The 49,979-nt window shown below is 69.0% G+C and carries 52 protein-coding genes and 1 pseudogene; 25 read left to right on the forward strand and 28 right to left on the reverse strand.

Annotation, left to right across the window (positions count from 1 at the left end):
- A pseudogene (locus C693_RS21980) lies at window positions 1-191 on the forward strand (YdcF family protein); the annotation flags it as partial.
- Between the two features lie 52 nt (window positions 192-243).
- On the forward strand, window positions 244-1,146 hold the full coding sequence (gene hemF / locus C693_RS0116115; protein ID WP_017463310.1) for an oxygen-dependent coproporphyrinogen oxidase: 903 nt from the start codon (window positions 244-246) through the stop codon (window positions 1,144-1,146).
- A gap of 97 nt (window positions 1,147-1,243) precedes the next feature.
- On the opposite strand, the gene C693_RS0116120 is transcribed toward hemF, so the two are convergent.
- A complete protein-coding gene (locus C693_RS0116120) occupies window positions 1,244-1,894 on the reverse strand; it encodes a hypothetical protein (RefSeq protein ID WP_017463311.1) in 651 nt (216 codons plus the stop codon).
- Between the two features lie 177 nt (window positions 1,895-2,071).
- On the opposite strand from C693_RS0116120, the gene gpmA reads away from it, so the two are divergent.
- Both gpmA and C693_RS0116130 read left to right on the forward strand, forming a co-directional pair.
- Complete coding sequence (gene gpmA, locus C693_RS0116125; RefSeq protein WP_017463312.1) at window positions 2,072-2,815, forward strand: 2,3-diphosphoglycerate-dependent phosphoglycerate mutase; 744 nt, start codon at window positions 2,072-2,074, stop codon at window positions 2,813-2,815.
- 216 nt (window positions 2,816-3,031) lie between these two features.
- On the forward strand, window positions 3,032-3,460 hold the full coding sequence (locus C693_RS0116130; protein WP_241762688.1) for a DUF1453 domain-containing protein: 429 nt from the start codon (window positions 3,032-3,034) through the stop codon (window positions 3,458-3,460).
- 7 nt (window positions 3,461-3,467) lie between these two features.
- Here the strand turns inward: C693_RS0116130 and glnK are convergent, their stop codons facing one another.
- On the reverse strand, window positions 3,468-3,806 hold the full coding sequence (glnK, locus tag C693_RS0116135) for a P-II family nitrogen regulator (protein ID WP_017463314.1): 339 nt from the start codon (window positions 3,804-3,806) through the stop codon (window positions 3,468-3,470).
- 189 nt (window positions 3,807-3,995) lie between these two features.
- Here glnK and C693_RS23135 point away from each other — a divergent pair, with 189 nt between their 5' ends.
- From C693_RS23135 to C693_RS0116150, 3 genes are all read left to right on the forward strand, one after another.
- Window positions 3,996-4,253: an accessory factor UbiK family protein gene (locus C693_RS23135; protein ID WP_083868337.1), complete on the forward strand. Its 258-nt coding sequence runs from the start codon at window positions 3,996-3,998 to the stop codon at window positions 4,251-4,253.
- 142 nt (window positions 4,254-4,395) lie between these two features.
- Window positions 4,396-5,901, forward strand: coding sequence for a YifB family Mg chelatase-like AAA ATPase (locus C693_RS0116145; protein WP_017463316.1), 1,506 nt, complete (start codon window positions 4,396-4,398; stop codon window positions 5,899-5,901).
- A 224-nt stretch (window positions 5,902-6,125) separates the two neighbouring features.
- Entirely contained in the window at window positions 6,126-7,919 is a 1,794-nt protein-coding gene (locus C693_RS0116150) for a cation:proton antiporter (RefSeq protein WP_017463317.1), read from the forward strand.
- Between the two features lie 175 nt (window positions 7,920-8,094).
- Here C693_RS0116150 and aceA read toward each other — a convergent pair whose 3' ends face one another.
- A complete protein-coding gene (gene aceA / locus C693_RS0116155; protein ID WP_017463318.1) occupies window positions 8,095-9,387 on the reverse strand; it encodes an isocitrate lyase in 1,293 nt (430 codons plus the stop codon).
- A gap of 40 nt (window positions 9,388-9,427) precedes the next feature.
- The gene (aceB, locus tag C693_RS0116160) at window positions 9,428-11,020 is read right to left on the reverse strand and encodes a malate synthase A (protein WP_017463319.1); all 1,593 of its coding nucleotides are present in this window, start codon (window positions 11,018-11,020) and stop codon (window positions 9,428-9,430) included.
- 198 nt (window positions 11,021-11,218) lie between these two features.
- On the opposite strand from aceB, the gene C693_RS0116165 reads away from it, so the two are divergent.
- Window positions 11,219-12,187 (forward strand): LysR substrate-binding domain-containing protein, encoded by a 969-nt coding sequence (locus C693_RS0116165; RefSeq protein ID WP_017463320.1) that lies wholly within the window; start codon window positions 11,219-11,221, stop codon window positions 12,185-12,187.
- An 18-nt stretch (window positions 12,188-12,205) separates the two neighbouring features.
- On the opposite strand, the gene C693_RS0116170 is transcribed toward C693_RS0116165, so the two are convergent.
- From C693_RS0116170 to C693_RS0116200, 7 genes are all read right to left on the reverse strand, one after another.
- The gene (locus tag C693_RS0116170) at window positions 12,206-12,802 is read right to left on the reverse strand and encodes a 1-acyl-sn-glycerol-3-phosphate acyltransferase (RefSeq protein WP_017463321.1); all 597 of its coding nucleotides are present in this window, start codon (window positions 12,800-12,802) and stop codon (window positions 12,206-12,208) included.
- Window positions 12,799-13,221 carry an alternative ribosome rescue aminoacyl-tRNA hydrolase ArfB gene (gene arfB / locus C693_RS0116175; protein ID WP_026107476.1) on the reverse strand — a complete coding sequence of 141 codons (423 nt, stop codon included), beginning with the start codon at window positions 13,219-13,221 and terminating at the stop codon, window positions 12,799-12,801. The genes C693_RS0116170 and arfB overlap by 4 nt, the downstream gene beginning before the upstream one ends.
- A gap of 76 nt (window positions 13,222-13,297) precedes the next feature.
- Entirely contained in the window at window positions 13,298-13,999 is a 702-nt protein-coding gene (locus tag C693_RS0116180; RefSeq protein WP_017463323.1) for a pseudouridine synthase, read from the reverse strand.
- A gap of 45 nt (window positions 14,000-14,044) precedes the next feature.
- Window positions 14,045-15,682 carry a ubiquinone biosynthesis regulatory protein kinase UbiB gene (ubiB, locus tag C693_RS0116185; RefSeq protein ID WP_430536811.1) on the reverse strand — a complete coding sequence of 546 codons (1,638 nt, stop codon included), beginning with the start codon at window positions 15,680-15,682 and terminating at the stop codon, window positions 14,045-14,047.
- Between the two features lie 5 nt (window positions 15,683-15,687).
- Window positions 15,688-16,335 carry a ubiquinone biosynthesis accessory factor UbiJ gene (locus tag C693_RS0116190; protein ID WP_017463325.1) on the reverse strand — a complete coding sequence of 216 codons (648 nt, stop codon included), beginning with the start codon at window positions 16,333-16,335 and terminating at the stop codon, window positions 15,688-15,690.
- 226 nt (window positions 16,336-16,561) lie between these two features.
- Window positions 16,562-17,035, reverse strand: a complete 474-nt coding sequence (locus C693_RS0116195; RefSeq protein WP_017463326.1) for a tRNA (cytidine(34)-2'-O)-methyltransferase — start codon at window positions 17,033-17,035, stop codon at window positions 16,562-16,564.
- 51 nt (window positions 17,036-17,086) lie between these two features.
- Window positions 17,087-17,302: a hypothetical protein gene (locus C693_RS0116200; protein WP_017463327.1), complete on the reverse strand. Its 216-nt coding sequence runs from the start codon at window positions 17,300-17,302 to the stop codon at window positions 17,087-17,089.
- Between the two features lie 264 nt (window positions 17,303-17,566).
- Here C693_RS0116200 and C693_RS0116205 point away from each other — a divergent pair, with 264 nt between their 5' ends.
- The gene (locus tag C693_RS0116205; protein ID WP_026107477.1) at window positions 17,567-20,431 is read left to right on the forward strand and encodes a M16 family metallopeptidase; all 2,865 of its coding nucleotides are present in this window, start codon (window positions 17,567-17,569) and stop codon (window positions 20,429-20,431) included.
- Window positions 20,432-20,526: 95 nt separating this feature from the next.
- On the forward strand, window positions 20,527-20,937 hold the full coding sequence (locus C693_RS0116210) for a DUF4156 domain-containing protein (protein ID WP_017463329.1): 411 nt from the start codon (window positions 20,527-20,529) through the stop codon (window positions 20,935-20,937).
- Between the two features lie 28 nt (window positions 20,938-20,965).
- On the opposite strand, the gene C693_RS21985 is transcribed toward C693_RS0116210, so the two are convergent.
- From C693_RS21985 to C693_RS0116245, 7 genes are all read right to left on the reverse strand, one after another.
- Window positions 20,966-21,769 (reverse strand): SDR family oxidoreductase, encoded by an 804-nt coding sequence (locus tag C693_RS21985; RefSeq protein ID WP_017463330.1) that lies wholly within the window; start codon window positions 21,767-21,769, stop codon window positions 20,966-20,968.
- An 18-nt stretch (window positions 21,770-21,787) separates the two neighbouring features.
- Complete coding sequence (locus tag C693_RS24280; RefSeq protein ID WP_017463331.1) at window positions 21,788-22,441, reverse strand: tetratricopeptide repeat protein; 654 nt, start codon at window positions 22,439-22,441, stop codon at window positions 21,788-21,790.
- A 3-nt stretch (window positions 22,442-22,444) separates the two neighbouring features.
- Entirely contained in the window at window positions 22,445-23,107 is a 663-nt protein-coding gene (locus C693_RS0116225; protein WP_026107479.1) for a TenA family transcriptional regulator, read from the reverse strand.
- Window positions 23,094-24,584, reverse strand: a complete 1,491-nt coding sequence (locus C693_RS0116230; protein ID WP_017463333.1) for an AMP-binding protein — start codon at window positions 24,582-24,584, stop codon at window positions 23,094-23,096. Before C693_RS0116230 ends, C693_RS0116225 begins: the two co-directional genes overlap by 14 nt.
- The gene (locus tag C693_RS21990; protein ID WP_017463334.1) at window positions 24,584-25,318 is read right to left on the reverse strand and encodes a thermostable hemolysin; all 735 of its coding nucleotides are present in this window, start codon (window positions 25,316-25,318) and stop codon (window positions 24,584-24,586) included. The genes C693_RS0116230 and C693_RS21990 overlap by 1 nt, the downstream gene beginning before the upstream one ends.
- A gap of 166 nt (window positions 25,319-25,484) precedes the next feature.
- Window positions 25,485-25,979 (reverse strand): hypothetical protein, encoded by a 495-nt coding sequence (locus C693_RS0116240; RefSeq protein WP_017463335.1) that lies wholly within the window; start codon window positions 25,977-25,979, stop codon window positions 25,485-25,487.
- Between the two features lie 9 nt (window positions 25,980-25,988).
- Complete coding sequence (locus C693_RS0116245; RefSeq protein ID WP_017463336.1) at window positions 25,989-27,098, reverse strand: hypothetical protein; 1,110 nt, start codon at window positions 27,096-27,098, stop codon at window positions 25,989-25,991.
- A 268-nt stretch (window positions 27,099-27,366) separates the two neighbouring features.
- On the opposite strand from C693_RS0116245, the gene C693_RS0116250 reads away from it, so the two are divergent.
- The 10 genes from C693_RS0116250 (at window position 27,367) to pssA (ending at window position 37,876) form a co-directional block, all read left to right on the forward strand.
- On the forward strand, window positions 27,367-29,133 hold the full coding sequence (locus C693_RS0116250; protein ID WP_017463337.1) for a sensor histidine kinase: 1,767 nt from the start codon (window positions 27,367-27,369) through the stop codon (window positions 29,131-29,133).
- A 10-nt stretch (window positions 29,134-29,143) separates the two neighbouring features.
- Complete coding sequence (locus C693_RS0116255; protein ID WP_017463338.1) at window positions 29,144-30,514, forward strand: sigma-54-dependent transcriptional regulator; 1,371 nt, start codon at window positions 29,144-29,146, stop codon at window positions 30,512-30,514.
- A gap of 89 nt (window positions 30,515-30,603) precedes the next feature.
- Complete coding sequence (locus tag C693_RS0116260) at window positions 30,604-31,098, forward strand: MarR family transcriptional regulator (RefSeq protein ID WP_017463339.1); 495 nt, start codon at window positions 30,604-30,606, stop codon at window positions 31,096-31,098.
- 6 nt (window positions 31,099-31,104) lie between these two features.
- The gene (locus tag C693_RS0116265) at window positions 31,105-33,213 is read left to right on the forward strand and encodes an FUSC family protein (RefSeq protein ID WP_017463340.1); all 2,109 of its coding nucleotides are present in this window, start codon (window positions 31,105-31,107) and stop codon (window positions 33,211-33,213) included.
- Window positions 33,203-33,403: a DUF1656 domain-containing protein gene (locus C693_RS0116270; RefSeq protein WP_017463341.1), complete on the forward strand. Its 201-nt coding sequence runs from the start codon at window positions 33,203-33,205 to the stop codon at window positions 33,401-33,403. Before C693_RS0116265 ends, C693_RS0116270 begins: the two co-directional genes overlap by 11 nt.
- A gap of 11 nt (window positions 33,404-33,414) precedes the next feature.
- On the forward strand, window positions 33,415-34,443 hold the full coding sequence (locus C693_RS0116275; RefSeq protein WP_017463342.1) for a biotin/lipoyl-binding protein: 1,029 nt from the start codon (window positions 33,415-33,417) through the stop codon (window positions 34,441-34,443).
- Window positions 34,444-34,544: 101 nt separating this feature from the next.
- On the forward strand, window positions 34,545-35,285 hold the full coding sequence (locus tag C693_RS0116280) for a hypothetical protein (RefSeq protein WP_017463343.1): 741 nt from the start codon (window positions 34,545-34,547) through the stop codon (window positions 35,283-35,285).
- A gap of 6 nt (window positions 35,286-35,291) precedes the next feature.
- Complete coding sequence (locus tag C693_RS0116285) at window positions 35,292-35,789, forward strand: RNA polymerase sigma factor (RefSeq protein ID WP_017463344.1); 498 nt, start codon at window positions 35,292-35,294, stop codon at window positions 35,787-35,789.
- A complete protein-coding gene (locus C693_RS0116290; RefSeq protein WP_017463345.1) occupies window positions 35,786-36,379 on the forward strand; it encodes a hypothetical protein in 594 nt (197 codons plus the stop codon). Before C693_RS0116285 ends, C693_RS0116290 begins: the two co-directional genes overlap by 4 nt.
- A gap of 96 nt (window positions 36,380-36,475) precedes the next feature.
- Entirely contained in the window at window positions 36,476-37,876 is a 1,401-nt protein-coding gene (gene pssA, locus C693_RS0116295; RefSeq protein WP_017463346.1) for a CDP-diacylglycerol--serine O-phosphatidyltransferase, read from the forward strand.
- A gap of 6 nt (window positions 37,877-37,882) precedes the next feature.
- Here pssA and C693_RS0116300 read toward each other — a convergent pair whose 3' ends face one another.
- Window positions 37,883-38,485 (reverse strand): GNAT family N-acetyltransferase, encoded by a 603-nt coding sequence (locus C693_RS0116300; protein WP_017463347.1) that lies wholly within the window; start codon window positions 38,483-38,485, stop codon window positions 37,883-37,885.
- Window positions 38,486-38,492: 7 nt separating this feature from the next.
- Complete coding sequence (locus tag C693_RS0116305) at window positions 38,493-38,699, reverse strand: YdcH family protein (protein ID WP_017463348.1); 207 nt, start codon at window positions 38,697-38,699, stop codon at window positions 38,493-38,495.
- Between the two features lie 97 nt (window positions 38,700-38,796).
- Here C693_RS0116305 and ttcA point away from each other — a divergent pair, with 97 nt between their 5' ends.
- From ttcA to C693_RS0116330, 5 genes are all read left to right on the forward strand, one after another.
- The gene (ttcA, locus tag C693_RS0116310) at window positions 38,797-39,678 is read left to right on the forward strand and encodes a tRNA 2-thiocytidine(32) synthetase TtcA (RefSeq protein ID WP_017463349.1); all 882 of its coding nucleotides are present in this window, start codon (window positions 38,797-38,799) and stop codon (window positions 39,676-39,678) included.
- A 39-nt stretch (window positions 39,679-39,717) separates the two neighbouring features.
- Window positions 39,718-40,917, forward strand: a complete 1,200-nt coding sequence (locus C693_RS0116315; RefSeq protein ID WP_026107481.1) for an aromatic amino acid transaminase — start codon at window positions 39,718-39,720, stop codon at window positions 40,915-40,917.
- A 247-nt stretch (window positions 40,918-41,164) separates the two neighbouring features.
- Complete coding sequence (locus tag C693_RS0116320; protein ID WP_017463351.1) at window positions 41,165-42,082, forward strand: recombination-associated protein RdgC; 918 nt, start codon at window positions 41,165-41,167, stop codon at window positions 42,080-42,082.
- A gap of 137 nt (window positions 42,083-42,219) precedes the next feature.
- Complete coding sequence (locus C693_RS0116325; RefSeq protein ID WP_017463352.1) at window positions 42,220-42,990, forward strand: M48 family metallopeptidase; 771 nt, start codon at window positions 42,220-42,222, stop codon at window positions 42,988-42,990.
- Window positions 42,991-43,098: 108 nt separating this feature from the next.
- Window positions 43,099-43,677, forward strand: coding sequence for a methyltransferase family protein (locus C693_RS0116330; RefSeq protein ID WP_017463353.1), 579 nt, complete (start codon window positions 43,099-43,101; stop codon window positions 43,675-43,677).
- A 48-nt stretch (window positions 43,678-43,725) separates the two neighbouring features.
- Here the strand turns inward: C693_RS0116330 and C693_RS0116335 are convergent, their stop codons facing one another.
- From C693_RS0116335 to C693_RS0116365, 8 genes are all read right to left on the reverse strand, one after another.
- Window positions 43,726-44,058 carry a hypothetical protein gene (locus tag C693_RS0116335; RefSeq protein ID WP_017463354.1) on the reverse strand — a complete coding sequence of 111 codons (333 nt, stop codon included), beginning with the start codon at window positions 44,056-44,058 and terminating at the stop codon, window positions 43,726-43,728.
- A 71-nt stretch (window positions 44,059-44,129) separates the two neighbouring features.
- A complete protein-coding gene (locus C693_RS0116340; protein WP_017463355.1) occupies window positions 44,130-45,152 on the reverse strand; it encodes an alpha/beta fold hydrolase in 1,023 nt (340 codons plus the stop codon).
- Between the two features lie 96 nt (window positions 45,153-45,248).
- A complete protein-coding gene (locus tag C693_RS0116345; protein WP_017463356.1) occupies window positions 45,249-47,102 on the reverse strand; it encodes a M1 family metallopeptidase in 1,854 nt (617 codons plus the stop codon).
- An 80-nt stretch (window positions 47,103-47,182) separates the two neighbouring features.
- Window positions 47,183-47,824, reverse strand: a complete 642-nt coding sequence (locus C693_RS0116355) for a glutathione S-transferase family protein (protein WP_017463357.1) — start codon at window positions 47,822-47,824, stop codon at window positions 47,183-47,185.
- An 82-nt stretch (window positions 47,825-47,906) separates the two neighbouring features.
- Window positions 47,907-48,221, reverse strand: coding sequence for an EF-hand domain-containing protein (locus tag C693_RS0116360; RefSeq protein ID WP_017463358.1), 315 nt, complete (start codon window positions 48,219-48,221; stop codon window positions 47,907-47,909).
- 358 nt (window positions 48,222-48,579) lie between these two features.
- Window positions 48,580-49,098: a hypothetical protein gene (locus C693_RS23825; protein ID WP_157798647.1), complete on the reverse strand. Its 519-nt coding sequence runs from the start codon at window positions 49,096-49,098 to the stop codon at window positions 48,580-48,582.
- Between the two features lie 111 nt (window positions 49,099-49,209).
- The gene (locus C693_RS23830; protein WP_157798648.1) at window positions 49,210-49,518 is read right to left on the reverse strand and encodes a hypothetical protein; all 309 of its coding nucleotides are present in this window, start codon (window positions 49,516-49,518) and stop codon (window positions 49,210-49,212) included.
- 55 nt (window positions 49,519-49,573) lie between these two features.
- Window positions 49,574-49,979 (reverse strand): hypothetical protein (locus C693_RS0116365; RefSeq protein ID WP_241762689.1); only part of this gene is annotated, 406 nt, incomplete at its 5' end.

A 49,979-nucleotide genomic window follows, 5' to 3' on the forward strand; every position in this document is an offset into this window, starting at 1 on the left:
CGCGTTGCCGGTGGCGGGCGCGCCGGCTCGGCTTCGATGGCCAGCCACTGGCGGCCGAGCCCCGGCTGCGACTCACGCCCCGGCTGCTGCGCCTGCTGGTGCTGGAGTCGGCCTACCTGATGTGGATCGATCTGGGCATGCGCTGGGCCGGTTTGGTGGGACACGGGCGGATGGCCGCACGCATCGGTTGACCCGGGCAGGCTTGCTAAGCTTCGGTGCTTTGCCGGCAAAGGTGACCCAGTGATGAGCGAACAGGCCGAACGCGCCGAGGCTTTCCTGCGCGAACTGCAGGACCGCATCTGCTCAGCGGTGGAGGCCGCCGACGGCGACGCACGCTTCGTCGAGGACGCCTGGACCCGCGAGGGCGGCGGCGGCGGGCGCACCCGCGTGCTGCGCGACGGCGCGGTGTTCGAGCAGGCCGGGGTGAACTTCTCCCGCGTGCATGGCGACCGTCTGCCGCCCAGCGCCACCGCGCACCGGCCGGAGCTGGCCGGCGGCAGCTTCGTCGCCACCGGCGTCTCGCTGGTGCTGCACCCGAAGAATCCGTATGTGCCGACCACCCACGCCAACGTGCGCTACTTCGAGGCCAGCAAGCCGGGCGTGGAGCCGGTGTGGTGGTTCGGCGGCGGCTTCGACCTGACCCCGTTCTACCCGTTCGACGAGGACGTGGTGCACTGGCACACGGTGGCGCGCGACCTGTGCGAACCGTTCGGCGAGGACGTCTATCCCCGCTACAAGCGCTGGTGCGACGAGTACTTCTTCCTCAGGCACCGCGGCGAGACGCGCGGCGTCGGCGGATTGTTCTACGACGACCTCAACGAGGGCGGCTTCGAGCGCTGCCTCGATTTCACCCGGGCGGTCGGCCAGGGCTTCCTCGACGCCTACCTGCCGATCGTGGCGCGGCGCCGCGACACGCCCTACGGCGAGCGCGAGCGGCAGTTCCAGCTGTACCGGCGCGGGCGTTACGTGGAGTTCAACCTCGTCTACGACCGCGGCACCCTGTTCGGGTTGCAGTCGGGCGGGCGCACCGAATCGATCCTGATGAGCCTGCCGCCACAGGTCCGCTTCGAATACGCCTACCAGCCCGATGCGGGCAGCGCCGAGGCGCGGCTGGCGGACTACCTGAAGCCGCGCGACTGGCTGTGAAAGTCAGATGCGAGAAGTGAGAAGTGAGAGCAGGCCCAAGCTCGGCATATCGCCGCGCTCTCTTGCTCCTCACTCCTCCTCGCTCACTCCTCGCCTTTCAGGGCGTATCGCCGCTGAACTTCACCGGCGTGGCACCCTTCACCGGGCCGATCTGCGCGCTGTCGCTGACCTGCAGCACGACGTCGCGGCGGAATTCCAGGGTGCCCTGCACCACCGCGTGCGGGCCGATCACGACGTGGGGCGGGCGGCGATTGCCCCAGTGGAACCAGCCGCCGGGCTTGTCGACAAGGATGCCGCCCTCGACGCGCGAATCGGCACCGACGGTGATGTCGCCGCTGACCGTGCCCAGGCCACCACCGACATGGGCGTCGTCAAGCGAGATCGCTCCGTTGACGTTGGACACGCGGCCGCCGACGTCGGCGTCCTTGGCCAGCCGGATGGCGCCGTTGACCGCCTCGATCTTGCCGCTGACACGGGCGCCTGCGCCGAGCGTGACGGCACCGTTGACCGTGCCCACCTCGCTGGCCTGCGCCTTGTCGCCAAGCTCCACCGAGCCGTTGACCGTGCTGGCCTTGCGCACGGTGGCGCCATCCTCGATGTGCACCGAACCGTTGACGGTGCTGGCGTCACCGACCTGCTGGCCGGCCTCCACGTGGACGCTGCCATTGACCTTGTCGATGCTGTCCTGGGCGCTCGCGGCCAGCGGCACGACGAGGGCGAGAGCGAGGGCGAGTGCAGTGCGGCGCATGGGATTCTCCTTGGCGGGAAGGGCAGGCGGCGGGTGGCGTGCGCTGCCGTGGGTCGATCCCCGTTTCTGATGCACGCGCTGCCCGGTCGGTTTACGTGACCTTCGGCACGGGGCGGATTTGACGGGTGCGGCCGGGCGCTTCACCATTTCGGCTTTCATGCCGACCGCCAACCGACCATGCACAAGCTCGTCCTGATCCGTCACGGCCAGTCCCAGTGGAACCTCGACAACCGTTTCAGCGGCTGGGCCGACGTCGATCTGACCGCCCAGGGCGTGGCCGAGGCGCGCGAGGCCGGCGCACTGCTGAAAGAAGCCGGCTACCGCTTCGACGTGGCGCACACCTCGGTGCTCAAGCGCGCCGTGCGCACCCTGTGGGGCGTGCAGGAGTCGCTGGACCAGATGTGGATTCCGGTGGTCACCGACTGGCGCCTCAACGAGCGCCACTACGGCGCGCTGACCGGCCTGAACAAGGCCGAGACCGCCGCGAAGTACGGCGAGGACCAGGTGAAGATCTGGCGCCGCAGCTACGACACGCCGCCGCCGCCGCTTGAGCGCGCGGACAACGAGGCGCTCTCCGATCCCCGCTATGCCGGGCTCGACCCCGAACTGATCCCCGATACCGAGTGCCTGAAGGACACCGTCGCCCGCGTGCTGCCGTACTGGCACGAGGTGCTGGCGCCGGCGATCCGCAGCGGCCAGCGCGTCGTGGTGGTGGCGCACGGCAACTCCATGCGTGCTCTGGTGAAGTACCTCGACAACATCTCCGACGAGGAGATCGTCGAGGTCAACATCCCCAACGGCATTCCGCTGGTCTACGAGTTCGACGCCGAACTGCGGCCGATCCGCCACGAATACCTGGGTGACGCCGAGGCGATCGCCGCCAAGATGGCCGCGGTGGCGAACCAGGGCAAGGCGAAGTAAGGCTTGCTGCCGGGGTGACGGCTGTCACCCGCGATGGCTGTCAGCCGCACGTCGCCAAGGTGGATGCCGTTCGCTAGTCTTGCCCCGTTATCGACACGGATGCCCGACATGACGCCGAATCTCGCTCCCGTTGCCATCATGGTCCCCGTGCTGGGTTTTGCCGTCTGGCGCCGCGTTCGCAGTCAGTTCGGACGTCAGCCGATCCGGCGAGGACGGATGATTGCGCGTATTGCCGTGTTTGCGGTGATCGGGGTGCTGGCGGCGCTCGGCGGACTGCTCAACCCGCGGCTGCTGGAGGGTCTGGCCGGAGGTGCGGTGCTGGGCGCCATGCTGGGCATGTTCGGGCTTCGCCTGACTCGTTTCGAGCGCAGTCCCGACGGTAGCGACGGCTACATTCCCAATCCCTGGATCGGTGGCCTGCTCACCGCGCTGCTGGTTGCCCGGCTGGCTTGGCGCTTTCTGGTGGTGATGCCGCAGATGGAGCATCTGCAGGCAGGTGCCGGGGCGCCGCCGCCGATCGGCAACAGTCCGTTGACCCTGCTGGTGTTCGGTCTGCTGATCGGCTACTACATCACCTACTTCAGCGGCCTGCTGGTGCACCACCGTCGCTTCGAACAGGCCCAGACGGCCGCTCGAACCCCGTAGCAGGTGCCTACAGCGCGTCGTTGTCCAGTTCGCCGGTACGGATGCGGATCACCTGGTCCAGCGGGCTGACGAAGATCTTGCCGTCGCCGATCTTGCCGGTGCGCGCTGCGTTCTGGATCGCCTCGACCACGCGCTCGAGCTGCTCGTCGGCGACCGCCACCTCAAGCTTGATCTTGGGCAGGAAGTCGACCACGTACTCGGCCCCCCGGTAGAGCTCGGTGTGGCCCTTCTGGCGACCGAACCCCTTCACCTCGGTCACCGTGATGCCCTGGACACCTACGTCGGCGAGTGCCTCGCGCACATCGTCGAGCTTGAAGGGCTTGATGACTGCCGAAACCAGCTTCATGGATGCTCCTGGATCTGAAGGCGCAGGCGACCTCGCCGCGCGGCCCCGCATTTTGCGCTCTCCGTGGCACGGTGTCGCCCTCGACCGGCCTGTGTAGGAAAATGCCTACAAACTCCGACGGAGCCCACCGATGGCAGCCCCAAAGCACGTTTACATAGACTTCATTTCGACGAGTTCGAGGCGCCATCCATGATGGACAGGCAGGACATTGATCAACTTGCCCTGCGACTTGTTTCGTTGGTACCGCCAGGATTGGCGCAAGCGCATCAGGATCTGCGAACCAACTTCGGCGATGTCCTGGCGCACGGATTGCGCCGCCTTGATCTGGTCACCCGCGAAGAGTTCGATGTCCAGAGTCAGCTGCTGGCACGTACCCGTGCCAAGGTTGAAGAGCTGGAGAGGCGCGTCGCCGATCTGGAGACGATAGCCGCTTCGCGCGGTTCCTGAAGCAGGAAAGTCTCCCGGGAGCCGCCCCCGACCTGTCACCCTCACCCCGAGAACGGTCGGGGGCGGTTATTTACGCCCCAAAGGTCGGAGTGGTTTGCATGCGCGCTTTTGGCGTCGTCCCTTCCTCTTCCTGCGCGTGCCCATGAGCCTGGCCGTCACCCTCAGCCGTGCCCAGGAAGGGGTGGCTGCGCCGCAGGTGATGGTCGAGGTGCATCTCTCCGGCGGCCTGCCGGGCACCAATATCGTCGGCCTCCCCGAGGCAGCCGTGCGGGAGGCGCGGGACCGTGTGCGGGTGGCCATCCAGAACACCGCCTTCAACTATCCGGACCGCAAGGTCACGGTCAATCTGGCGCCCGCCGAGTTGCCCAAGGATGGGGGCCGTTTCGACCTGGCGATCGCGCTTGGCATTCTCGCCGCCGGCGGGCAGGTGCCGCGCGACAAGCTGGATGACTGCGAATTCCTCGGGGAGCTGGCGCTTTCCGGGGCGATCCGCGGGGTGTCTGGCGTGGTGCCCGCGCTGCTTCGGGCCCGCGCTCGCGGGCGGCGCATGGTGGTGCCCAGGGCCAACGCCGCCGAAGCGGCGCTTGTGCCGGATGTCGATGTGCTGGTGGCCGACAGTCTGGCCGAGGTCTGTGGCTGGCTGCATGATGCCTCGTCGCTTGCTCCGCCGCAGGCGGAGATGGCCGGGGATGCCGGCCAGCCCGGCCGCGGCCCGGACATGAGTGACGTACGCGGCCAATTGCAGGCGCGCCGGGCCCTGGAGATCGCCGCTGTCGGCGGTCACCACCTGCTGCTGGTGGGGCCGCCCGGGACCGGCAAGACCATGCTGGCCGAGCGGTTGCCGGGCATCCTGCCGCCGCTGACCGAGGTCGAGGCACTGGAAACCTGCGCCGTGCTGTCGGTGACCGGCCAGCCGGTGGATCCGTCGAAGTGGCGACGGCGTCCGTTCCGCGCGCCGCACCACACGGCCTCGGCGGTGGCGCTGGTCGGCGGCGGCTCTTACCCGCGACCGGGAGAGATTTCGCTGGCCCATCATGGGGTCCTGTTCCTTGACGAGTTGCCGGAATTCAACCGGCACGTACTCGATGTCCTGCGTGAGCCGCTCGAATCGGGCCAGATCATGATTTCCCGCGCCGCCCGGCAATCGAGTTTTCCGGCCCAGTTCCAGCTCGTCGCGGCGATGAACCCCTGCCCGTGCGGGTATGCGGGCGATCCGCGCCAACGCTGCCACTGCACGCCGGACCAGATCCAGCGCTACCGCGGGAAAATCTCCGGGCCGCTGCTGGACCGCATCGATCTCAGCGTGGAGGTTCCGCGTGTGCCGCTGGCCGAATTGGGTGCACCGCCGGGCGAACACGACGAGGACTCGGCGACCGTCCGCCAGCGGGTGATTCGCGCCCGCGATCATGCCCTTCAGCGGGCCGGACGACCCAATGCCGATATCAGCACCCGTGAGCTCGAGCGCGATTGCGCGCTCGGGTCGGCCGAGCGGCGTTGGTTCGAGTCGGCGCTGGAGCGCCTGGGGCTCTCGGCCCGGGCCTATCACCGCACCCTGCGGGTGGCACGCACCATCGCGGACCTCGATGGCGGTGCCGGGCTGCTGGACCGGGCCCATCTGGCCGAAGCCCTGCAATACCGGCGTTTCTAGGGTCGGTTTTCAGTTATTGAACTCGGGAGTATTGACTTCCCGCCGGGCCGGTCTATTATCTGCACCCGTCGGTACGCAAATGTCCCGACCCCCGCGCCCCGGCATCGGTCCCCCCCCCTCCCCCCGATGCCGGGGCCTTTCTTTTTCTCCTTCCTGTTTCCGCGCTGGACGCCGCGCGGAGTGCCGTGCTCCGATAGGGCGCCGGACGCGCACAGGAAGCAAGCATGACGATGGAACCCGGCCTCCTGCTGACCGCCCTGCTCGCGGTTGGCTTCGTGGCCCAGTGGCTCGCCTGGAGGGTTCGACTGCCCGCCATCGTGTTCCTGCTGCTGGCCGGCATCGTGTTCGGCCCGGTGTTGCAGCTGGTGCATCCGGACCGCCTGCTCGGCCCCCTGCTGTTTCCGGTCGTGTCACTCGCAGTCGCGCTGATCCTGTTCGAGGGCAGCCTGAGCCTGCGCTTCGCCGAGTTGCGCGGGATCGGTGGCGCGGTGCGTGGACTGGTCAGCTACGGGGCCATCGCCGCCCTGCTGATGCTGGCGGCGGCGGCGCATCTGCTGGCAGGGTTGAGTTGGGATATCGCCCTGCTGTTTGGCGCATTGACCTGCGTGACCGGACCGACGGTGATCGCGCCGATGCTGCGCACGCTGCGCCCCAATGCCCGCATCGCCAGCACGCTGCGCTGGGAGGGCATCGTGATCGATCCGCTGGGTGCGCTGTTCGCGGTGCTGATCTACGAGGCGATCGTCTCGCGCGAGCAGGGCCACACCATCGGTGTGTTCCTCGGCACCATCGGCAGCGGCGTGGTCGCCGGTGCGGTGGCGGCGCTTGTGCTGGGCCAGCTCCTGCGCCGCCAGATGATCCCCGAATACCTGCAGAACTTCGGCACGCTGGCAGCCGTGCTGCTGACTTTCAGCCTGTCCAACGCCCTTGCGCATGAGTCGGGCCTGCTGGCGGTCACCATCATGGGGGTCGCGCTGGGCAACATGCGTAATCTGCACGTCGACGACATCCTCGACTTCAAGGAACACCTGACCACGTTGCTGGTGTCCAGCCTGTTCATCCTGCTGGCTGCTCGCCTGCCGTGGCCATTGCCGTCCGGCACGCTGATGGCGGGTATCGGCATCCTGCTGGTGTCGCAGGTGCTGATCCGTCCGCTGTCCGTGCTGATCGCGACTGCCGGGAGTTCGCTGGCCTGGCGGGAGCGTGCGCTGATCGCCTGGGTCGCGCCGCGCGGCATCGTTGCGGCGGCGGTCTCGGCGCTGTTCGCCCTGCGGCTGGATGCGCTGGGCATGCGCGGAGCGGATGCGTTGGTGCCGCTGGTTTTCATCCTGATCATCGGTACCGTGGTGTTCCAGGGCGCGACGGCGCGGCCGCTGGCGCGCTGGCTCGGCGTGGCTGAGCCCGAGCCGCGTGGCGTGCTGGTGTTCGGCGCCGACGAAGTGCCGCGTGCGGTGGCCAAGGCCTTGCACGATGGAGGGATCCGCGTCGTGCTGGCCGACGACGACTGGGAGGGTATCCGTCGCGCCAGGATGGACGGCCTGACCACGTTCTTCGGCAATCCGGCCTCATCCCACGCCGACCGCCACCTCGACCTCACCGGCATCGGCCGGCTGCTGGCGATGTCCACCCACCGCGAGCGCAACTCGCTGGCCTGCCTGCATTACCGCGAGGAATTCGGCCGCGATCGGGTCTACCGGCTGCGCAATCTCGGCCCGGAAGAGACTACCGATCGTGCTGCGCTGGCCGACAGCCTGCTGGCGCCGCCGCTGTTCGAGGAGGCCATGACCCACGGCCGCTTCGCCGGGCTGCTGGCACAGGGCTGGCGGGTCAAGTCGACCCGGCTCACCGCCACCTTCGACTGGCCCCACTTCATCGAGCAGTACGGGTCGGCGTCCATCCTGCTGTTCGGCATCGAGGAGAAGGGGGCGTTGCGGGTGGTCTCGACCAAGCGCCAGCTGGAGCCCCGGCCGGGCTGGACGGTGATTGCCCTGGTGCCGGGGGCGAGGAGTGAGGAGTGAGGAGTAAGTGACTGGGAGTGAGAAGTGAGAGAAGGGCGTGTCGCGTGATGCATCCTGACCGCACCCGCGTCCCGCCTGCACGCGCCTCGGCGCCGGGAAGCGAGGAGCGTTGAGCGAGTCGCCGACGCCGATGCTCCTCTCTCACTCCTCACTCCTCTCCGCCCACTCCTCGCTTCTATGCTGCGGCGTGGGTGAACTGCGCCTCCTCGGTCGAGCCGGTCAGCGCGGTGGTCGAGGACTGGCCCTGCTGGATCGCCTGGGTCACCTGGTCGAAGTACCCGGTACCGACCTCGCGCTGGTGCTTGACCGCGGTGAAGCCGCGATCGGCAGCGGCGAACTCGCGCTCCTGCAGTTCGACGAAGGCGCTCATCTGGCGGCGGGCATAGCCGTGGGCCAGGTCGAACATGCCGTAGTTGAGACTGTGGAAGCCGGCCAGCGTGATGAACTGGAACTTGTAGCCCATCGCGCCGAGCTCCTTCTGGAACTTCGCGATGGTGGCGTCGTCCAGGTTCTTCTTCCAGTTGAAGCTCGGCGAGCAGTTGTAGGCCAGCAGCTTGCCCGGGAACTTGGCGTGGATCGCCTCGGCGAACCTGCGCGCATCCTCCAGGTTCGGCTTGCTGGTCTCGCACCAGATCAGGTCGGCGTAGGGCGCGTAGGCGAGCCCGCGGCTGATCGCCTGGTCCAGGCCCGGCTTGACCCGGAAGAAGCCTTCGACGGTGCGCTCGCCGGTGACGAACGGCTGGTCGTTCGGGTCGATGTCCGAGGTCAGCAGGTCGGCCGCGTCGGCGTCGGTTCGCGCGACGATCAGCGTAGGCACGCCCATCACGTCGGCGGCCAGCCGCGCGGCATTGAGCTTGTCGACCGCCTCCCGGGTCGGCACCAGCACCTTGCCGCCCATGTGGCCGCACTTCTTCACCGAGGCGAGCTGGTCTTCGAAGTGCACGCCGGCGGCGCCGGCCTCGATCATCGCCTTCATCAGCTCGAAGGCGTTGAGCACGCCGCCGAAGCCGGCCTCGGCGTCGGCCACGATCGGCACCATCCAGTCGGTGTCGTCGTTGCCTTCGGCGTGGTGCAACTGGTCGGCGCGCAGGAGGGTGTTGTTGATGCGCTTGACCACCTGCGGCACCGAGTTGGCCGGGTACAGCGACTGGTCCGGGTACATCTCGCCGGCCAGGTTGGCATCCGCGGCGACCTGCCAGCCGGACAGGTAGATCGCCTTCAGGCCGGCCTTGACCTGCTGCATCGCCTGGTTGCCGGTGAGCGCGCCCAGCGCGTTGACGAAGTCGTCGGTGTGCAGGGATTTCCACAGGCGCTCGGCGCCGCGCCGGGCCAGCGTGTGCTCGACGCCAACGGTGCCGCGCAGGCGCGCCACGTCTTCGGCGCTGTAGTTGCGCCGGATGCCGCTCCAGCGCGGGTTGTTGCTCCAGTCGAGCTTGATCTGATCGGCGGCGGGCAGGGTGTTCTTCATGATGGACTCCGGGTAGCAGGTACGTGCGTTGGTGCGTCGATCAGAGCTGTTCGTACGCGGGCAGGGTCAGGAAGTCGGCGAGCTGGTCGTCGTGGGTCAGTGCCGACAGCAGGTCGGCGGCGGCATCGGCCTTGTCGGCGCCCGGATGCGTGCTTTCGCGCAGCCGGTGCGTGTGCTTGGCCAGCACCTGGTCGAAAAGGGCGAAATCGATCGGCGCATGGTCGGTGAACTCGACGCCGCCGTGGTGCAGCCACTGCCACAGCTGGGCGCGGGCGATCTCGGCAGTGGCGGCGTCTTCCATCAGGTGGTGGATCGGCACGCAGCCCAGGCCATCGAGCCAGGCCGCGGTATAGCGCAGGGCCACCTCGACGTTGTTGTCGAAACCCTCGCGGCTGATCGAGCCGGCGCAGGGCGCGAGCAACTGGTCCCGACTCACGCAGACGTCCTCGCGCATCCGGTCGAGCTGGTTCGGCGTGGGCATGTGCTCGTCGAAGATCGCCTTCGCCACCGGCACCAGTGCCGGGTGCGCAACCCAGGTGCCGTCGTGGCCTGCGGCCACCTCGCGCAGTTTGTCGGCGCGCACCTTGGCCATCGCCGCCTCGTTCGCCGTCTCGTCGCCCTTGATCGGGATCTGGGCGGCCATGCCGCCCATTGCGAACGCCCCGCGGCGATGGCAGGTCTGGATCAGCAGCTCGGAGTAGGCCTTCAGGAACGGCACGGTCATCTGCACCTGGCCGCGCTCGGGCAGCAGGCGATCGCGATGGCCGCGCAGGGTCTTCAGGTAGGAGAAGATGTAATCCCAGCGGCCGCAGTTCAGGCCGACCGCGCGATGGCGCAGCGCGTGCAGGATCTCGTGCATCTGGAACACCGCCGGCAGCGTCTCGATCAGCACGGTGGCCTTCATGCAGCCGCCCGGCAGGTCCAGTTCGGCCTCGGCCAGCGCCATCACCTCATCCCACAGTGCCGCCTCTTCCATGGCCTCGAGCTTGGGCAGGTAGAAGTACGGGCCGCGCTGCATGGCGTGCAGCACATGGGCGTTGTGGTAGGCGAACAGGCCGAAGTCGACCAGGGCGCCGGCCATCACCTGGCCGTCGACCGTGACGTGGCGCTCGGGCAGGTGCCAGCCGCGCGGCCGGACCACCAGCACCGCGGTCTGCTCGGCCAGCCGGTAGCGCTTGCCCTCGGGTGAGGTGTATTCGATGGTGCCGGCGACCGCGTCGCGCAGGTTGATCTGGCCATCGAGCTGGTTGCGGAAGCTCGGCGCCGAGGAATCCTCGAAGTCGGCCATGAACACCTTCGCGCCCGAATTCAGCGCGTTGATGATCATCTTGCGCTCGACCGGGCCGGTGATCTCCACGCGGCGGTCCTGCAGCGCGGCCGGGATCGGCGCCACGCGCCAGTCACCCTCGCGCAGGGCGCGGGTGTCGCTGCGGAAGTTCGGCAGGCAACCGGCGTCATAGCGGCTCTGGCGCTCATGCCGGGCCTTCAGCAGCTGCTGAAGGCGCGGCTCGGCGGCGTGGTGCAGCCGGGCGAGGAAGGCCAGCGCGTCCGGGGTGAGGATGTCCTCGTAACCGGTGGTGTCGGCGTGGATCTGCGCCTGGATCGGCTGCAGGCGTTCCTGGGGTACGGCCATGGGATTGCGCTCCGCCTTGGGTGGGGCGCCAAACTAGGCCTCGGTGTCTAGCTTTGACAAAGCAAATGTTTCAATTTTTGTCTTTGACAAAATTGATGACATATGCAAATTACTGATTCCATGAGAAGAAAATCACCCGATTCGGCCTCGCCGACGGTCAAAAAGCGTGCTGCAAGCGCAAAAAACCGCTCCGGGCGTTTGACCGGTGACGCCGACGTGGCCGGTCGCTTCTACTACAAGGGCAACCGCCACAAGCAGTTGCGCGCCTTCGTGGCGACGGTGAAGCTGGGTACCCTGACCCGCGCTGCCGAGGCGCTCTACCTGTCCCAACCCTCGGTCAGCCTGCAGCTGCAGGCACTGGAGCGCGAGTTGGGGATGACCCTGATGGAGCGCAGCCGACGTCGCATCAATCTCACCGATGCCGGCGAGGCGCTGTACGAACTGGCCCGGCCGCTGGTCGAGGGCTGGGAAAACCTGGACCGCGATTTCCAGGCCAAGGTGAAGGGCCTGCAGGCCGGCAAGCTGGTGATCGCTGCCGGCACCTCGACCATCCAGTACCTGTTGCCCGACCTGGTGCGCCGCTACCGCGAGCGGTTTCCCGCCGTGCAGTTGCAGCTGGCCAACGTCACCGGCAAGGACGGCATGGCGATGCTGCGCGAGGACAAGGCCGATTTCGCCGTCGGCTCGATGCTCGACGTGCCCAACGACATCGCCTGGGCGCCGGTCTACCACTACGACCCGATGCTGATCACGCCGCCGGACCACCCGCTGGCGTCCAAGGCGGAGGTCACCGTGGAGGACCTGTCGCCCTACGGCCTGATCCTGCCGCCGCAGCGTCTTTCCACCTACCGGCTGGTCGACCTGGTGTTCCAGCAGCGGCAGGTGCCCTATCACGTGGCGATCGAGGTGGGCGGCTGGGACGTGATCAAGGAATACGTCGCCATGGGCCTGGGCATCTCCATCGTCACCGGCATCTGCATCACCGAGGCGGACCGCCAGCGGCTGGCGGTGCGCAACATGAAGCAGTTCTTCCCGCAGCGCGCCTATGGCGTGGTGATGCGCAAGGGCAAGTTCCTCGGCGCCGAGGCACGCGCCTTCATCGACCTGATCCGCCCCGGCCTGCTGACCTACCGCGACTACGACGAGTCGGGACATTCCGAGCGCTGAGCAACGCCGTCGCCGGCATCAGTCGACGTCGTGGTGCTTGCCGCGATAGCCCTTGAACAAGGCGCGGATGCGGATCATGGCGTCCTCGTCGCGCTCATCCGCACCCAATGTCACCGGCGCGCCCAGGGTGAATGTGCGACTGGGATAATCGATGAATACCGGCAGGATCGGCACCTCGGCCGCGCGGGCGATGCGCAGGAAGCCGCTCTTCCACTGCGCGACCTTCTTGCGCGTGCCCTCGGGGGTGATACCCAGCCACATGCGCTCGAGCCGGGCGAAGCGCTGCGCCATCTGGCCGACCACGTCGGTCGCCGAACCGCGGTCGATCGGGATCAGGCCGAGCGGGCGCAGGATGATGCCCAGCGGGCTGTCCAGCATCTCGCGCTTGATCATGATCGAGATGTCGATACCCAGCCCGACCTTCATCAGCAGGCCCCACACGCCGTCCCAGTTGGTCGAGTGCGGTGCGCCGATCACGATCGCCTTGGGCACGTCCGGAAATTCGCCGCGCAGGCGCCAGCCGGAGAGGCGCAGCAGGCCGCGGCAGAGCCAGGGCCAGAAGCGGTTGCGGATGCGCGGGACGTGGGGCGGCAGCGGCGGGACGACCCGGTTCACTCGAGACTCCCGGGACGGCCACGAGCCTGCTTGATCCGGCTGCGCTGCGCCTTGCCGGCCAGCCGCCGTTCCTTGGAAGCGCGCGAGGGCTTGGTCGCCACCCGCTTCTTCGGTGCGGCCAGGCAGCCGCGGATGATCTCGGCCAGCCGCTCGCGCACGTCGTCGCGGTTGCGGCCCTGGTCGCGGAAGCGGCGGCCCTGCAGCACCAGCACGCCTTCATCGGTGAGACGGCGGTCGCGACGGGCGAGCAGGCGCTCGCGCACCGCCTCAGGCAGCGACGGCGAGCGGACGACGTCGAAGCGTAGTTCCACCGCGCTCTCGGTGCGGTTGACGTGCTGTCCGCCGGGGCCGTCGGCGCGCAGGAAGCGCTCGACGAGTTCCGACTCGGGCAGGGCGAGGGTTCGGCTGATGCTCAACATGGCGCGCAGTGTAGGCGACCGGAGCGCGTGGGCGTAGCCGCGCCGCCGCATGATCGGTCGTGCGCCGGCGCGTTGCTCAGGCGTCCGCGATCGACCAGTCGAAACGCTCCATCAAGCCGGTGAAGGCGGCATCCAGCGGCGCCTCGATCGCCAGCGGCGCGCCGCTGATCGGGTGCCGCAGGGTGATGCGACGCGCGTGCAGCAGCATGCGATGGCAGCCGAAGTACTGCTTGTAGAGGCGATTGTGGTCGCTGCGCCCGTGCTGGCAGTCGCCGATGATCGGGTGATGGATGTGCGCCATGTGCTTGCGGATCTGGCGGAAGCGGCCAGTTTCCGGTGCGCAGGCGACCAGTGCGTAGCGCTGCTGCGGATAGCGGCCCAGCGGGATCGGCACCTCGACCGTGGCCAGTCGCCGGTAGCGGGTGCGCGCCTCGCGGCGCGGACCGGTCTCGCGCGAACCGGGCAGCGGGTAGTCGACCAGCCCCTCGGTGGGCTCGGGCCAGCCGCGGACCACGGCCAGGTAGTCCTTGTGCACGTCGCGGCCCATGAACTGCTCGCCGAGCGCGGCCGCCACCTCGCTGGAGCGAGCGACCAGCAGTACCCCGCTGGTCGCGCGGTCCAGCCGGTGCGCCAGGTAGACGGTGTCGCCGACCTGCGTGCGCAGCTCGTCGATCAGGAAGGTCTCGGCGTTGCCGACCATCTTCGAGCGGTGCACGGCCAGGCCCGCGGGCTTGTTCACCGCGATGAGGGCGTCGTCCTGGTAGAGCAGTTCAAGCATGCGGTGATCCGGCGGAGCGTCCGCAACCGGACGCTCGCGTAGAGCTCAGCGCCGCGCGCCGTAGGCGAAGGCGGCGATCCCGCCGGCGAGGGCGAGCGCCGCCGGCCACACCGGCCCGAACAGCGGTCGCGACAGCCACAGCAAGGTGGCGCATCCAAGCAGGGCGCCGCCGAGCAGGCTGGCGACCAATGCGCGCCGTTGCCGTCGGGCCAGCTCGACCCGGAGCGCCAGTGCGGCCGGGTCGGTGGTCTCGCGCCGCTCTCCGCGCGCCACCTGGCTCAGCGCATCGCGGATCAGCTCGGGGAATTGCGGGCCGGCGTGGATCCACTCCGGCAGCCGCTTGCGCACGTCGCGCAGGGTGCGGCGCACGCTGTAGCGTTCGCGCAGGATGCGTTCGAGCACCGGGTGCGCCACCGCCCAGATGTCGATGTCCGGGTCGAGCCGGCGACCGACGCCCTCGATGTTGAGCAGGGTCTTCTGCAGCAGGATCAATTGCGGCTGCAGGGTCAGCTGGAACTTCTGCGCGGTGCGGAACAGCTTGACCACCAGCTCCGCCAGCGAGATCTGCGACAGCGGCCGGGTGAAGTACGGCTCGCACACCGTGCGCACCGCTGCGGTCAGCTCGTCCACGCGTACCGAGGCGGGCATCCAGCCGGCGTCGACGTGCAGCTGGGCGATGCGCTGGTAGTCGCGCTCGAACAACGCGATGAAGTTCTGCGCCAGCCAGTACTGGTCGGCCTCGGGCAGCGAGCCCATGATGCCGAAGTCCAGCGCGATGAAGCGCGGCTCGTCCTTGCGCGACAGGTCTACCCAGACGTTGCCGGGATGCGCGTCGGCGTGGAAGAAGTTGTCGCGGAATACCTGCTCGTAGAACACCCGCACGCCCTTGGCGGCGAGCGCCCGACGGTCGATGCCGGCCGCGTCGATCGCGTCCACGTCGTCGCAGCTCACCCCGTACACGCGCTCCAGCGTGAGCACGCGTTCGGTGGTGAAGTCCCACTCCACCGCCGGCACGTAGAGATCCACGCCGCTGTCGAAATTGCGCTTGAGCAGGCTGGCGCTGGCGCCTTCGCGCTGCAGGTCCAGTTCGTTCTCCAGCATCTTCTCGACTTCGGCCACCACTTCCAGCGGACGGATCTTGTCGGCGGCCGGGTGCCAGCGGTCGGCCAGTTCGCCCAGCGAGCGAAGCAGGGCGACGTCGTTGGCGATGCGCTGCTCGATGCCCGGCCGGAGCACCTTCAACACCACCTCGCGGCCGTCGTGCAGCGTCGCGGCATGCACCTGGGCGATCGATGCGGAGGCGAGCGCGGTCTCTTCGAAACGGGCGAACAGCGCGGTGACCGGTTGCTTGAGCTCGCGCTCGATGATCGCGCGTGCCTCGCTGCCGGGGAACGGCGGCACCTGGTCCTGCAGCAGGGCCAGCTCGTCGGCGATGTCGGCAGGCACCAGATCGCGCCGGGTGGACAGCACCTGCCCGGCCTTGACGAAGATCGGCCCCAGTTCGGTCAGCGCACCGCGCAGGCGTTCGCCGCGCGAGAGCGAGGCGACATCCGGGCGCGGCTTGCCGAACAGCGGTCGCACCAGCTTGAGCGGACGGAACAGATGGGCGGTCTCGACGATCTCGTCCAGGCGCCAGGCGAGCAGCACGGAAGCGACCCGCATGAGGCGCGGAACCACGGTCAGCGACCTCATGCGCCACGCCCCAGGCGCTGCTGCAGGCGGGCCAGCCGCGATTCCAGTCGCTCGGTGCGCTCGCGCAGCGTGTCGACGCCATCGAGGAAGCGGTCGACTTCGCCCGGCCCCATCACCAGATTCGCCTCGTCGCGGACCCAGTCGGCGCCGTCCTCCGTGAGGTGGCTGGCGGTCTCCTTCGCGTGCACCAGGCCCTGGCGTACGGCCCGCGCGATCGGCACGCCGAGCACGTCGCCGAAGGTGCGTGCGAAGGCTTCCTCGAAATCCGGCGCGAACGTGCTGGCCAGTTTCTCCAGTCGTCGGGCCAGGTCGGCATCGCCGGCGATCTCCACCTTGCCCGGTGCCACGCCGTCGTCGCCGCGGCGCAGCAGCATGCCGAGCAGGCTGCCGGGCGTCGCGGCCACGCGCAGCTGGCTGTCGTCCGCCGGTGGACCCACGCGCAGCTGGCCCTGCTCGACGGTCACCGCCAGTGCGACTTCCGGGCCTCGCAGATGCAGCTGCACGCTGCGGCCATCGAGCGCAGCGAGCTTCTGCTGCGTGTCGGGATCGAGCGAAAGCGTGTGGTTGAGCGCGGTTTCCAGCGCGCGTCCGGCGAGCTTGCGCAGCGGCTGCGGCAGCCAGGCATTGGGAGTGGAGGCAGTCATCCGGCGATTGTAGCGGTCGCGACCCGAGCCCCGGCAGCCACGCGCGACAAAGCTTCCGCCGCCGGATCGGCAGGAGCCCGCTCGCGGGCGATGCTCCCGGCCTTGAATCCACATCCGGAACGAAAAGCATCGCCCGCGAGCGGGCTCCTACCCCTGGAGTGTGGATTTCGGGCGAGGCCTGCCGCGCTGAGGCCGCATGCGACGCGGCCCCATGCGGGCCGCGGATCTACGGCAGCACCGCGGCACCCTCGAAGCCGAACTGCCGCCAGGCCTCGAACACCGCCACCGCCACGCTGTTGGAAAGGTTGAGACTGCGGCTGTCCGGACGCATCGGCAGCCGCAGCCGCTGCGGCGCGGGAATCGCGTCGAGCACCGCATCCGGCAGGCCGGCGGTCTCGCAGCCGAACAGGAGGGCGTCGCCGCGTTCGAAGCGGGCCTCCACGTGGGCGACCCGGCCACGCGTGGAAAAGGCGAACACGCGGGGCCGGCCGATGGCGTCGAGGCAGGCGTCGAGGTGGTCATGCACCGCCACGCTGGCGTACTCGTGATAGTCCAGACCGGCGCGGCGCAGGCGGGTGTCGTCGAGCTCGAAGCCGAGCGGGCGCACCAGGTGCAGCGCGGCGCCGGTATTGGCGCACAGGCGGATCACGTTGCCGGTGTTGGGCGGAATTTCGGGGCGGAACAGGATGACGTGCAGCATCCGACGATTATCGCCGGCAAAACCGTCCGCGGGGTCGTCCCCGCGGAACGATCAGCTGGTCTGACGCGGGCAGACCACGCCATCCGGCGGCAGGGCGCACTGGCTGGCCGGCACGATCAGCGCGGTGCCCACGGTCGGGGTGGCGGCTGCATCGTTGGCCAGTCGGACGGCCGCGGGGGTCTTGAGCAGCATGGCGCCGACGATCAGGCCGCAGACGGTGAGGCAGGCAACGAACAGGCCGCGGAGCAGAAGCGATTCGAGTTTCATGGGGTGTCTCCTTGCGTGACAGGGGTTTGAATGTCCGTGCCCCTACTGTGGCAAGGGGCGTGCCATCCCGGCAGTCGCAGATAACCCATTGATACGTTGACATTTGTCACGGTTGCACCGAGGGGCTTTGGCTGTCCGCGGACACGACCCGTCCGCCAGCGGACAACATGGCGGACACGGACGCCGCCCCTGCCATTCGTCATTTGCGACCCCGATTCGTCGCAATTACCTTCGATCGGTCGCCCGCGCCAAGGAGCCGAAAACGTGACGAAGACACCTCTTGCCCTGTTGATTGCCGGATTGCTGAGCCTGGGCACCGGCGCCGTTCCGCTGCGTGCCGCCGCCGACGGCGTGCCCGTCGCGGCCGCTTCCGCGGAGCAGATTCCGCAGCTCGCCTACCAGCGCTTCACCCTGCCCAATGGCCTGACCGTGGTGGTCCACGAAGACCACAAGGCGCCGGTGGTGGCGGTGAGCATCTGGTACCACGTCGGCTCGTCCTACGAGCCGAAGGGCAAGACCGGCTTCGCCCATCTGTTCGAGCACCTGATGTTCCAGGGCTCGGAGAACCACAAGGACGAGTACTTCAAGCCGTTCGAGCTGGCCGGTGCCACCGACATGAACGGCACCACCTGGCTGGACCGCACCAACTATTTCGAGACGGTGCCGACCACGGCCCTGGACATGGCGCTGTGGATGGAGTCCGACCGCATGGGCCACCTGCTCGGCGCGATCGGCCAGCCGCAGCTCGACGAGCAGCGCGGCGTGGTGCAGAACGAGAAGCGCCAGGGCGAGAACCAGCCCTACGGTCGCGTCGGCGAGCTGATCCAGGCCGAGGCGTTTCCTGCCAACCACCCGTACCACCACGACACCATCGGCTCCATGGCCGACCTCAACGCCGCCTCGCTGGACGACGTGAAGCAGTGGTTCCGCGGCTACTACGGCGCGGCCAACACCGTGCTGGTGCTGTCCGGCGACATCACCGCGGCGCAGGCGAAGGAAAAGGCGCTGAAGTATTTCGGCGACATCGCTCCGGGCCCGCAGGTGCCACGGCCGCAGGTCTGGGTCGCGCCGCGCCAGCACTCGACCCGCGGCACGATGACCGACAACGTGGCGCAGACGCGCATCTACCGCGAGTGGAACGTGCCCTCGCGCACCAGCGACGAACTCAACCAGCTGCAGCTGGCCGCATCGGTGCTCGGCGGCAGCAAGACCTCGCGGCTGTACCAGCGCCTGGTCTATCGCGACAAGCTGGCCGACAGCGTGTCGGTGGACATCGACCAGCACGTGCTGGCGAGCATGTTCCAGTTGCAGGTGGACGTGAAGAAGGGCGTCGATCCGGCGCGCGTGGAAGCGGCGATCGCCGACGAGTGGGGCAAGTTCCTGGCCAATGGCCCCACCGCCGACGAACTGGCCCGGGTGAAGACCGAGGTGCGCGCCTCCTTCGTGCGTGGGCTGGAGCGGGTGAACACGCAGGCCACGATCCTGGCCCAGGGGCAGCTCTATTCGGGCGACCCGGGGCAGTACCAGAAGGATTTCAAGACGCTGATGGCAGCGACCCCGGCCAGCGTGAAGGCCGCGGCGGACCGGTGGATCAGCCACGGCGATTACACGCTTACGGTGGTGCCAGGCAAGGTCGATGCCGCCGACATGGCCACCGTCGCCGGCCGCCCCGCCGCACCCGGTGCACCGGCGCCGAAGCTGAGCCCGAAGGGCGACTACCACGTGGTCAAGAGCGATGTGGATCGCGCCAAGGGCGTGCCGCAGGTCGAGCGTTTCCCCGACCTGACCTTCCCGGCCCTGCAGCGCGGCAAGCTGGCCAACGGCATCCAGGTGGTGCTGGCCGAGCGCCATGCGGTGCCGGCGGTGCAGATCGCCCTGCAGTTCGCCGGCGGTTACGCCGCCGATCACGGGCGCAAGCTCGGCACCTCCAGCTTCACCATGGGCATGCTGGACGAGGGCACCCGGTCGCTGGATTCGGTCGAGATCGCCAAGCGCAAGCAGCGCCTGGGCGCGATGATCAACACCGGCTGCAGCCTCGACGCCTGCACCGCCTCGCTCAACGCGCTGGACGACCAGCTCAAGCCCTCGCTCGACCTGTTCGCCGACATCGTGCGCCACCCGGCGTTCCGCGACACCGACGTGGCGCGCGTGCGCGGCCAGTGGCTGGCCGGCATCGCGCAGGAGAAGAGCCAGCCGGTCGGTATCGCGCTGCGCACGTTGCCGCCGCTGCTGTACGGCGAGGGCCATCCGTACGCGATTCCGTTCACCGGCTCGGGCACCGAGGCGTCGATCAGGTCGCTGACCACCGCCGACATGCGTGCCTTCATGGCCGATTACATCCGCCCGGACAACGTCACCATCCTGGTGGCCGGCGACACCACGCTGGACAAGATCGTCCCGCAGCTCGACGCGGTGTTCGGCGACTGGAGCGCCAGCGGCAAGGTGCCGCCGCGCTATCTCGGCAAGGTGGCGCCACCGGCGCATCCGCGCGTGTTCCTGGTCGACCGCCCGGGGGCGCAGCAGAGCCTGATCCTCGCCGGCGAGCTGGCGCCGTCCACCGAGGCACCGAACAACCTGCCGATCGAAACCATGAGCAGCGCGTTCGGCGGCACCTTCACCTCGCGTCTGAACATGAACCTGCGTGAGGACAAGCACTGGGCCTACGGCGCCTTCAGTTTCCTGCGCGAAGCCAAGGGCCAGCGCCCGTTCCTGATGTATGCCCCGGTGCAGACCGACAAGACCGCCGATTCGGTGGCCGAGATCCTGAAGGAGGCGCACGGCGTGGTTGGCGACAAGCCGCTGACCGCCGCCGAGATCGACAAGATCAAGGTGGGTGACGTGCGCTCGCTGCCGGGCAGCTACCAGACCACGGCCGCGGTGATGGGGGCGCTGCAGAACATCGCCCTGTACCACCGTCCGGACGACTACGTGCAGACGCTGAAGTCGCGCATCCAGGCGCAGACCGATGCCGAGGTGAACGATGCGGCCAGGGAGGTCATCCATCCGGGCCAGCTGACCTGGGTGATCGTCGGCGATCTGTCGAAGATCCGCGCGCCGCTGGAGAAGCTCGATCTGGGCGCGATGCAGGTGCTGGACGCCGACGGCAAGCCGGTCGCCGGCGGCAAGTAAGCCACGGTTGGGGAATGCGGTGGCATTCCCGCGGTACGATCTGGGGCCGGGCAGGCAACTGCCCGGCCCTTTCGACATCCATCGCGGAGCCCTCCATGCGCAAGACCCTGCTGCTCGTCCCTGTCGTGCTGCTCAGCGCGTGCACCTGGGGCATCAACCTCGACGACGCCGGCAAGGCCGTGCGCACGGCATGGAACGGCGATGTCTCGCAATGCCAGGACCTGGGCAAGGTCACCGTGTCGGTGATGGATCACGTCGGTCCGATCGACCGCAACGACATCAAGGTGCGCGACGAGCTCGAGGTGATGGCGCGCAACGAGGCGGCCAAGATGAATGCCGACACGATCAAGCCGCTGGCCGAGCCCGCGGATGGTTCGCAGCCGTGGGGCGCGTACCGCTGCGGCAGCGCAGGCGCGCCCGCCGGCAATACGCCGGCCAGCGCAGCCTCGGCCCCGCAGACGGTCCCCGCCGCCGGGTTCCAGACCTACCCGATCAAGAGCCACTGAGCCGGCTGGCGCGCTCCCATCGGCGGCGTCAGGCGGCGCCGCTGGCGAACCTGGCGATCGACGGCACCACCTTGCGCAGGCCCCGGTCCACCATGCCGGGGAGCAGGGCATTGAGCCGGGCGAAGAAAGATTCCGGCTGGCCCAGGTAGACCTCGGGTCGCCCGGACTCGATGGCGCGCACGATCTGCTCGGCGACCCACAGCGGATCGTCCATGTGCATGAGTCCATCGGCGGCCATCAGGTGCAGCTCGACCGGGTTGAAGGCGGTGCGCACCGCGCGTGGCGCGACATAGCTGACGGACACGCCCGAGCCGTGCAGTTCGCGGCGAAGCGCCTGGGAGAACCCGCGCAGGGCGAACTTGGTGGCCGAATAGGAAGCGAAGCCCGGGTAGCCGATGCTGCCGAAGATCGAGCCGATGTTGACGATCTGGCCGCTGCCCTGCGAGAGCATCGCAGGGAGTACCGCGTGGGCCAGCTGCATGGGCGCTTCCAGGTTCACCGCCAGCAGCCGGGGAATCATTGCCGGTTGCGCGTCCGCGAACAGGCCGAAATCCAGCGCGCCGGCCAGGTTGACCAGGATGTCGATGCCGCCGAACTCGGCGCGCATGCGCTCGACCAGGCGTTCGCGGTCGGCGGCGAAGGTCACGTCCGCCCGCACCACCAGCACGCGATCGCGGTGGGTGTGGACGTGGTGGGCCATGCTGGCCGCGGACGCGTCGCTGCGACTGGTCAGGCAGAGTCTGGCGCCGGCGTCGAGCAGCAGTGGCGCCAGCTCCCGGCCGATCCCGCCGCCCGCACCGGTCAGCAGGATCCGTTTGTCCCTCAGTTGCATGATGTGAACCTCGTCGGCCTAGGAGTTTGACTGGATGGTCTGCAGCAGCTTTTCCGCCTGCGCGCGGCGGCCGCGGTCGGCCAGCGGCTGGTCCGGGCGCGGTGCCGCGGCCAGTGCCTTCTTCACCGCGGCCAGCGCGCCGGCGCGATCGCCGTGGCGGTACAGGAAGTCGGCGTAGAAGTAGTTCGAGTCGATGCCGTCCGGATTGACCTGCAATGCCTTGAGCAGCAGGGCGCGGGCCTTGTCCTTGTCGCCGAAGCCGAGCGGCCAGCCCGGCACGTGGTCGTACAGGCTGCCCAGCGTGGTGTAGATCGAGCCGTCCAGTGCATCCGGCTGGATCGCCTGCGCCTGCTCGAGCAGCGTGCGCGCCTGCTTGGCCATGCCCAGTGCGCCGAGGCCGCCGTGTTCGCCGGCGTGGGTGCTGAGGATGATCGCCAGCCACACCTTGGCATCGGCGTCGCCGGGATTGGTCTGCACCAGTTTTTCGACGCGCGCTTCCAGCGCCTGGTAGGCGTCGTCCTGGGCGCCGGGTGCGACCTCGTAGGTGACGTGGGCCCAGGCGTGGGCGATGTCCCGCAGATCGGCGGGAAGCGGGGTGGCCGCGACGCAGGTCGGCACCATCGCCAGCGCGAGCATCACCACGAAGGGCAGGAACAGGGGTTTGGCGGTCATGGCTCAGCTCCCGGCAGTCGGGTGGTCGATGGACTGGAACATCGCGCCATACAGCGCGTAGAAGCGGTTGGCGGCGTGGATCAGCGCGTCCTGGTCGAGCGCATCGTCCAGCCGGTTCACCAGGCGCTCGAAGAAGCCGACGTGCTCCTGGTCGAGCGCGCCGTGCGAGCTCAGGTAGCGCAATCCCTGCTTGGGCAGCGCGAGCGCCTGCTGGATCGCGTCGGCGGCCCGGCTGGCGAGCGCCGCGCTGATGCCTTCCAGCACGAACACCATGCCGAGAAAGCCGACCGGATTGCCGCGGCGGAGCGTGTCGTGGGCGTAGGCGATCATCAGCTCCACCGCCGCGCCGGGCGGGCTGCGGCGGGCCGCCTCGCCGTCGCCGCCGATGGCGTCGATGTCGTCGAGGATCCACTGGTCGTGGCCGATCTCCTCGGCGATGTACTCGGCGATCGCCGGCTGCATCCAGTGCAGCCGCTCGGGCAGGAAATAGCCCATGCCCATCATCAGCCGCACCGTGTGGTGCACGTGGTGGTAGGCCTGCTGCAGGAAGCGCAGGTACTCCTCACGGCTGACCTGGCCGGCCAGCGCGCGTCGGATGATCGGGATGGCGAGAAAGGCCTGGCGGCTGGCTTCGGTCTCCAGCACCAGGCGGTCATGCACGTTCATGTCGGGCTTCGCTTGCATAGAGGGCTTCCAGGAGCGGGGCGTGATGGCGGGCGATGGCATCGCGGGCCAGGCCGCCGGAGGGGCGGGCCTGGCCGTTGGCGGGGGTGAACGGCGTATCGAGCGCGCGCCAGGCGGCGACCCGTGCGTAGTCGGGCAGCACGCCATTGGCGCGGGCCACGGCCGCGGCGAGGCGGGCCGGCGTGGTGGCCGGATGCGGCACCAGCAGCGCGACGTTGTGCGGCTGGCCCTCGCCGAACACCGCCGCCTGCAGGATCTCGCCGCTGGCGATCAGCTCGCTCTCCACCCATTCGGGGGCGACGTTGCGGCCGAAGGCGGTGGCGTAGGCGGTCTTCTTGCGCCCGGTGAGGTACAGGTAGCCGTCGTCGTCGAGGTAGCCGAGGTCGCCGGTGGGCCAGGGTGACGGTGGTGTGGCGGCGGTCCCCAGGTAGCCTGCGAACAGGTTGCCCGAGACCAGGATTTCGCCGTCGTCGGCCAGTTGCACCTGCACGTGCGGCAGCACCCGGCCAACGCTGCCCGGCCGCAGCGCGCCCGGTGGATTGAGGCTCACCACGGAGGCCGATTCGGACAGCCCGTATCCCTCATGCACCGGCAGGCCGAGTTCCCATGCCCGCTCGATCAGGTGGGGCGCGCAGGGGGCGCCGCCGACGGCCAGCATGCGCAGGCTGTCGGGCGCGGGCGCGCCGGCGGCGACGCTCTCGACCAGCAGCTTGAGCAGCTGCGGCACCAGGATCGTCGAGGTGGGCGCGTAGCCGTGCAGGGCGGCCACGAAGCGTTCCGTGCGTACCGAACTGGAGCCCTCGAAGCCGCAGCTGGCCAGTGACGGCACGCAGGCCGTGCCGCCGGCGGCAAGTGCCACGTAGAGGCCGCCGATGTTCTCCAGCAGCGTCGACAGCGGCAGCAGCGACAGCGCGCGATCCGCCGCCGTGCCGCCCACCGCCTCGCCCAGCGCCTGCGCGACGCGGCCGATCGCCTGGGCGGACAGGCACACACCCTTCGGTTGGCCGGTGGTGCCGGAGGTGTAGGTGATCTTGGCGGTGCCCGGCGGCAGCGCGGGGGGCGCTGCCACCGCCAGTTCGAAGACGGACACCAGTTGTCCGGCAATGCTCAGCCGTCGCGCCGGTCGTCGTCCCAGCATCGCGCCGACCGGATCCGGCTGGTTGGTCACCAGCAGGTCGGGGCGCGCATCGGCCAGCAGATGGCCGACCTGCCCGGCGGAGAAGAACGGCGGCACCGGCACGGCCACCGCGCCCAGCCGGGCCAGGGCAAGATCGATCACCGCCCATGCGCAGCTGTTGTCCATCCACAGCGCGACCCGCCCGCCGCCGATGGCCTCCACGGCAAGGTCGATCTCCTGGGTCAGCTCGGCATAGGTGAGGGTGGTGTCCTCGTCCTGCAGCGCCACGTGCAGGGGACGGGCGATCGCGTGCTCGCCGATCCGGCGCAGGATCCCGCGCATCAGCCTTCCTCCCGTTGCGGATCGGCGTCACGCCGCTGCCGCGCGAGCCGGGTCATGCCGGCCAGCAACTCGTCCAGGCGGGGTTGCGAGGTAGCGCCGGGCCGGTGCAGCTTGCGGAACCCGGAAGCGATCGGTCCGGCGCAGACCAGCGGCGCCGTGCGGTAGTAGTCGCCCCACTGCAGCGCCTGCGCACCGAGGCTGTCCGGACGGGCGGCGGCCAGCGGCATCGGCCGCATGCCTAGCCGCTGAAAGGTATTCACCAGCACGCGGGTCGCGGTGAACAGCACCCAGCGATAGCCGGCCTCGTGCAGGAACTGGATCGTCGCGGCGATCACCCAGCGCGCGTCGCCCGGGTTCTCCAGCGCCAGATTGCCCACCTCGACCAGCTCGTCACGGGCGATGGCCTGGCCGAAGCGGTCGCCGATCGCCTCGTCGGCCGGCATGCCCAGATACCGTTCGGCGAAAAGCGGCCCCAGGGAGGCCTGCCGCATGCCCACCACGGCGCGCTGCCGTTCGTCGTCGCGGTATTCCAGCAGGTCCGGATAGAACGTCTGCACGTCGGCGCGATAGCGGGCCGCGAACACGTCGTGCACGAAGCCCTCGCATGCCGCGCGGCCGGGGTGGTCGACGGTGACCACCTCGGCCCGGACGGACGTCTTCAGTTCGAGCAGGAGCGGCTGGACGCTGTCCAGGATGCACGGTTCGGGGGGAGCGGGGAGCTCGGATCGGGGCATGGGCACTCGCCGGCGGGGAACGGTCGGGTGCTTCTTTGCCAGTCCCGTGCCATCCGCTCAGTCCGCTGATGCGAAAGGGAATTTCCGGCGATTCGGGGTGGCTCCCCCACAGCGCAAAGCTTGCAGTGCGCAAAAAATGTCTGCACGGATTGTCTGATCGGGGGCGCTAGTGCGCGGCCGGCTCCCCGCAGCCGGCGGTGGCGGGATCGATCGCCGGGTCGACCACCAGCAGCACCCGGACCCGATCGTCGAGGTGGCAGGAGGCGACGTAGCCGATCGCGCCCGGCGTGGTGGCCACGAAGCGGACCACGGCCTGCTGCGAAGCCAGCACATAGGGTGGGCTCACGCCCTGGAAGTACTGCCGGTTCCAGTAGTCCGCCAGCTGCGGCTCGCCCATGCCGATCAGCCGGCTGGCGAACAGCGCACGCAGCGGCGTCCCGGGGGGTAGGTTCACCGGGATCAGCCGCCGGCCGTCGTCGTCGATGAAGATCTTCTTCAGGTAGATGTTGCGCAGGTCGTCGCGGTCCGGCGCCAGCTTCAGCGGCTGGCTGGCGGATGCGACGACCACCAGATGCACCGCATCCGTGCCGGCTGCCGGACACGGCGCGGCCAGCGGCAGCAGGGTCAGCGCCGCGATCCAGGCCAGCCGGTGCGAACGCATCCGCATCGCTCAGAACAGCACCGCGAACGACGCCAGCCAGCCGGCCGGCGCCAGCTCGGTGCTGCGGTTGCCGTCGCGATGCTCGAGCTTGAATACCAGCCCCGGCACCGGCCGGAAGTTGAGCGCCAGCGTGCGCAGGGTCACCGTCTGCGCAGGCGCCGACGTGCGGTAGCGCTCCAGCCGGCCGACCAGATAGAGCCGCTGGACCAGTGGCACCTCCGCCTCGACGAAGCCGCCGGTCTCGGCCGGCTGTCCCGCGCTGCCGCCTTCGCGGTAGATCCCTTCGCCATCCAGGCTGAAGTAGCGTCCGGTCCAGCCGAAGTCCAGCCCGACCAGGCGATAGCTCTGGCGCGGCGCATCGAGCCGGTAGCCGAGCATCGACATGCCGAGCGTGAAGCGGTCCCCGCGGGCGTGCCACAGCACCCGCCCACCGAATGCATGGCGGAAATTGTTGCGGTTGGGCAGGTCGGTGCCGGAGGCGGCGTAGGCGCGATCCTGGTCGGGGCCGACGTCGAAATCGCGGCTGTCGTCGGCGAACAGCCAGTAATCGAGATCGTGGCCGTGCGTCGTAAGGGTGCCGAACGCCATCGCCCCCGCGGCGTGGCGTGCAAACGCGGACGAGGTGGCCAGCGGGCGCGACACGGTCCAGGTCAGCGGGTCGGCATGCACCTGGTTCCACTGCCCGACGGGCGTGAGGAACTTGCCCAGGCGCAGGTTCAGCCAGGGATTGGCGCGGTAGTCCACGTACAGCCGCTCGATATCCAGCTCGCCGTGCTTCCGGTTCGCGCGCGATCCGCCGAGCTGCACCGCGTCGCCGGCATCCAGCTCGGTGAACAGCTGCGCACGCGATCCCAGGTCCTTGGTCACGAACAGGCTGATGTCGCGGGTGTTCAACGTGGGCGGCTCATTGGCCACGTCGTAGTACTGCAGGTTGGCGTATCCGCCCAAGCGCAGGCCCTGGGCCGGGAAATACAGGCCCTGGCCGAGCGAGTACGGCGCGGCGGACCAGGCGTCGGTGCCGGCGGCATGGACCCCCGTCGTCGCGAAGAGCATGCAGCCGGCGAGCAGGGCGGCGGCCAGCGGGGCGCGCCGGGCGGGCGGCATGTCTGGGATCTTCATCGTGGACACCTGGTAGGCATGTCGCGGCGGACCGGACCGAGGGTGGCGAAGGATCGTGCAGGCTGGCTTTCGCCTGGCACACAGCCGCCCGGGTCCGCCCGTGCCCGGCGATTCTGGAACATCCGCGCCGGCGCCGGCAAAGCGGTCCGGAGGAAGCTTGCCGTTGCCGCGCGCCATCGGCCACACTCGAAAACGACTGCTACGCCAAGCGCACGAACCGCTCAACCATGTCCTGCGGTACCCCCGTCATCGATCGCCCCGGCCGCCCGTGACCACCCGGCGGCTGCTGTTGCGCCTGCTGCTGGGCATGCTGTTCGGCACCGTGGTGGTGGTCGGTGGGCTGTCCTTCCACGAGTTCCGCGGCGCGCTGCAGAACGAGATCGCCGGCAACCTGCAGTTCGGCGCCAGCACCGTGATGGAACGCATCGACACCTTCCTCTCGGCGCGGGTGGAGAACCTCCGCGTGTGGCGCTCGGTGGAAGTCATGCAGGACATCCGCGTCGATGACGTCGACAAGCGCCTGTCCCACTTCCTCTCCGATCTGCACGCGCGCCAGGCCGAGATCTACCGGGCGCTGCTGTGCACCGGAGCGGACGGCCGGGTGATCGCGTCGAGCGCCCCGGCGCTGATCGGCCAGCCCGCGCCGCGCACCGTCGTGTGGCGGGCGTTGCCGGGCGGATCGGGTGGCGACGTCCAGATCGCCGTGGATACCGACGGCAGCGACCGCCGCGCGCTGCTGCGCACGCGCATCCCCAATGCATTCGGCAGCGGCGACATCGGCTACCTCTACGTGTGGCTGGACTGGCGCGCCATCCAGGGTTTGCTGGACGAAGCGGCGCGCGACACCACGCGCGATGTGTTGCTGCTGGATGCCGATGGCACCGTGATCGCGCGGTCGCGGTCGCGGGCGTTGCGCGGCGCGGCGGCGGCCCGGGCCGTGCGGCTGGACGGCTGGACGCTGCCGCCGGCCGGCCGGTCCACCTCCTACCAGCATGACGGTCGTGCGCTCGGGCTGGGCAATCTGCTGGTGGGCGCGGCCACGTCGGCCGGCTACCAGCAGTTCGCCGGGCTGGGCTGGCATCTGGTGATGGTCGAGCCGACCGCGGTGTCGTTCCGTCCGGTATGGCGACTGTTCTGGACCCTGCTCGGTGCGCTCTCGCTCACCGTGCTGGCCGGCATCTGGATCTCCACCCGGCTGGCCGACCGCATCGCGCGGCCGGTGGTGGCGCTGACCGGGTTCGCGCGCGGCTTCCGCCAGGGCGAATCGCAGCCCCCGCCGATGCCGGCGACCACGATCACCGAGGTGGTGGAGCTGCATCGCGCCTACGTCGAGATGATCGAGGCGCTGGAGCGCTCGCGCGAGCAGATCGTGCGGGCCGGCAAGCTGGCGGTGGTCGGCGAGATGGCGGCGATCATGGCGCACGAGGTGCGCACGCCGATGGGCATCCTGCGCAGCTCCGCGCAGCTGCTGCAGCGCGAGGCCGGGCTCGGCGCGCGCGAGCACGAGCTGGTCGGCTTCATCCTCAGCGAGACCGAGCGGCTCAACCGGCTGGTGACGATGCTGCTGGAATGCGCGCGGCCGTCGCCGCCGGAGTTTCGTCCGCACGACCTGCACGCGATCATCGAGGGCGTGCTCGGCCTGCTCGCCTCGCGCGCCGAGAGCGCAGGGGTGAGCCTGCGCAAGGACCTGCCGGAACCGGCGATCGTGCTCGACTGCGACCGTGAGCAGATCATGCAGGTGCTGTTGAACCTCGTGCTCAATGCCCTGTCCTTCGTCCCGCATGGCGGCACCATCGTGGTCAGCACCCACCGCGACGAGGACTCGGTATGGGTCAGCGTGGTGGACAATGGGCCGGGCGTTCCGGTGGAGCTGCGCGAGCGCATCTTCGATCCGTTCTTCAGCCGGCGCGAGGGCGGCATCGGCCTGGGCCTGACCATCGTGCAGCAGATCGTGCATGTGCACGGCGGCGAGATCTCGGTGGGCGAGAGTGCCTGGGGCGGCGCTGCGTTCAACATCCGATTCCCTTCCCCCTAGACAGGTGGCCATGAGCGCAAAGCGGATCCTGGTGGTCGACAACGAGCCGAAGATGCGGCGCATCCTCGAGTTGTCGCTGAAGAACCTCGGCCACGAGGTGCAGCAGGCGGCCGACGGCCGCGAGGCGCTGGCGGCGATCGAGCAGGGCGCGTTCGACCTGGTGCTGAGCGACCTGCGCATGCCGAACATGGATGGCATCGCGCTGCTGGAGGCGCTGCGCGAACGGGGCGAGGACGTGCCGGTGATCGTGCTGACCGCCTACGGCACGATCGAGACCGCGGTGGCGGCGATGAAGCTCGGCGCGGTCGACTACATCCTGCGGCCGTTCGAGATCGAGACGATCGAGCTGGCGGTGTCGCGCGTGCTGGCGATGCGCGCGGTGCAGCGCGAAAACCGCTTCCTGCGCGACGAGCTGGCGCGCGGCTGGGGCGGATTCATCGGCACCAGCGCGCCGATGCGCCAGCTGTACGAGCTGATCGGCCAGGTCGCGCCGGCGCGCAGCAACGTGTTCGTGGTCGGCGAGACCGGCACCGGCAAGGAGCTGGTCGCGCGGGCGCTGCACGAAGCGTCCGGGCGCAGCGGGCTGTTCGTGCCGATCAACTGCGCGGCGATCCCCGCCGAACTGCTGGAGAGCGAACTGTTCGGCCACGCCCGGGGCGCTTTCACCGGCGCGTTGCGCGACCGCGTCGGCAAGTGCGAGCTGTCTTCCGGCGGGACGATCTTCCTCGACGAGATCACCGAGATGCCGCTGGCGCTGCAGGCCAAGCTGCTGCGCGTGCTGCAGGAGGGGGTGATCGAGCGCCTCGGCAGCAACGCCTCGATCCCGGTCGACCTGCGCGTGGTTGCCGCCACCAACCGCGACCCGCAGGCGGCGGTGGACGAGGGACTGCTGCGCCGCGATCTGTATTTCCGCCTCAACGTGGTGCGGATCGACGTGCCGCTGCTGCGCGACCGGCACGGCGACATTCCGCTGCTTGCCGCGCATCTCCCCCAGAAATATGCGCGCGAGCTGGGCCGCCCCGCGCCACGGCTGGGCGAGGCGGCGCTGGCCCGGCTCGAGCGCTACGCCTGGCCGGGCAACGTGCGCGAGCTGGAAAACCTGATGGAACGCGCCGTGGTGTTGTGCCGGGGCGCCGAGGTCACGCTGCAGCACCTGCCCGGCGAGATCGCCGGCACGCGGTCGGCCGCGCCTGTCGCCGCGGCGGAAGACGCGGTCGCGGCCCCCGCCGATCTCTCGTTGAAATCGCACGTCGAGACGCTGGAGTCGCGGCTGATCCGCGCGGCGCTGGAGCGCTCGGGCAACAACAAGGCGGCCGCGGCGCGGCTGCTGGAAATCAGCGAGCGGGCGCTCTGGTACAAGCTCAAGCGTTACGGGCTGTGAGGGCGGGTTCGCCGGCGGGCGGCACTTTGTTCATAAATAGATAGTACATTTATGTAATACTTGCCGGGTCGTCCTCGATGGAGCCCGCCATGAGCAGCTTTGCCCCGACCGAACAGCGCCTCGCCGTCACCTGTCGGCAGTACCCGGCGTTTCCCCGCGAGCCGGCGGTGGTGGTGCGCCTGGTCAAGCACATCCACAAGCGGGTGCACGACGACGCCAATGCGCTGCTCAAGCCGTTCGGCATCAACCATCCCGAATACAACCTGCTGATGATGCTGTACGGCACCGAGGGCTACTCGCTCAATCCCTCGCAGCTGGCCGAGGCGGCCGGGGAGAAATCCGCCAACATCACCCGGTTGACCGACGGCCTCTGCGCGAAAGGGCTGATCGAGCGCACCACCAGCGACGAGGACCGCCGCAAGGTCGCGCTCACCCTCACCGACGCGGGATTGGCGCTGATCAGGAGCTTCCTGCCGGGCATCTGCGATCTGCTGGCGCACCAGACCGCCACATTGCAGCCGCGCGAGCTGGCGCAGCTGGAAAAACTGCTGAAGAAATTTCTCGACGGACTCGAGCAGGGCTGATGCGCCATGGCCGCCGTTCCCGCCGCCATCCCGATTGCCGAACGCCCCTGGCTGCGTGAGCTGCTGGCCGGCGAGGCGCACGCCTGGCTGTTCGTCGGCAAGAGCGTGCTGGCGATCTACCTGGGCGCCTGGCTGGCGATGTGGCTGCAGCTGGAGCAGCCGTCGACCACCATGATCACGGTGGCGATCGTGATGCACCCGCACAGCGGCATGGTGCTGGCCAAGAGCTTTTACCGCACGATCGGCACCCTGGTCGGCAGCCTGGTCGGCCTGGCGCTGATGTCGGCCTTCCCGCAGCAGCGCGAGCTGTTCCTGACCAGTCTGTCGCTGTGGGTGGCGCTGTGCGCCGGCGGCGCGCTGCGTTACCGCAACTTCATGGCCTACGGCTTCGTGCTGGCCGGCTACACCGCGGCGATCGTGGCGCTGCCGGCGATCGCCAATCCCTACGGCGTGTTCGACTCGGCGGTGATGCGGGTGAGCGAGGTGCTGCTCGGCATCGGCGTGTCGGCGCTGGTCAGCGAGCTGGTGCTGCCGGAGCGGCTGCGGCCGATCCTGCGCCGCGAGGCGCGCGCGCACTTCGCGAAATTCGTGGCGTTCCTGCGCAACAGCACCGCCGGGCGGATCCCGCGACAGGCGATGCAGGACGCCCAGCTCGCCTCGGTGCGTGCGGCGGTGCAGCTGGAGGACCTGCGCTCGTCGGTGATCTTCGAGGATCCGGAAGTGCGCCTGCGCAGTCGCCGGATGCGCCTGCTCAACCAGCGCTACATGGCCGCGGCCACCAGCTTCCAGTCGCTGCACCACCTGATCAACCGCCTGCAGCGCGGCGGGCGCGAGGCCGCCGCCACCGCGCTGATCGCGCTCTACCGCCCGCTGGCGGCGGCGCTGACACCGCCGCCGGGGCACGCCGACGATGACGATCTGCAGGTCCTGCCGCCGCAGCTCGACGCGTGCGCCCGGGCGCTGCCCGGGCGTGCCGCGGCGCTGCGCCAGGAGCTCAACGGTGCGGCCTGCCGCGAGTTCGACACCGGCGCGGCCCTGCTCGCCCGGCTGGTCGACGAACTGGCGATCTTCGTCACCACCGAGCACGCGCTGCGCATGGGCATCCCGGTGAAGGGCGGCGTGGAGAAGGTGCACTTCAGCCGCTCCAGCGACCTGGCCAGCGTCGGCGTGGCGGTGTTGCGCACCTTCCTGACCATGTCCACGCTCGGCGTGTTCTGGCTGGCCAGCGGCTGGACCTTCGGCGCCAACGCCATGCTGCTGGCGGCGATCTTCAGTGGCCTGATGGCGGCCTCGCCGAACCCGATCGGTTCGGTGCTGCACACCCTGGTCGGCTACGCCGCCGGCATGCTCGGTGCGGCGATCACCGTGTTCGTGCTGATGCCCGGCGGCGACGGCTTCATCATGCTGGTCGCCAGCACCCTGCCGCTGCTGCTGATCGGTCCCTACCTGTCCACACGCGACACGCTGCCGGGCGTGGGCGCCGGCTACACGCTGGGCTTCGTCTACATCCTGGCGCTGAAGAACCCGATGGTCTACGCGCCGGAGCACTTCTTCAACGACGCCATCGCGCAGCTCGCCGGCCTCGGCCTGTCCGGTGCCGCGTTCATGCTGTTGCCCGGGCTGTCCGGCACCGGTTGGCAGCGCCGCCGGCAATTGCGTCGATTGCGCGAGCTGGTCTGGACCGCAGCCACCGAGCCGCTGGACGGCCTGCTATGGCGCTTCGAGAGCCGCAGCCGCGACCTGCTGCTGCAGGCGGTCGCCAACACCCGTCCGCGCAGCACCGAGTCGCGCACCCTGCTGGCCTGGTCGCTGGCAGTGCAGGAGACCGGTCGCGCGCTGATCGAGCTGCGCCGGGACGTCGCCGCCGGCGAGCCTCCGGTCACCGCACGCGACGCCTGCCAGCTCGCCGTGCAGGCGGTCGGCGCGCTCTACCGCGAGCCCGGCCTGCCGGCATGGGAAGCGGCCGACCGTGCGGTCGACACCGCCATCGCGCGGGCCCCCGGCCGCGCTCGCAACCACCTCCACCAGTTGCGCAGCGCGCTGCGCGACGACGAGTCGCCGCTGCTCGCCGCCGTGCATGCGATGCCCACGCAGGAGCCCGCCCATGCCTCGTGAAATCGCCTTCTACGGCACGCTGATGCCCGGCCTGTTGCCGGTGTTCGTCGGCTGCCTGCTGCTGATGGTGACGCTGGACCTGCTGCTCAGCCGGATCGGGCTGTACCGGCACGTCTGGCATGCCTCGCTGTTTCGTCTGGCCCTGTTCGTCTGCCTGTTCGGCGGCGCGGGGCTGCTGCTGGTCCGCTGAGTATCGCCGCCATGAAAATCGCCCCCGCCCTGTTCCGCTTCGCCCTCACCTCCGTCGTCGTCGTGCTCGCGCTCGTGCTCGGCCACGCGCTGTGGAAGCACTACCTGTATGCGCCGTGGACCCGCGACGGTCGCGTGCGCGCCGAGGTGGTGCGCGTGGCGCCGGACGTGTCCGGGCTGGTCAGCGCGGTCGCCGTGCGCGACAACCAGTTCGTCCACAAGGGCGACGTGCTGTTCGTGGTCGACCCGGCGCGCTTCCGCAATGCGGTGGACCAGGCGCAGGCCAACCTTGCCGCCGCCGAGGCCGCCGCACGTGCGGCCGGCGCCAGCATCAGCGCCGCGGCGGCCGGCGCCGCCGCGCGCCATGCCGAGTACGAGATGTACGCGGCCCAGGCCGAACGACGCCAACGCATCGGCAACGTGATCTCGCAGGAAGACCGCAACGACGCCGCCGCCACCGCCAGCGCGGCACGCGCCACCTGGCAGCAGGCGCAGGCCAGCGGCCACCAGGCCAGTGCCGCGAAGGAGCAGGCCGCGGCCGCGGTCGAGCAGGCACAGGTCGCGCTCGATCGGGCCGAGCTGGACCTGGCCCGTACCGAGGTGCGCGCGCCGGTCGACGGCTACGTCACCAACCTCGATCTGCGCGCGGGCGATTACGCCGCTGCCGGCGCTGCGCGGCTCGCTCTGCTCGACAGCCACAGCTACTACGTCTACGGCTACTTCGAGGAGACCAAGCTGCCGCAGCTGCACGTGGGCGATCCGGTCGAGGTGCGCCTGATGGCCGGTGGCGCCGACCTGCCGGGCACCATCACCGGCATCGCCCGCGGGATCACCGACGCCGACAATCCTGCCGGGGCCGACGGCCTGGCCGACGTGAACCCCACCTTCAACTGGGTGCGCCTGGCCCAGCGCGTGCCGGTGCGCGTGGCGATCGATACCGACCACCTGCCATCCGGCACGGTGCTGTCCGCCGGCATGACCGCGACGCTGGTGGTGCACCCGCGCCGCGACACCGGAGCCGCGCTGGCCGACGCGCGCTGAGCAGCCCTTTGGCGGGCCGGGATGGTGGCCTCGCCGATGGCATGTAAGGTTTTCCCCGCGGCGGTGGACTACCGGATAGCCACCCTGTTCAAGGAATGACCATGTCGACCGCAGCATCCTCGGTTTCCCTGCCTCCTCCTTCCTCGCTGGCCCGCGCCGCAGGCTGGTATCGCGAGGGCTTTCGCCTGTGGCGGCGTGCGCCGTTCCGGCTGGTCGGGTTGAGTCTGGCCTGCATGGTCGCCGAGGTGCTGCTGCAACTGGTGCCGCTGGCCGGCACCGTTCTCTCCAAGGCCGTGGTGCCGATGCTGGCGGTCGGCGTCTGGATCGGACTGGACCGGCTCGCGCGCGGCGAACCGCTGCGTTTCGCCTGCCTGCTGTCCGGTTGGCGCCATCCTCGCTGGCCCGCGCTGTGGGGGCTGAGCGCTGCCGTGGGGCTGATCGTGTTTGCCGTACAGGTGGCCGCGGCCGCAGCGGTGTACGGCCCGGCGGTCTGGGATGCCGTCGTGCTCGGCCACCTGCTGCATCACCCCGCATTGCAGACGCGCCGAATGGAGTTCGTGCTGCTGCTGCCCGGACTGGTGCCCGCGACGTTGTTGACGCTGGCGCCGCCGCTGTTCCTGTTCCGAGGCGAGGGTGTGTTGGCGGCGCTGGCCGGAAGCCTGCGGCGGGTGGCGGCGCACGCTGTGGCCTTCACGCTGGCGCTGCTGCCGCAGCTTGTGCTGTTCGCCGTGGCCCTGTCCTCCCCGTGGGCGATGCCGCTGCTGCTTCTGCTGATGCCGCTCGGCACCCTGCTGGCCTACGCCGCCTGGCGCGACCTGGCCGGTGCGCCGCCGGCAGGCTGAGGCGGCGTGGGCGCACGCAATCGGTTCGCCGAAGTGCTCCAGGCCCACGGCGGCCTGATGTCGCGCATCGCAGCCAGCTACGAGGCCGATCCAGCGCTGCGCGACGACCTGCTGCAGGAGATCGCGCTGGCCCTGTGGCGAGCGTTGCCGGGCTGGCGCGGCGAGGCCGGCCTGCGCACCTTCGTGGCGCGGATCGCGCACAACCGCGGTGCCAGCCACGTATTGGGCGAGCAGCGCCAGCCGCGTCCGGGAGCGTTGCCGGAGGACCTGCCGGACCCCGGCATCGCGCCGGAGCAGCACGCCCATGCCCGGCAGGAAGGCGCCCGCCTGCAGGCGGCGGTACGCGCGCTGCCGCTGGCGTTGCGACAGGCGGTGACGCTGGCGCTGGAGGGCTTCAGCCATGCGGAGATCGCCGATGCGCTGGGTATCCGGGTCAATGCCGTCGACGTGCGACTGAGCCGGGCGCGCCAGGCGCTGCGCGAACAGCTGGGAGAGTCGGCATGAGCACGCATGACGAGTGGAGCGACTGGGCCGCGCAGTGGCGCACCCAGCCGGTGGTGGACATCGAGCGCCTTCGCCGCCGTACGCTGGCCAAGCGGTGGCGGATGCTGGCGATGGTGGTGTTCGAAACCGTCACGGCGATCGGGGCGCTGGTCCAGACCGGCTGGCTGTTCGCCCACCCGGGGCTGGGGCTGCGCTGGAAGCTGTTTGCCACCGGCGGCACGGTGCTGGTGGTGGTGATGTGGTCGATCACCCTGTGGTTGCGCCGGGGCACGTGGCGGGCTGCCGGCTCTCGCGTGGCCGAACTCCTGCGGCTCGACGCGCGCCGCGCGCGGGCCGGCATCCGTCTGGCGCAGGCGCAGCTGTGGGGGTTTGCCGCGCTGCTGGTGGGCGTCGCGGTGCTGGCCTGGCCGTCCCTGCAACCCTCGGCGTGGATGCACGATGCCGCCCTGCGCCGGCTGCTGCTGGTGCAGATCGGCGCCAATGCGCCGATCGTGCTCGGCGGCGTGATCTTCTGCCTCTGGTACATCCGCCGCCAGCGCCGTCGGCTGGCGAGGATCGCGCAGCTGAAGGCGGAACTCGGGATGGTCTGATCGACGCAGGCCTGAACGCATCGCCTTTTCCTGCGACGGCGTTCCCGGCATGCTCGCCACTTTGTGACGACGCCGGGGGCGCGATCCTTGTCCGCGATGAAACGACTGACCCGACTTCCCGGCCGCGTGGTGCGACGGCTGCTGCCGTTCGGCCGCGCCGCGCGCCTGCAGGCGCGGCTGGACGGCATGCCGGCGTTCGCGGTACCGGCCGCGGCGATCGAGACGCTGGACGGCCCGGCGGCCTGCCGCGAGCGGCTGCTGGCGGCGATCGCCGCGGCCGAGCGGCGCATCGTGATCGTGGCGCTGTACCTGGAGGACGACGAGGGCGGTCGCGAGGTGCTGGAGGCGCTGTATGCGGCCAAGGCGCGCCGGCCGGCGCTGGAGATCAGCGTGTTCGTCGACTGGCACCGCGCCCAGCGCGGCCTGATCGGCAAGGCGCGCAGCGAGGGCAACGCCGGCATGTACCGCGCCTGGGCACGCGAGCGCGGCGACGGCGTGGCGATCTACGGCGTGCCGGTGCAGAACCGCGAGCTGTTCGGCGTGCTGCACCTGAAGGGCATGGTGATCGACGACACCGTGCTGTACTCCGGCGCCAGCCTCAACAACGTCTATCTGTGCCGCCACGACCGCTACCGGCTGGACCGCTACCACCTGCTGCGCCACGCGCCGCTGGCCGACGCGATGGCCGGCTTCGTGCAGCGGCATTTCCTCGGTCAGCCGGCGGTGCCGCGCCTGAACGTGCCGGAGGTGCCGACCACCGCCAGCCTGCTGCCGGCGATCCGCGCGCTGCGCCAGGAACTGGCCGGGGCGCGCTACGAGGTGCCGGACGAGCCGGCGGGCGAGGGTGCCGTGGCGGTGACGCCGCTAGCCGGTTTCGGTCGCGCCGACAACGCACTCAACGACACCCTGCTGGCGCTGCTGGCCGGCGCGCGCGAGCGGGTGGTACTGCTCACCCCGTACTTCAACCTGCCGCGGCCGGTGCGCGCAGCGATCGGCCAGCTGCTGCGGCGCGGCTGCACGGTGGAGATCATGGTCGGCGACAAGGTCGCCAACGATTTCTACATCCCGCCGGAGCAGCCGTTCCGCACCATCGGCGTGCTGCCCTACCTCTACGAGGCCAACCTGCGCCGCTTCGCCCGCCGCCACCAGAAGCACCTGGCCCGCGGCCAGCTGGTGCTGCACCTGTGGAAGCACGCCGGCAACAGCTACCACCTCAAGGGGCTGTTCATCGACGACGACGTGGCGGTGCTGACCGGCAACAACCTCAATCCGCGCGCCTGGGCGCTGGACCTGGAGAACGCCCTGGTGCTGCGCGATCCGCACGGCCTGCTGCGCGACCAGCACGAGACCGAGTGGGCGGCGCTGCGCGCGCATGCCAGCCGCGTGCAGGACTATCACGCGCTGGAGACCTCGCGGCACTACCCCCCACCGGTGCGCAAGCTGCTGCGTCGGCTGAGCCGGGTGCGGCTGGACCGGCTGGTCAACCGGCTGCTGTAGCGGCGCTCACGCCGAGGTGGCCAGCCGGCTCAGCCGCATCGCCAGCCAGCGCTGCACGTCCGGCCATTCGCCGGCCAGTACCGAATAGCACACCGTGTCGCGCAGGCTGCCGTCCGGGCGGCGCTTGTGGGCGCGCAGGACGCCGTCGCGATGGGCGCCCAGGCGCTCGATCGCGCGCTGCGAGTCGAGGTTGCGGTGGTCGGTGTGGAACTCCACCGCCACGCAGCCTAGCCGCTCGAACGCGTGGCCCAGCAGCAGGCGCTTGCACGCCGTGTTGAGGTGGCTCTTCTGCCAGCGCTTCGCGTACCAGGTGTAGCCGATCGCCACGCGCGGCAGCGCCGGATCGAAGTCGTAATAGCGGGTGGAGCCGACGATCTCGCCGTAGCGCTTTTCGCGCACGGCGAACGGCAGCATCCGGCCGGTGGCCTGGCCGGCCAGCGCCGCGGCGATGTAGTCGCTGGAGGTGCCCGGTGGCGGTGCGCTGGTGAACCACAGCTTCCACAGCTCGCCATCGGCGGCCGCGGCCTCAAGCGCGGGAGCGTGATCGGCGTGCAGGGGTTCGAGCAGGACGTGGTCGTCTTCCAGGTGGACCGGGGCGAGCGTCGTCATGCGGGGCTCAGGCGTCGAGGTCGGGGATCAGCTTGCTCTCAAGCCGCGCGATGGCGTCCTTGAGCAGCAGCTTGCGCTTCTTCATGCGGGTGACCTGCAGCTCGTCACGGAAGCCGGTTGCCTGCAGATGGGTCACCAGCGCGTCCAGCTCGCGGTGCTCCCGGCGCAGTTCGAACAGGGTCTGGGCGATCGAGGGTTGATCCGGTTCCGTCATGGCACGCGCACGAGGAGGTAGGCGCGCAGTGTACGCCTCCGGCCCGGTGCCGGTCAGCGGGCTACAATGTCGCGCTTCCAATCCGGTTCACGCCCCGATGTCCGCCACTCCCGAATCTTCCCGCAAGCAGGCCTACGAGGCTGGCAAGCTGGCCAAGCGCCTGCGCCACCAGGTCGGCCAGGCGATCGCCGACTTCAACATGATCGAGGACGGCGACAAGGTGATGGTGTGCCTGTCCGGCGGCAAGGACTCCTACACCCTGCTCGACATCCTGCTGTCGCTCAAGGCGAAGGCGCCGGTGCACTTCGAGCTGATCGCGGTGAACCTGGACCAGAAGCAGCCGGACTTCCCCGAGCACGTGCTGCCGGACTACCTCACCGCGCGTGGCGTGCCGTTCCACATCATCGAGCAGGACACCTACAGCACGGTCACCCGGGTGATTCCCGCCGGCAAGACCATGTGCAGCCTGTGTTCGCGCCTGCGCCGCGGTGCGCTGTACTCGTGGGCGGCCGAGAACGGCATCACCAAGATCGCGCTGGGCCACCACCGCGACGACATCCTCGCCACGTTCTTCCTCAACCTGTTCCACCACGCCAGCCTGAAGGCGATGCCGCCGAAGCTGCGCTCGGACGACGGCCGCCACGTGGTGATCCGCCCGCTGGCCTACTGCAGGGAGAGCGACATCGCCGAATACGCGGCCCAGCGCGAATTCCCGATCATCCCGTGCAACCTGTGCGGCTCGCAGGAAAACCTGCAGCGCAAGCAGGTCGGGCTGATGATGGCCGAGTGGGAACGCCAGTTCCCCGGCCGTGCCGAGACCATGTTCCGCGCGCTGGGCAACGTGGCGCCCTCGCAGCTGGCCGACCGCACGCTGTTCGACTTCGCCTCGCTCGGATCGCGCGAGGGTACGACGCGGGCCGATGCACACGGCTGGCTGGCCGGGTATGCTGGCGAACCCGCCACGGATGATGCGGTTTAGACGTCCATACTTCCAATTTCCACCTTTTCGAGTACCGACATGTCCTTCTTTGCTTCCGTTGAAATGGCTCCCGGCGACCCGATCCTCGGCCTGACCGAGGCCTACCTCGCCGACCCGCGTCCGAACAAGGTGAACCTCGGCGTGGGCATCTACACCGACGAGCAGGGACGGGTGCCGGTGCTCAAAGCGGTGCAGCAGGTCGAGCAGGCGCTGGCGCGCGACACGCAGCCGCGCGGCTACCTGCCGATCGACGGATTGCCGGCGTACAACAAGCTCAGTCAGCAGCTGCTGTTCGGCGAGGGTTCGCCGCTGCTCGAAGCCGGCCGCGTGGCCACCGCGCAGACCATCGGCGGCAGCGGCGCGCTGCGCGTGGCGGCGGACCTGATCAAGCAGGTGGCCGGCGACAAGGCGCGCATCGCGATCAGCAACCCGAGCTGGGGCAACCATCATGTGGTGTTCCGCACCGCCGGGTTCCAGCTGCAGGACTACCGCTACTACGACGACACCACCCACGGCCTGGATTTCGCCGGCATGCTGGAAGACCTCGGCAAGCTGGAGCCGGGGACCGTGGTGCTGCTGCACGCCTGCTGCCACAACCCGACCGGCGTCGACCTGGAGCCGGCGCAGTGGGCACAGGTGGTGGAGCTGGTGAAGGAGCGCGGCCTGCTGCCCTTCGTCGACATGGCCTACCAGGGCTTCGACCAGGGCATCGACGCCGACGCCACCGCGGTGCGCATGTTCGCCGAGTCGGGCATCGAGGCGTTCGTGGTGGCCAGCTCGTATTCGAAGTCGTTCTCGCTGTACGGCGAGCGCGTGGGCGTGCTGTCGATGGTCGGCGCCGACCGCGACGAGGCCGCGCGCCTGCGCTCGAAGATCAAGCAGACCATCCGCGCCAACTACTCCAGCCCGGCGGCCCACGGCGGCCAGCTGGTCGCCGGCGTGCTGGCCAGCAGCGAGCTGCGTGCACTGTGGGAGAGCGAGCTGGGCGGCATGCGCGAGCGCATCCATGCCATGCGCGCGGGACTGGTGCAGAAGCTGGCCGCGCACGGCCACGAGTTCGGCTTCATCCAGCGCCAGGCCGGCATGTTCTCCTACTCCGGCCTGAGCAAGCCGCAGGTCGAGCGCCTGCGCGAGGAGTTCGCGATCTACGCGCTGACCACCGGTCGCATCTGCGTGGCGGCGCTCAACACGCAGAATCTCGGCTATGTCGCGGACGCGATCGCCAAGGTGGTCGGCTGAGGGCATCCTGTCGCAGACGGTGCGTCTAGTCCGAGTCAGCCTCTCTCTGCCTGTCCGTCATTCCGGCGAAAGCCGGAGTCCAGCGTCTTCGCAACCCGCAGCCGAGGCTCTGGATCCCGGCTTTCGCCGGGATGACGGTGAGGAATCCCCGAAGTCTCTCGACCATATCCAGAGCACCAGCCCGCACACCTTCATATAGGGCAGCCGGCCGCCACCATGGCCCGACTGCCCCCAACCCGGATACCACATGTTCTTCCGCAATCTGACCCTGTTCCGCTTTTCCCCGACCGTCGCCGACGACCTGAACCGCCTGGACGAGGTGCTGGCCGAGCACCGCCTGCGCCCGTGCGGGCCGATGGAGATGTCCACCCGCGGCTTCGTGCCGCCGGTCGGCCGCGGCGAGGAGGCGGCGCTCACCCATGCGGTGAATGCCTGCACCTGGCTCACCGTGGGCGGCGAGGACAAGCTGCTGCCGGCCGCCGTGATCAACGACGAGCTGCAGCGCAAGGTGCAGAAGATCGCCGAGGAAGAGGGCCGCAAGGTCGGCGGCCGCGAGCGCAAGCGGATCAAGGAAGACCTGCTCAACGAGCTGCTGCCGCGCGCCTTCGTGCGCAGCTCGCGGCTCTCGGCCTATGTCGACAAGAAGCACGGCTGGCTGGTGATCGACACCGCCAGCCGCAAGTCGGCCGAGAACGCGCTCAGCCAGGTGCGCGAGGCGCTGGGCAGCTTCCCGGCGGTGCCGCTGGCGCCGGAGGAAGGCCCCCGCGTGCTGATGACCGACTGGCTGGCCAACGGCACCCTGCCGGCCGGCCTCGCGCTGGGCGACGAGGTGGAGCTGCGTGATCCGGGCAGTGCCACCGGCGCCATCGCCAAGTGCCGCCGCCAGGATCTGGACAGCGAAGAGATCAAGGAGCACCTGCGCAACGGCAAGCAGGTGTTCCAGCTCGGCCTGGTGTTCGACGACCGCATGAGCTTCGTGCTCGGCGAGGACCTGGTGGTGCGCAAGCTGAAGTTCCTCGACGTGGTGCTCGACGAGATGGGCGACAGCCACCAGGACGCCGCCGCCGAGGCCGACGCGAGCTTCGCCCTGCTGACCCTGGAGATCGAGCGGCTGCTGGCCAAGCTGGAGGAGTGGTTCGGCCTGCCGCGGCCGGCCGACGCCTGACGTACGCGGCCGTATGGTGATGATTTTCGCGGTCCGGCACGCCACCGCTTGAATCATCACCTCCCCGTCGCCAATCCCTGCCAGAATCTTTCTCCCGGGTCCGACGCGGCCCGGGCCCCACCGGCAGGCAACACCGCATGGCGCAGCAACTGGAAGGCGACTGGCTGGAACTGGCGACCACGGGCGGCAGCACGATCCGCGTGCTCAAGGCCGTCCACCCGCGCGCGCGTCGCCTGCGCCTCACCGTCACGCCCAAGGGTGCCCGGGTCAGCTATCCGCGCGGCACCCATCCGGCCCAGGTCAGCGCGTTCCTGCGCAGCCACGCCGACTGGCTGGAGCAGAAGCTCGACGAGCTGAACCTGCTGGTGAAGCCGCTGCCGCCGCTGCGGGTCGGCCAGCCGGTGGAGATCCCGTTGCGCGGCGAGCGCGTCTGGCTGGACTGGGACGAGGGCCCGTACCCGCGCATCGCCAGCGGCGAGGGCGTGCTCACGCTGATCCTGCCGCGGCCGCACACCCGCGCGCTGCCGGTGGCGCGGGGGCTGCTCGCCTCGCATCTGGAATCGCTGATCCGCCGTGACGTGTCGCGCTGGCTGGCGCAGTACGTGCCCCAGCTCGGCCTGGCGCCCACGGCACTGAAAGTGCGTCCGCTGAAGAGCCTGTGGGGCAGCCTGGACACGCGCGACCGCATCAACCTTGACCTCGCCCTCGCACTGGCGCCGCCCGCCGCGCTGCGCTACGTGCTGGCCCACGAGCTGTGCCACCTGAAGGTGCGCAACCACTCGCCGCGATTCTGGGCACAGGTGGAGACCCTGTTCCCGAACTGGCAGGAACAACGCGACTGGCTGCGCCAGAACGGTGCCGTGCTGAAGGCCGAGCTGGACCGGCTGGTGGCCGACGTGGCGGACTGACCCGGCTTCGGCGCGCGGGCCGCGCCGTTGGATGACGGGTGTAACTTGCCGCTCCGGTCGGCGGCGGCCAAGCTGGTCATCCCTCCCGGATGGTTCCAGGCAACGACGATGCAGCTCCCCCTCGGCGACATCATCAAGGCCGGCTGGCTGGTGTTCCTGCTGTACTGGGCGATCCGCGCCCGGGACGCGAAGGCCGCCGTCCGCAGCGAGCCGTTCGTGCTTCGCCTGCTCAAGCACTGGCTGCCGTTGATGGTCGGCACGGTGCTGGTGTTGCCCTGGCGCGGCGGCGAAGACTCGCTGTTGCGCCTGCGCTTCGTGCCGCCCGAGGCGGCGCTGTCGATCCTCGGAGCGCTGCTGGTCTGGGCCGGCGTGCTGTTCGCGATCTGGGCGCGGAACATCCTTGGGCGCAACTGGAGCGCCGTTGTGCAGGTCAAGCAGGATCACGAACTCGTGGAGCGCGGTCCGTACCGCTGGGTGCGCCATCCGATCTATACCGGCCTGCTGCTGGCCTTCTTCGGCACCGCGCTGGCGCAGGGCGAGTGGCGCGGCCTGCTCGGCACGGCCATCGTGGGCGTCTCGTTCTGGTTCAAGCTGCGGCTGGAGGAGCGCTGGATGCGCGAGCAGTTCGGCGAACGCTACGAGGCCTACATGCGGCGGACGAAGGCGCTGGTGCCGGGCCTGCTCTGAGGACACCGCACCCGCGCGTCCCGACGGGACGCGGGTGCGGTTCCCGTCTCACCCGATCGCCATCTTCAGGATGACCAGGGCTCCGACCAGCATGATCACGCTGCTGATCAGGCTGATCGCCACGCCCTTCAGGAACGTCGTCTCCAGCACCCACTGGTAGATCAGCGCGCCGCCGGCGAGCGCCAGGATGAAGTGCACGAACATGCCGCCGAAGTGCAGCGCGTTGAGCATCCGCGACAGGATCACCTGCAGCACCAGCGAGCCGAGTACCGGCCCGATCGTGGTGCGTTGCGCCCCGAGTGCGCGTGCGGTGTACATCACCGGTGCGATCAGCAGCGCCACCAGCGCTGCCAGCAGGAATACCACTTTCAGAAACGCCATCCCCTTCCCCTGTCTGCTCCGTCAATGGAGCCGGGGAGTGTCGCCGTGAAATCTTGCGAGGTAAAGAGGCCTCAGTGCGACAGTTCGAACGCCGTCAGGACCTGCGCGGTCTGCGTGGGCTTCTCCAGCATCGGCATGTGATTGCAGCCGACCAGCGTGGTGCTGCTGATCGCCGAGGCGTGCACGAGGCCGTCGCGCAGGCTGTCCATCGCGGAGATGTCGCTGATCTTGTCGCCCGCGCACCACAGGCCCATCACCGGCATGGTCAGCTGGTCCAGCCGCCGCTGCACGGAGAGATACTGCGAGGGCTGGCGCAGCTCGTTGAACACCTTGTCGAGGAACGCGCGGTCGCGCTTGTTGCGTGCGATGAACACGTCGATGAACCGCCCGGGCAGGTCCGGTACCTTTTCGAATGCCAGTGCGAACGCGCGCTGGAAACCGGCGCGATCGTCGTAGTCGAACGGGTTGGTGCCAGCCAGCGCCTCGCGGGCGAAGGCGTTCTCCTTCTGCTTGAGGCCGAAGGAGTCGACCAGCACCAGCCGGTTGATCCGCTCCGGGTGTTCGGCGGCATAGACGCCGGCGATGGCGCCACCCATCGAGTGGCCGACCAGGGTCACGTTGCGCAGGCCCAGCGCCTGCATGAAGCCGTCCAGCCGGGCGGCCTGGGTGTCGATGTCGTAGTCGGCGGCCGGGTCGCGCGAGGAGTCGCCCCAGCCGGGCAGGTCCGGGATCACCAGATGGAAGTGCGGGCTGAGCTGCGCCGCCACTTTCAGCCACACCGCCTTGTTCGAGTCGTAGCCGTGCAGCAGCACCAGGGTCGGGCCTTCCCCCCCTTCGTAGTAGGACCAGTGGGCGCCGCCGGCCTGTACGGATTTCTCGTCCAGGTGCGCGGCCATCGCCTGGCGCGTCGCATCCGCGCGCATCAGCCACTGTGGCGCGAACAGGTAGCACGCGCCGAGGCCGAGGCCGATCATCGCCACCACGGCAGCGAGGAATTTCACCCGCCGGATCAGCAGGCGCTGCCACAGCGGACGGCCGCCGGGGGCGGCCGGGGCCGGTGCGACGGAGCGGGAGGGAGGGGTCTGCTTAGCCATGGAAGAAGCCTGACGATCGGAAACAACCGGGGTGTGACAGCTTGCGGTGGGCGCCGGTTCGACGGGGGCGGGGCGCTGACGCTCCGCCCCGGTCGATCACTTGGCCTTCCCCGCCTTGGCGAAGATGCCCTCGATCGCCTGCTGGGTCAGCGGGTGGTAGCCGTCCTTCGCCTTCGCGTAGGCGGCCTCGGCGTAGGCCAGGCCGTCGGGCGTGGCGGCGAAGGCACGGTACACCGGCGTGGTCAGGTAGATGCGGCCGATCCGCGTCATGTGCTCGCGCGCGGCCGGCCATACCGCCTTGTCGCCGGCGGCGATGGCGTGGATGTACCAGCGCATGCCGATCTCTGCATTGGGCGTGCCGGTGAGGTGCCAGGCGGCGTCCAGCGCCTGCATCTGCCCGAGCTTGGGCACGTCGGGCAGGCGGTCGAGGAAGTACATCCACTCCTGCGTGTTCCAGTCCTTCGCGTCGAGCTTGTCGGCGGCCAACGTGCCGGCGGTGAAAGCCTTCACTTTCGCGTCGATCATGTCGAAGCGCGCCGAGGTCGGCAGCGGGGCGTCCTTGGGAATGCCGGTGCCGTAGACCCACTCGTTCACCTCGGCCATGCTCATCTTGCCGGGGTACTTGTCGATCAGGTTGGTCTTGAGGAAGGCCAGCATCTGCTCGGTGGTGATGCTCTGGAACGCGAAGTGGTCGAAGTAGCTCTTCAGGTACGGGTCAAACGCGGCGCGGCCGTAGCGCTGCTCCAGCGTGCGCAGGAACCATGAGCCTTTGTCGTAGGCGACGTCGGACAGCGCGTCGTCGGCATCCACGTCGCCCGGCACGGGCGCCAGCTTCTGGCTGTTCGCCGGCATCGTGCCGATGCTCTTCTCCAGCGCGCGCGCGGACAGCAGGGCCTCCTCGTCGGCCAGCGTCTTGCCGTACACCGCCTCGGTGATGCGGCCCTGCACGTAGGTGGTGAAGCCCTCGTTGAGCCAGCCGTCGCGCCAGGTGGCGTTGGTCACCAGGTTGCCCGACCACGAGTGCGCCAGCTCGTGCGAGATCACCGAGGCCAGGCTCTTGTCGCCCACGACAATCGTCGGCGTGGCGAAGGTCATGTTCGGGTTTTCCATGCCGCCGAACGGGAACGACGGCGGCAGCACGATCAGGTCGTAGCGGCCCCAGCGGTACGGGCCGTAGAGCTTCTCGGTGGTGGCGATCATCTTCTCGGTGTCTTCGAACTCGTGCGCCGCCTTGTGCACCATCGACGGCTCGGCATACACCGCGCTGCGCGGGCCAGTGGCCTCGGCCGCGATGTCGCCGGCGGCGATCGCCAGCAGGTACGAGGGGATCGGGTGCGGCTGGTCGAAGCGGAAGTCACCGTCGAGCGGGTGGTGCAGGTCGTTCAATGCGCTCATCACCACGCGCACGCCCTTCGGTGCGGTGACGTGGGCGTCATAGGTGATGCGGATCGCCGGCGAATCCTGCAGCGGCACCCACGAGCGGGCGTGGATCGACTCGCTCTGCGAGAACATGAAGGGCAGCTTCTTGTCGGCGGTCTGCGCCCTGGTCAGCCACTGCAGGCCGGTGGCTTCGGGCGAGGTGTCGTAGACGATGCGCACCTTGGCCGGGTGGTTCGGCGCGGCGATGGTGAGCTTGCTGCCCAGCTGCTTGTCGCGCGGCGCCAGCGCGTAGGTCAGTGCGTGGGCGTGGCCCTTGGCGTCGATGCCCTCGATGCTGGCGATCTTCAGGTCGCGCGTGTCCAGCACCAGCGAGCTCGCCTTGGGGTTCACCCAGTGCAGGCTCAGCGTGGCGCGGCCGTGCAGCTCCTTGTGCGGGAAGTCCAGCTTCAGATCCAGGTCGAGGTGGGTGACCTTGACCTGGTCGGGTTGCGCGTACGAGTACGGATCGGTCGCATGGGCTGCCAACGGCAGCAGCAGGGCGCTCGCGGCGAGCGTGGACAACAGGCGCATCGGGGCCACTCCGGCAATCGGAAAACGCCGAGTATGCCATTGGCCCTCCCGCGCCGACCCGTGCCCGAAGGCCCGGTGGCTCAGGGCAGCTCGCCGGACGAATGCGGATCCACGTCGTACGGATGCATGGTCGCCAGATGCCCGGCCTGCGCCCGCACGCGGCCGATCCAGCCGCGGATCGCCGGATAGCCATCGAGCGGGAACCCGGCTTCGTCGGCACGGCTGCCGTAGGCGAAGACCGCGATGTCGGCGATGGTGTAGCGCTCGCCGGCGAGGAACGAGCGCTCCGCCAGTTCGCGTTCGAGGATCGCCAGCGTCCGCAGCGCCGCCGCGCGTTTGGCCTCGACGATCGCCGGTGCGCGCCGCGCGAGCTTGCCGGTGAGGGTCCAGTGGCGCAGCGCGCCGATCACCGACTCCACCCGCTCCTGCTCGAAGCTCAGCCACTGGCACACTTTGCCGCGGCCGAAAGCGTCGTCGGGCAGGTAGGGCGTGCCTTCGGCGAGGTACATCAGGATCGCGTTGGACTCGGCCAGCGCGCGGCCGTCCTCCAATCGGATGGCCGGCACGGTGCCGGTGGGGCTGATCCGCAGGTAGTCGGCCTGCTGGCCGTCACCCTCGAAGATGCTCACTTCCACCGTGCGGTACGGGCGCTGCAGGTGCTGCAGCAGCTGGCGGACTTTCCAGGCGTTCTGCGAGGGCAGGTAGTCGAACAGGGTCAGCATCGGATGGGCTCATGTGTTTGGGGAGCCCAGTGTCCTCAGCCGGCCCGCGCCGGCGCCATCCGCTTCTTGCGCAGCGCGGCGATCAGCTGCCGCTGTTGGCGGAAGACGCGGTCGCAGGCTTCGGCTGCAGCGAACGCACGTAGGCCTTTACGTCGTCGACCGAGACCGCGCCGCGATGCTCGCGATCGATCTGGTCGAAGTGGGCACGGATGAACGGCACCGGCCCCTTCTCCGCCTCTTCGCGGGAGATCAGGCCGTCATGGTTGCGGTCCGCGATCTTCATGTTCTTGATCGCGACGGCGGCGTCGTTGGCCAGGCCACCCATGCCGTGCTGTGCAGCGGCTGGCAAGGCGGCGAGGGCGAAGCAGGAAGCCAGGATCAGACGTGCATGGCGCATGGCGATCTCCTTGGGTGGCCGCCGCGAGTATCGCACCACTCGTGATGCGAGGATCGGCCGAAGTAGTCGACCGACGTTCTGCGTCTGCGTACCGGCTCAGGTGGATGGCGGAGCCTCCAAACAGCTCGCTGTAGCCGGTGGTGGTTCCTGGACCATGCCTGGGCATGGGCATTCCTGAAAAGTTGGATCAGGGTGTCCACCAAGCTGTAGGAACTGTCGCGTCCGCTCGGACGAGTAGTTAGCCAGCGACGCGACGCCCAGACTAGGTGCGTGGCGTGTTGACCAAGAGTGAAGCACCCAAAAAGCTCGCCCCAGCCGCCTTTTGCCCGCATGCGCAACGGCTGAGCACAACGCTCTCCTAAGGTTGAACACCCGGAGAAAACAATCCATATTTGCCGCGTAATTCATACCTGTAGTCACCCGCCACGGGTGCGCTCTCGATGGACAATACGCCACGCGTGAGCGAATAGGTATAGGTCGGTCGGCCACGGTACTTGGGTGACCGACAAGTGATGAGGTAAGCATCACCTCTCGATTGCGCGACAGTCTGGCAGGACACGTCGTGGTATTTCCATTGTTTCATCGGCATGGCTTTGGGAATGACGATCTCAAGCATGCCGGTTAGGCAGTAGAAGTCTTTGTTGCTGCAATCCTTGTAATTGTTGGTGATCACGTCAGCCGGATTGTTGATACGCGCATCCGGTTTTCCCTGTATGGCGACATCATGAGTTGTGACGTTGATGACAATGGATGTGCTTTTTGATCTTCCGGTCCCGTCGTATATATAACCCGCGACCTGCTCGGCGCTGTCCGCCGCAGGGACTAAGCGAAATACCAAGACGAAACCAAGCGCAAGAAGAGGCGCTACACGTCGCATGGGTTATTTGTTTCCATCTGGGTGGCCAAATACGTCACGCAAGTGAGTCTTCGACAAGGCTAACGCTTGAGTTAAGCGGCGCGCGTCAGCGCGTCCGCGTTGAACGACTGGTTAGGCAACACGCCGAGGTTGTGCAAGGTGCGCTTTGCCCTCTGTTGTTGCCGTAAATGCCGCTGAACAGTTGTGCTGGGCACTGACTGGTGCCCGAGCGCGAAAGTACATTCTCCCACGCTGGTTGATGCGCCAACGGATGAGCCCCAGCGCGGACAAGCGCCCAATGATAGATGAGAGCTCTTCAAAGGTGACATTTCGTTCGTAGAACGTTCCGAGCACTGGCCTTGCGGTCTTGAAGTGAACGAACTCGTCTTCAGCCATGGCCAAGACGCGATCTTCGATGTCGGTGAGTAGGAACTTATCCATGTTGCCTAACGCTGGAGTTAAGCGGCGCCGGTACGGCGTCCGCTTGGACGAACAGTTAGATGCTTGCGCCGGCCCACATCAGGCCGATGACAAGCAACTGCACAACTACCGAGCCGAGATAGAAACGCCAGCCTGGTGGCCGCCCGATATTGGCTTGGACGTTGGTGTAGGCCAGCACATAGAAGTAGGAATATGGCAGAAGTGCAACGAAGGCAAAAAGGATCAACCAGACGGAGCTGAGGCTTTGTGTGCAGATCAGGGTCGTGACAAACCACGGTATACCCAACAGCAGCATGCGACGTACTTCGCGCTTGTTTAGTCCTGCAACAACGATCATGTGCTGTCCATTGCCATCTAACGCCTGAGTTAAGCGGCGGCGAAGCCGTCCGCCTTGAACGAGTAAAAAGAGACTTCCTCCCCTTTCGGCCTCGAGGGCCATGATGGTGTTGCGACACAACCGT

This window comes from Dyella ginsengisoli LA-4 (assembly GCF_000334915.1).
Classification (GTDB): domain Bacteria; phylum Pseudomonadota; class Gammaproteobacteria; order Xanthomonadales; family Rhodanobacteraceae; genus Dyella_A; species Dyella_A ginsengisoli_A.

Bases quoted from the DNA above. Each gene is read 5' to 3' on its own strand.
- hemF (WP_017463310.1), top strand. From the start codon at position 244: ATGAGCGAACAGGCCGAACGCGCCGAGGCTTTCCTGCGCGAACTGCAG.
- C693_RS0116120 (WP_017463311.1), bottom strand. From the start codon at position 1,894: ATGCGCCGCACTGCACTCGCCCTCGCTCTCGCCCTCGTCGTGCCGCTG.
- gpmA (WP_017463312.1), top strand. From the start codon at position 2,072: ATGCACAAGCTCGTCCTGATCCGTCACGGCCAGTCCCAGTGGAACCTC.
- C693_RS0116130 (WP_241762688.1), top strand. From the start codon at position 3,032: ATGATTGCGCGTATTGCCGTGTTTGCGGTGATCGGGGTGCTGGCGGCG.
- glnK (WP_017463314.1), bottom strand. From the start codon at position 3,806: ATGAAGCTGGTTTCGGCAGTCATCAAGCCCTTCAAGCTCGACGATGTG.
- C693_RS23135 (WP_083868337.1), top strand. From the start codon at position 3,996: ATGATGGACAGGCAGGACATTGATCAACTTGCCCTGCGACTTGTTTCG.
- C693_RS0116145 (WP_017463316.1), top strand. From the start codon at position 4,396: ATGAGCCTGGCCGTCACCCTCAGCCGTGCCCAGGAAGGGGTGGCTGCG.
- C693_RS0116150 (WP_017463317.1), top strand. From the start codon at position 6,126: ATGACGATGGAACCCGGCCTCCTGCTGACCGCCCTGCTCGCGGTTGGC.
- aceA (WP_017463318.1), bottom strand. From the start codon at position 9,387: ATGAAGAACACCCTGCCCGCCGCCGATCAGATCAAGCTCGACTGGAGC.
- aceB (WP_017463319.1), bottom strand. From the start codon at position 11,020: ATGGCCGTACCCCAGGAACGCCTGCAGCCGATCCAGGCGCAGATCCAC.
- arfB (WP_026107476.1), bottom strand. From the start codon at position 13,221: ATGTTGAGCATCAGCCGAACCCTCGCCCTGCCCGAGTCGGAACTCGTC.
- C693_RS0116180 (WP_017463323.1), bottom strand. From the start codon at position 13,999: ATGCTTGAACTGCTCTACCAGGACGACGCCCTCATCGCGGTGAACAAG.
- C693_RS0116190 (WP_017463325.1), bottom strand. From the start codon at position 16,335: ATGACTGCCTCCACTCCCAATGCCTGGCTGCCGCAGCCGCTGCGCAAG.
- C693_RS0116195 (WP_017463326.1), bottom strand. From the start codon at position 17,035: ATGCTGCACGTCATCCTGTTCCGCCCCGAAATTCCGCCCAACACCGGC.
- C693_RS0116200 (WP_017463327.1), bottom strand. From the start codon at position 17,302: ATGAAACTCGAATCGCTTCTGCTCCGCGGCCTGTTCGTTGCCTGCCTC.
- C693_RS0116210 (WP_017463329.1), top strand. From the start codon at position 20,527: ATGCGCAAGACCCTGCTGCTCGTCCCTGTCGTGCTGCTCAGCGCGTGC.
- C693_RS21985 (WP_017463330.1), bottom strand. From the start codon at position 21,769: ATGCAACTGAGGGACAAACGGATCCTGCTGACCGGTGCGGGCGGCGGG.
- C693_RS24280 (WP_017463331.1), bottom strand. From the start codon at position 22,441: ATGACCGCCAAACCCCTGTTCCTGCCCTTCGTGGTGATGCTCGCGCTG.
- C693_RS0116225 (WP_026107479.1), bottom strand. From the start codon at position 23,107: ATGAACGTGCATGACCGCCTGGTGCTGGAGACCGAAGCCAGCCGCCAG.
- C693_RS0116230 (WP_017463333.1), bottom strand. From the start codon at position 24,584: ATGCGCGGGATCCTGCGCCGGATCGGCGAGCACGCGATCGCCCGTCCC.
- C693_RS21990 (WP_017463334.1), bottom strand. From the start codon at position 25,318: ATGCCCCGATCCGAGCTCCCCGCTCCCCCCGAACCGTGCATCCTGGAC.
- C693_RS0116240 (WP_017463335.1), bottom strand. From the start codon at position 25,979: ATGCGTTCGCACCGGCTGGCCTGGATCGCGGCGCTGACCCTGCTGCCG.
- C693_RS0116245 (WP_017463336.1), bottom strand. From the start codon at position 27,098: ATGAAGATCCCAGACATGCCGCCCGCCCGGCGCGCCCCGCTGGCCGCC.
- C693_RS0116255 (WP_017463338.1), top strand. From the start codon at position 29,144: ATGAGCGCAAAGCGGATCCTGGTGGTCGACAACGAGCCGAAGATGCGG.
- C693_RS0116260 (WP_017463339.1), top strand. From the start codon at position 30,604: ATGAGCAGCTTTGCCCCGACCGAACAGCGCCTCGCCGTCACCTGTCGG.
- C693_RS0116265 (WP_017463340.1), top strand. From the start codon at position 31,105: ATGGCCGCCGTTCCCGCCGCCATCCCGATTGCCGAACGCCCCTGGCTG.
- C693_RS0116270 (WP_017463341.1), top strand. From the start codon at position 33,203: ATGCCTCGTGAAATCGCCTTCTACGGCACGCTGATGCCCGGCCTGTTG.
- C693_RS0116275 (WP_017463342.1), top strand. From the start codon at position 33,415: ATGAAAATCGCCCCCGCCCTGTTCCGCTTCGCCCTCACCTCCGTCGTC.
- C693_RS0116280 (WP_017463343.1), top strand. From the start codon at position 34,545: ATGTCGACCGCAGCATCCTCGGTTTCCCTGCCTCCTCCTTCCTCGCTG.
- C693_RS0116290 (WP_017463345.1), top strand. From the start codon at position 35,786: ATGAGCACGCATGACGAGTGGAGCGACTGGGCCGCGCAGTGGCGCACC.
- pssA (WP_017463346.1), top strand. From the start codon at position 36,476: ATGAAACGACTGACCCGACTTCCCGGCCGCGTGGTGCGACGGCTGCTG.
- C693_RS0116300 (WP_017463347.1), bottom strand. From the start codon at position 38,485: ATGACGACGCTCGCCCCGGTCCACCTGGAAGACGACCACGTCCTGCTC.
- C693_RS0116305 (WP_017463348.1), bottom strand. From the start codon at position 38,699: ATGACGGAACCGGATCAACCCTCGATCGCCCAGACCCTGTTCGAACTG.
- ttcA (WP_017463349.1), top strand. From the start codon at position 38,797: ATGTCCGCCACTCCCGAATCTTCCCGCAAGCAGGCCTACGAGGCTGGC.
- C693_RS0116315 (WP_026107481.1), top strand. From the start codon at position 39,718: ATGTCCTTCTTTGCTTCCGTTGAAATGGCTCCCGGCGACCCGATCCTC.
- C693_RS0116320 (WP_017463351.1), top strand. From the start codon at position 41,165: ATGTTCTTCCGCAATCTGACCCTGTTCCGCTTTTCCCCGACCGTCGCC.
- C693_RS0116325 (WP_017463352.1), top strand. From the start codon at position 42,220: ATGGCGCAGCAACTGGAAGGCGACTGGCTGGAACTGGCGACCACGGGC.
- C693_RS0116330 (WP_017463353.1), top strand. From the start codon at position 43,099: ATGCAGCTCCCCCTCGGCGACATCATCAAGGCCGGCTGGCTGGTGTTC.
- C693_RS0116335 (WP_017463354.1), bottom strand. From the start codon at position 44,058: ATGGCGTTTCTGAAAGTGGTATTCCTGCTGGCAGCGCTGGTGGCGCTG.
- C693_RS0116340 (WP_017463355.1), bottom strand. From the start codon at position 45,152: ATGGCTAAGCAGACCCCTCCCTCCCGCTCCGTCGCACCGGCCCCGGCC.
- C693_RS0116345 (WP_017463356.1), bottom strand. From the start codon at position 47,102: ATGCGCCTGTTGTCCACGCTCGCCGCGAGCGCCCTGCTGCTGCCGTTG.
- C693_RS0116355 (WP_017463357.1), bottom strand. From the start codon at position 47,824: ATGCTGACCCTGTTCGACTACCTGCCCTCGCAGAACGCCTGGAAAGTC.
- C693_RS0116360 (WP_017463358.1), bottom strand. From the start codon at position 48,221: ATGCGCCATGCACGTCTGATCCTGGCTTCCTGCTTCGCCCTCGCCGCC.
- C693_RS23825 (WP_157798647.1), bottom strand. From the start codon at position 49,098: ATGCGACGTGTAGCGCCTCTTCTTGCGCTTGGTTTCGTCTTGGTATTT.
- C693_RS23830 (WP_157798648.1), bottom strand. From the start codon at position 49,518: ATGGATAAGTTCCTACTCACCGACATCGAAGATCGCGTCTTGGCCATG.